This is a genomic window from Nocardia sp. NPDC059240 (genome assembly GCF_042753865.1).
Taxonomy (GTDB): Bacteria; Actinomycetota; Actinomycetes; order Mycobacteriales; family Mycobacteriaceae; genus Nocardia.
On record NZ_JBHZAC010000005.1, the window covers coordinates 423346 to 479305 of the forward strand.

At 67.1% G+C, this 55960-nt stretch carries 57 protein-coding genes (1 of these 57 cut by a window edge); 27 read left to right on the forward strand and 30 right to left on the reverse strand.

Going from position 1 to position 55960, the window contains the following annotated elements; genetic code table 11:
• Positions 1–102: 102 nt before the first annotated feature.
• Complete coding sequence (lon, locus tag ACFXHA_RS20725) at positions 103–2487, reverse strand: endopeptidase La (RefSeq protein ID WP_379359621.1); 2385 nt, start codon at positions 2485–2487, stop codon at positions 103–105.
• Between the two features lie 254 nt (positions 2488–2741).
• On the opposite strand from lon, the gene ACFXHA_RS20730 reads away from it, so the two are divergent.
• Positions 2742–3206 (forward strand): hypothetical protein, encoded by a 465-nt coding sequence (locus tag ACFXHA_RS20730; RefSeq protein WP_379359030.1) that lies wholly within the window; start codon positions 2742–2744, stop codon positions 3204–3206.
• A 19-nt stretch (positions 3207–3225) separates the two neighbouring features.
• Here the strand turns inward: ACFXHA_RS20730 and ACFXHA_RS20735 are convergent, their stop codons facing one another.
• Positions 3226–3690 carry a MarR family winged helix-turn-helix transcriptional regulator gene (locus ACFXHA_RS20735; RefSeq protein ID WP_379359032.1) on the reverse strand — a complete coding sequence of 155 codons (465 nt, stop codon included), beginning with the start codon at positions 3688–3690 and terminating at the stop codon, positions 3226–3228.
• 42 nt (positions 3691–3732) lie between these two features.
• Positions 3733–4677 carry a DMT family transporter gene (locus ACFXHA_RS20740; protein ID WP_379359034.1) on the reverse strand — a complete coding sequence of 315 codons (945 nt, stop codon included), beginning with the start codon at positions 4675–4677 and terminating at the stop codon, positions 3733–3735.
• A gap of 145 nt (positions 4678–4822) precedes the next feature.
• On the opposite strand from ACFXHA_RS20740, the gene ACFXHA_RS20745 reads away from it, so the two are divergent.
• Together ACFXHA_RS20745 and ACFXHA_RS20750 are read left to right on the forward strand one after the other, a co-directional pair.
• Positions 4823–5146, forward strand: a complete 324-nt coding sequence (locus ACFXHA_RS20745) for an NIPSNAP domain-containing protein (RefSeq protein ID WP_379359036.1) — start codon at positions 4823–4825, stop codon at positions 5144–5146.
• Between the two features lie 16 nt (positions 5147–5162).
• Positions 5163–5531: a DUF4267 domain-containing protein gene (locus ACFXHA_RS20750; protein WP_379359038.1), complete on the forward strand. Its 369-nt coding sequence runs from the start codon at positions 5163–5165 to the stop codon at positions 5529–5531.
• Here the strand turns inward: ACFXHA_RS20750 and ACFXHA_RS20755 are convergent, their stop codons facing one another.
• Together ACFXHA_RS20755 and ACFXHA_RS20760 are read right to left on the reverse strand one after the other, a co-directional pair.
• A complete protein-coding gene (locus ACFXHA_RS20755) occupies positions 5532–6557 on the reverse strand; it encodes an AraC family transcriptional regulator ligand-binding domain-containing protein (protein ID WP_379359040.1) in 1026 nt (341 codons plus the stop codon).
• Between the two features lie 44 nt (positions 6558–6601).
• Positions 6602–6805: a DUF5808 domain-containing protein gene (locus ACFXHA_RS20760; RefSeq protein ID WP_379359042.1), complete on the reverse strand. Its 204-nt coding sequence runs from the start codon at positions 6803–6805 to the stop codon at positions 6602–6604.
• Positions 6806–6909: 104 nt separating this feature from the next.
• Here ACFXHA_RS20760 and ACFXHA_RS20765 point away from each other — a divergent pair, with 104 nt between their 5' ends.
• Genes ACFXHA_RS20765 through ACFXHA_RS20780 form a run of 4 tightly spaced genes read left to right on the forward strand, consistent with a single transcriptional unit; the run spans position 6910 to position 10323 of the window.
• A complete protein-coding gene (locus ACFXHA_RS20765) occupies positions 6910–7761 on the forward strand; it encodes an alpha/beta fold hydrolase (protein ID WP_379359044.1) in 852 nt (283 codons plus the stop codon).
• Position 7762: 1 nt separating this feature from the next.
• On the forward strand, positions 7763–8326 hold the full coding sequence (locus ACFXHA_RS20770; protein ID WP_379359046.1) for a TetR/AcrR family transcriptional regulator: 564 nt from the start codon (positions 7763–7765) through the stop codon (positions 8324–8326).
• Between the two features lie 53 nt (positions 8327–8379).
• The gene (locus tag ACFXHA_RS20775; RefSeq protein ID WP_379359047.1) at positions 8380–9240 is read left to right on the forward strand and encodes an alpha/beta fold hydrolase; all 861 of its coding nucleotides are present in this window, start codon (positions 8380–8382) and stop codon (positions 9238–9240) included.
• A 54-nt stretch (positions 9241–9294) separates the two neighbouring features.
• Positions 9295–10323: a zinc-binding dehydrogenase gene (locus ACFXHA_RS20780; protein ID WP_379359049.1), complete on the forward strand. Its 1029-nt coding sequence runs from the start codon at positions 9295–9297 to the stop codon at positions 10321–10323.
• Positions 10324–10381: 58 nt separating this feature from the next.
• On the opposite strand, the gene ACFXHA_RS20785 is transcribed toward ACFXHA_RS20780, so the two are convergent.
• Positions 10382–11446: a metallophosphoesterase gene (locus tag ACFXHA_RS20785; protein WP_379359051.1), complete on the reverse strand. Its 1065-nt coding sequence runs from the start codon at positions 11444–11446 to the stop codon at positions 10382–10384.
• A 163-nt stretch (positions 11447–11609) separates the two neighbouring features.
• On the opposite strand from ACFXHA_RS20785, the gene ACFXHA_RS20790 reads away from it, so the two are divergent.
• The 6 genes from ACFXHA_RS20790 to ACFXHA_RS20815 all read left to right on the forward strand — a co-directional run bounded on the left by ACFXHA_RS20790 (position 11610) and on the right by ACFXHA_RS20815 (position 17391).
• Positions 11610–12965 (forward strand): hypothetical protein, encoded by a 1356-nt coding sequence (locus ACFXHA_RS20790; RefSeq protein WP_379359053.1) that lies wholly within the window; start codon positions 11610–11612, stop codon positions 12963–12965.
• An 87-nt stretch (positions 12966–13052) separates the two neighbouring features.
• Positions 13053–13844, forward strand: a complete 792-nt coding sequence (locus tag ACFXHA_RS20795; RefSeq protein ID WP_379359055.1) for a TIGR03084 family metal-binding protein — start codon at positions 13053–13055, stop codon at positions 13842–13844.
• A 353-nt stretch (positions 13845–14197) separates the two neighbouring features.
• A complete protein-coding gene (locus ACFXHA_RS20800) occupies positions 14198–14971 on the forward strand; it encodes a hypothetical protein (protein ID WP_379359057.1) in 774 nt (257 codons plus the stop codon).
• An 11-nt stretch (positions 14972–14982) separates the two neighbouring features.
• Positions 14983–16173 (forward strand): L-2-hydroxyglutarate oxidase, encoded by a 1191-nt coding sequence (lhgO, locus tag ACFXHA_RS20805; RefSeq protein WP_379359059.1) that lies wholly within the window; start codon positions 14983–14985, stop codon positions 16171–16173.
• Positions 16174–16241: 68 nt separating this feature from the next.
• Positions 16242–16742 (forward strand): SRPBCC family protein, encoded by a 501-nt coding sequence (locus ACFXHA_RS20810; protein WP_379359061.1) that lies wholly within the window; start codon positions 16242–16244, stop codon positions 16740–16742.
• 10 nt (positions 16743–16752) lie between these two features.
• Positions 16753–17391: a ribonuclease H gene (locus tag ACFXHA_RS20815; protein WP_379359063.1), complete on the forward strand. Its 639-nt coding sequence runs from the start codon at positions 16753–16755 to the stop codon at positions 17389–17391.
• 84 nt (positions 17392–17475) lie between these two features.
• On the opposite strand, the gene ACFXHA_RS20820 is transcribed toward ACFXHA_RS20815, so the two are convergent.
• The 9 genes from ACFXHA_RS20820 to ACFXHA_RS20860 all read right to left on the reverse strand — a co-directional run bounded on the left by ACFXHA_RS20820 (position 17476) and on the right by ACFXHA_RS20860 (position 27141).
• Positions 17476–18429, reverse strand: a complete 954-nt coding sequence (locus ACFXHA_RS20820; RefSeq protein WP_379359065.1) for a hypothetical protein — start codon at positions 18427–18429, stop codon at positions 17476–17478.
• Between the two features lie 91 nt (positions 18430–18520).
• Positions 18521–19693, reverse strand: coding sequence for an MlaD family protein (locus ACFXHA_RS20825; protein ID WP_379359067.1), 1173 nt, complete (start codon positions 19691–19693; stop codon positions 18521–18523).
• Entirely contained in the window at positions 19690–20808 is a 1119-nt protein-coding gene (locus ACFXHA_RS20830) for an MCE family protein (protein WP_379359069.1), read from the reverse strand. The genes ACFXHA_RS20825 and ACFXHA_RS20830 overlap by 4 nt, the downstream gene beginning before the upstream one ends.
• Positions 20805–21941: an MCE family protein gene (locus tag ACFXHA_RS20835; RefSeq protein WP_379359071.1), complete on the reverse strand. Its 1137-nt coding sequence runs from the start codon at positions 21939–21941 to the stop codon at positions 20805–20807. The genes ACFXHA_RS20830 and ACFXHA_RS20835 overlap by 4 nt, the downstream gene beginning before the upstream one ends.
• Entirely contained in the window at positions 21938–22933 is a 996-nt protein-coding gene (locus tag ACFXHA_RS20840) for an MCE family protein (RefSeq protein WP_379359622.1), read from the reverse strand. Before ACFXHA_RS20840 ends, ACFXHA_RS20835 begins: the two co-directional genes overlap by 4 nt.
• A complete protein-coding gene (locus ACFXHA_RS20845; RefSeq protein ID WP_379359073.1) occupies positions 22933–23976 on the reverse strand; it encodes an MCE family protein in 1044 nt (347 codons plus the stop codon). The genes ACFXHA_RS20840 and ACFXHA_RS20845 overlap by 1 nt, the downstream gene beginning before the upstream one ends.
• Positions 23973–25409: an MlaD family protein gene (locus ACFXHA_RS20850; RefSeq protein ID WP_379359075.1), complete on the reverse strand. Its 1437-nt coding sequence runs from the start codon at positions 25407–25409 to the stop codon at positions 23973–23975. Before ACFXHA_RS20850 ends, ACFXHA_RS20845 begins: the two co-directional genes overlap by 4 nt.
• Before the next feature lie 46 nt (positions 25410–25455).
• Positions 25456–26319, reverse strand: a complete 864-nt coding sequence (locus tag ACFXHA_RS20855; protein WP_379359077.1) for an ABC transporter permease — start codon at positions 26317–26319, stop codon at positions 25456–25458.
• Between the two features lie 3 nt (positions 26320–26322).
• A complete protein-coding gene (locus ACFXHA_RS20860; protein ID WP_379359079.1) occupies positions 26323–27141 on the reverse strand; it encodes an MlaE family ABC transporter permease in 819 nt (272 codons plus the stop codon).
• A 497-nt stretch (positions 27142–27638) separates the two neighbouring features.
• Between ACFXHA_RS20860 and ACFXHA_RS20865 the strand changes: the two genes are divergently transcribed.
• Positions 27639–28304, forward strand: coding sequence for a serine protease (locus tag ACFXHA_RS20865; protein ID WP_379359081.1), 666 nt, complete (start codon positions 27639–27641; stop codon positions 28302–28304).
• A gap of 66 nt (positions 28305–28370) precedes the next feature.
• Here ACFXHA_RS20865 and ACFXHA_RS20870 read toward each other — a convergent pair whose 3' ends face one another.
• Positions 28371–29000: a hypothetical protein gene (locus tag ACFXHA_RS20870; protein WP_379359083.1), complete on the reverse strand. Its 630-nt coding sequence runs from the start codon at positions 28998–29000 to the stop codon at positions 28371–28373.
• 131 nt (positions 29001–29131) lie between these two features.
• Between ACFXHA_RS20870 and ACFXHA_RS20875 the strand changes: the two genes are divergently transcribed.
• From ACFXHA_RS20875 to ACFXHA_RS20905, 7 genes are all read left to right on the forward strand, one after another.
• Positions 29132–30421 carry a cytochrome P450 gene (locus tag ACFXHA_RS20875; RefSeq protein WP_379359085.1) on the forward strand — a complete coding sequence of 430 codons (1290 nt, stop codon included), beginning with the start codon at positions 29132–29134 and terminating at the stop codon, positions 30419–30421.
• A 296-nt stretch (positions 30422–30717) separates the two neighbouring features.
• Positions 30718–31620 carry a L,D-transpeptidase gene (locus ACFXHA_RS20880; protein WP_379359087.1) on the forward strand — a complete coding sequence of 301 codons (903 nt, stop codon included), beginning with the start codon at positions 30718–30720 and terminating at the stop codon, positions 31618–31620.
• 261 nt (positions 31621–31881) lie between these two features.
• Positions 31882–32811: a carbohydrate ABC transporter permease gene (locus ACFXHA_RS20885; RefSeq protein WP_379359089.1), complete on the forward strand. Its 930-nt coding sequence runs from the start codon at positions 31882–31884 to the stop codon at positions 32809–32811.
• Positions 32812–32864: 53 nt separating this feature from the next.
• Positions 32865–33656 carry a carbohydrate ABC transporter permease gene (locus tag ACFXHA_RS20890; protein WP_379359624.1) on the forward strand — a complete coding sequence of 264 codons (792 nt, stop codon included), beginning with the start codon at positions 32865–32867 and terminating at the stop codon, positions 33654–33656.
• An 11-nt stretch (positions 33657–33667) separates the two neighbouring features.
• Complete coding sequence (locus ACFXHA_RS20895; protein ID WP_379359091.1) at positions 33668–35026, forward strand: ABC transporter substrate-binding protein; 1359 nt, start codon at positions 33668–33670, stop codon at positions 35024–35026.
• A 25-nt stretch (positions 35027–35051) separates the two neighbouring features.
• Positions 35052–36131, forward strand: a complete 1080-nt coding sequence (locus ACFXHA_RS20900; RefSeq protein WP_379359093.1) for an ABC transporter ATP-binding protein — start codon at positions 35052–35054, stop codon at positions 36129–36131.
• On the forward strand, positions 36103–37290 hold the full coding sequence (locus ACFXHA_RS20905) for an alginate lyase family protein (RefSeq protein ID WP_379359095.1): 1188 nt from the start codon (positions 36103–36105) through the stop codon (positions 37288–37290). The genes ACFXHA_RS20900 and ACFXHA_RS20905 overlap by 29 nt, the downstream gene beginning before the upstream one ends.
• A gap of 1 nt (position 37291) precedes the next feature.
• Here ACFXHA_RS20905 and ACFXHA_RS20910 read toward each other — a convergent pair whose 3' ends face one another.
• The 3 genes from ACFXHA_RS20910 to ACFXHA_RS20920 form a co-directional block, all read right to left on the reverse strand.
• A complete protein-coding gene (locus ACFXHA_RS20910; RefSeq protein WP_379359097.1) occupies positions 37292–39274 on the reverse strand; it encodes a M13 family metallopeptidase in 1983 nt (660 codons plus the stop codon).
• Between the two features lie 90 nt (positions 39275–39364).
• Complete coding sequence (locus ACFXHA_RS20915; protein WP_379359098.1) at positions 39365–39745, reverse strand: DUF397 domain-containing protein; 381 nt, start codon at positions 39743–39745, stop codon at positions 39365–39367.
• A gap of 31 nt (positions 39746–39776) precedes the next feature.
• Positions 39777–40628, reverse strand: a complete 852-nt coding sequence (locus ACFXHA_RS20920; RefSeq protein ID WP_379359100.1) for a Scr1 family TA system antitoxin-like transcriptional regulator — start codon at positions 40626–40628, stop codon at positions 39777–39779.
• A gap of 88 nt (positions 40629–40716) precedes the next feature.
• On the opposite strand from ACFXHA_RS20920, the gene ACFXHA_RS20925 reads away from it, so the two are divergent.
• Positions 40717–41208 (forward strand): hypothetical protein, encoded by a 492-nt coding sequence (locus ACFXHA_RS20925; protein ID WP_379359101.1) that lies wholly within the window; start codon positions 40717–40719, stop codon positions 41206–41208.
• Here ACFXHA_RS20925 and ACFXHA_RS20930 read toward each other — a convergent pair.
• Together ACFXHA_RS20930 and ACFXHA_RS20935 are read right to left on the reverse strand one after the other, a co-directional pair.
• Positions 41180–41752 (reverse strand): DUF4190 domain-containing protein, encoded by a 573-nt coding sequence (locus tag ACFXHA_RS20930; protein ID WP_379359103.1) that lies wholly within the window; start codon positions 41750–41752, stop codon positions 41180–41182. The two genes, ACFXHA_RS20925 and ACFXHA_RS20930, sit on opposite strands and share 29 nt — an antisense overlap.
• A gap of 9 nt (positions 41753–41761) precedes the next feature.
• A complete protein-coding gene (locus ACFXHA_RS20935) occupies positions 41762–42535 on the reverse strand; it encodes a pirin family protein (protein ID WP_379359105.1) in 774 nt (257 codons plus the stop codon).
• A 248-nt stretch (positions 42536–42783) separates the two neighbouring features.
• Here ACFXHA_RS20935 and ACFXHA_RS20940 point away from each other — a divergent pair, with 248 nt between their 5' ends.
• The 3 genes from ACFXHA_RS20940 (at position 42784) to ACFXHA_RS20950 (ending at position 46393) form a co-directional block, all read left to right on the forward strand.
• Positions 42784–43257: an NUDIX hydrolase gene (locus tag ACFXHA_RS20940; protein ID WP_379359107.1), complete on the forward strand. Its 474-nt coding sequence runs from the start codon at positions 42784–42786 to the stop codon at positions 43255–43257.
• A gap of 30 nt (positions 43258–43287) precedes the next feature.
• On the forward strand, positions 43288–44646 hold the full coding sequence (locus ACFXHA_RS20945) for an MFS transporter (protein WP_379359109.1): 1359 nt from the start codon (positions 43288–43290) through the stop codon (positions 44644–44646).
• 91 nt (positions 44647–44737) lie between these two features.
• Positions 44738–46393: a DUF4185 domain-containing protein gene (locus ACFXHA_RS20950; RefSeq protein WP_379359111.1), complete on the forward strand. Its 1656-nt coding sequence runs from the start codon at positions 44738–44740 to the stop codon at positions 46391–46393.
• 28 nt (positions 46394–46421) lie between these two features.
• On the opposite strand, the gene ACFXHA_RS20955 is transcribed toward ACFXHA_RS20950, so the two are convergent.
• From ACFXHA_RS20955 to ACFXHA_RS20965, 3 genes are read right to left on the reverse strand one after another with little or no spacing between them, the layout of a single operon-like run.
• Positions 46422–47285: a biotin-dependent carboxyltransferase family protein gene (locus ACFXHA_RS20955; protein ID WP_379359113.1), complete on the reverse strand. Its 864-nt coding sequence runs from the start codon at positions 47283–47285 to the stop codon at positions 46422–46424.
• Positions 47282–47995, reverse strand: coding sequence for an allophanate hydrolase subunit 1 (locus ACFXHA_RS20960; RefSeq protein ID WP_379359115.1), 714 nt, complete (start codon positions 47993–47995; stop codon positions 47282–47284). The genes ACFXHA_RS20955 and ACFXHA_RS20960 overlap by 4 nt, the downstream gene beginning before the upstream one ends.
• A gap of 16 nt (positions 47996–48011) precedes the next feature.
• Complete coding sequence (locus ACFXHA_RS20965; RefSeq protein ID WP_379359117.1) at positions 48012–48764, reverse strand: LamB/YcsF family protein; 753 nt, start codon at positions 48762–48764, stop codon at positions 48012–48014.
• An 82-nt stretch (positions 48765–48846) separates the two neighbouring features.
• Here ACFXHA_RS20965 and ACFXHA_RS20970 point away from each other — a divergent pair, with 82 nt between their 5' ends.
• Positions 48847–49806, forward strand: coding sequence for an NAD-dependent epimerase/dehydratase family protein (locus tag ACFXHA_RS20970; protein ID WP_379359119.1), 960 nt, complete (start codon positions 48847–48849; stop codon positions 49804–49806).
• Positions 49807–49821: 15 nt separating this feature from the next.
• Here the strand turns inward: ACFXHA_RS20970 and ACFXHA_RS20975 are convergent, their stop codons facing one another.
• The 5 genes from ACFXHA_RS20975 to ACFXHA_RS20995 are packed head-to-tail and all read right to left on the reverse strand — an operon-like array spanning position 49822 to position 54600.
• Positions 49822–50985: a sulfate/molybdate ABC transporter ATP-binding protein gene (locus tag ACFXHA_RS20975; protein WP_379359121.1), complete on the reverse strand. Its 1164-nt coding sequence runs from the start codon at positions 50983–50985 to the stop codon at positions 49822–49824.
• A 10-nt stretch (positions 50986–50995) separates the two neighbouring features.
• Positions 50996–52615 carry a DUF885 domain-containing protein gene (locus tag ACFXHA_RS20980; protein WP_379359123.1) on the reverse strand — a complete coding sequence of 540 codons (1620 nt, stop codon included), beginning with the start codon at positions 52613–52615 and terminating at the stop codon, positions 50996–50998.
• Positions 52616–52625: 10 nt separating this feature from the next.
• Positions 52626–53423 carry an ABC transporter permease gene (locus ACFXHA_RS20985; protein ID WP_379359626.1) on the reverse strand — a complete coding sequence of 266 codons (798 nt, stop codon included), beginning with the start codon at positions 53421–53423 and terminating at the stop codon, positions 52626–52628.
• Entirely contained in the window at positions 53423–54166 is a 744-nt protein-coding gene (gene modA, locus ACFXHA_RS20990) for a molybdate ABC transporter substrate-binding protein (RefSeq protein WP_379359628.1), read from the reverse strand. Before modA ends, ACFXHA_RS20985 begins: the two co-directional genes overlap by 1 nt.
• 20 nt (positions 54167–54186) lie before the next feature.
• Positions 54187–54600: a molybdopterin-binding protein gene (locus tag ACFXHA_RS20995; RefSeq protein ID WP_379359125.1), complete on the reverse strand. Its 414-nt coding sequence runs from the start codon at positions 54598–54600 to the stop codon at positions 54187–54189.
• A 53-nt stretch (positions 54601–54653) separates the two neighbouring features.
• On the opposite strand from ACFXHA_RS20995, the gene ACFXHA_RS21000 reads away from it, so the two are divergent.
• The gene (locus tag ACFXHA_RS21000) at positions 54654–55511 is read left to right on the forward strand and encodes a hypothetical protein (RefSeq protein WP_379359127.1); all 858 of its coding nucleotides are present in this window, start codon (positions 54654–54656) and stop codon (positions 55509–55511) included.
• 3 nt (positions 55512–55514) lie between these two features.
• Here the strand turns inward: ACFXHA_RS21000 and ACFXHA_RS21005 are convergent, their stop codons facing one another.
• Positions 55515–55960, reverse strand: the 3' portion of a protein-coding gene (locus ACFXHA_RS21005; RefSeq protein ID WP_379359129.1) for a CCA tRNA nucleotidyltransferase. The gene runs 1021 nt beyond the window's last position; only the last 446 of its 1467 coding nucleotides appear in the window; its start codon lies off the right edge, out of view; it ends in the stop codon at positions 55515–55517.

The following is a 55960-nucleotide window of genomic DNA, read 5'->3' on the forward strand; positions in this document are numbered from 1 at the left end:
AGAACCATACCGCGGGTACGCCCCGGACTGGTCCCCGCCGGGGCGAAAAAACAACGGGCCCGTGCGTGTTCTGAGAACACGCACGGCCCCTTTTCGAGCGACTTACGCGGTCGCGCTCAGCTGCCGCCCGTCATAGGCCGGTTCGGCGACCGGCTCGATGGCGTAGGCCAGGATCTCGGCCACGTCGGCGACGGGGCGGACATCCAGGGCGGCCAGCACCTCGGCCGGGACCTCGTCCAGGTCCGGCTCGTTGCGAGCCGGGATGAACACGGTCTTCAGCCCGTTGCGCTGGGCGGCGAGCAGCTTCTGCTTCACGCCGCCGATCGGCAGCACCCGTCCGTTCAGCGTGACCTCACCGGTCATGCCGACATCCGCGCGGACCTGGCGACCCAGGGCCAGCGACACCAGGGCGGTGACCATGGTGACGCCCGCCGACGGACCGTCCTTGGGCACCGCGCCCGCCGGGAAGTGGATGTGGATATTGCGATCCAGCACGCTCGGCTCGATGCCGATCTCTTCCAGGTGGGAGCGGACGTAGGTCAGGGCGATCTGCGCGGACTCCTTCATGACGTCGCCCAGCTGACCGGTCAGGGTCAGCGAACGATCGCCGTCGGCGGAATTGGCCTCGATGTAGAGGACATCACCGCCCGCGCCGGTCACGGCCAGGCCCGTGGCGACACCGGGGACCGCGGTGCGTTCCACCCCGTCGGGGGTGAAGCGCGGACGACCCAGGTAGTCCTTCAGGTCACCCAATCCGATCACCAGTTTCCCGGTGGCCGACGGGGTTTCGGCCTCGTAACCCAGGTCCTTCTCGTAGCCCAGACCCTCGGGCACGAATTCGCCGTTGCTGATCACACTTTCGGTATCCGCGATATCCGCCGACTCCGAAAGCTTCGTCGCCGCCTTGCGCAGCGCCTTGGCGATCAGCCGCTCCATCTGCCGCACGCCGGCTTCCCGGGTGTAGTTCGCGGCGACTTCGCGCAGCGCCTCGTCCGTGATCGAGACCTCCTCGGCGGTAAGAGCATTGCGCTCCAGTTGCCGCGGGATCAGGAAGTCGCGGGCGATGGCCACCTTGTCGGCCTCGGTGTAGCCGTCCACGCTGATCAGTTCCATGCGGTCCAGCAGCGGGCCGGGGATGGTGTCGAGCACGTTCGCGGTCGCGATGAACAGCACGTCCGACAGGTCCAGATCCAGGTCGAGGTAGTGGTCGCGGAACGTGTGGTTCTGCGCCGGGTCCAGCACCTCCAGCAGGGCCGCCGCGGGATCGCCGCGGAAGTCGCTGCCGACCTTGTCGATCTCGTCCAGCAGGACAACGGGATTCATCGATCCCGCCTCCTTCATGGCGCGCACGATGCGGCCGGGCAGCGCGCCCACGTAGGTGCGCCGGTGACCGCGGATCTCGGCCTCGTCGCGCACGCCGCCCAGGGCGACGCGAACGAACTTGCGGCCCAGGGCCCGTGCCACCGATTCACCCAGCGAGGTCTTACCCACACCAGGCGGACCGACCAGCACCAGCACCGCGCCGGAACCGCGTCCGCCGACGACCTCCAGGCCGCGGGCGGCCCGGCGGGAACGCACGGCCAGGTACTCGACCATGCGGTCCTTGACCTCGTCCAGGCCGTGGTGATCCGCGTCCAGCTGGGCGCGGGCGGCCGAAACATCGGTGGAGTCAGTGGTTTTCACCGTCCACGGCAGTTCCAGGACGGTGTCCAGCCAGGTGCGGATCCAGCCCGTCTCCGGGCTCTGATCGCTGGAACGCTCCAGGCGACCGACCTCGCGCAGGGCGGCTTCCTTGATGTCCGAAGGCAGGTCGGCGTTCTCGACGCGGGTGCGGTAGTCCTCCGCGCCGTCCGGCTCGTCCTCGCCCAGCTCCTTGCGAATCGCGTTGAGCTGCTGGCGCAGCAGGAACTCGCGCTGGGTCTTCTCCAGGCCCTCGCGCACGTCCTCGCTGATCTTCTCGCTGACCTCGGTCTCGGCGATGTGCTGGGTGGTCCACTCGATCAGCTTGGTCAGTCGCGCGAAAGGATCCGGGGTGTCCAGGATTTCGCGCTTCTGCTCATTGCTGAGGTAGGAGGCCCAGCCGGCCGCGTCGGCCAGCGTGGACGGATCGTTCATCTGATTGACCGCGTCGATGACCTGCCACGCCTCACGGCGCTGCAGGACCGACACGACCAGCTTCTTGTATTCGGCCGCAAGCTCTTTGGTGCGTCCGTCGGCCGCCGGGATCTCGACCGGTTCGGCCTCGACCCACAGCGCCGCGCCCGGCCCGGTCACGCCGTGGCCGATCTTGGCCCGGCTCTCCGCCTTCAACACCGCCGCGGGCGCGCCGCCGCGCATCCGGCCGACCTGTTCGATGGTGGCCACGACGCCGTAACTGGCGTACCCCTCATCGAGGCGAGGCGCGACCAGCACCTGGTTGACCTTGCCCGCGCGGGCGGCATCGATGGCGGCCTGCGACGACTCGTCCAGCTCGATCGGCACGACCATGCCGGGGAGCACGATCGGATCGGTCAGGAACAGGACCGGCAGGTTCGTTGGTGTAGTCACGTCTTCGACCCCTTCCAAGGTTGAGCGTTACCTTGTCAACCTCGGGGGTATACCGATTGTTCCAGCCCGCTGTTCGCCGGGGGTGAACACTGCGAATGTCTGAAATCCGCTGGTCAGGAATATAGCTTCCATGGACATAGTTTCCAAGTAAAGTAAAAACCGACGCAGATTCCGTCGCACTCAGGAGTTCCGCCATGACAACCGCACCCACACTCACCGGACAGGACATCGCCGAGGCCGAAGGGGCGGTCACCGCCCTGCTCGAGGCGACGCTCGTCGCGAGCGGCTTCACCATCACCGCCAATGAATACGCCGTGCTGCGCGCGGTGGCAGTCCGCGGGCCGTACCCCACACCGGCCGAGCTGCACGAATATCTGGCCGGGCAGCGCCAACTCGGCATCGACGCGGCCGGCGCGGCGACGCTGCTGGCCGGAATGCGGGACAAGGGATTTCTCAGTGGAAGCGGTCTCGACGAGGCGGGTCCGGTTCAGCTGACACCCGAGGGTCGCGCGGAACTCGGGCGGCTGATGCAGACGGTCGGGCCCCTCACCAGGCCGATCTTCGGCGGGTCGGACCCGGAGGAACTCGCCACCGCGCACCGAGTGCTGAGCTCGGTCATCGAACGGGCGAACAAGCTCCGGATGGGGCAGGAATTGTGAGAGTGCGCTAGCCGCAGGGTTATTCGTCACCCTCGGGCGCATCGAGGAGCGCGCGCAGCATGGCTGTCAGCTCCGCGGTGCGCCCGCCGTCATTGCCGCCCAGCGGCGCGGTCAAGCGGTCGCGCAGGTCGCGCACGAGCGGGATCGTCCGCGCCGCGGTATCGACTCCCCGCTCGGTCAGCGCGAGTTCGACCGCTCGCGGATCGGCGGCACTGGTGGTGCGGGTGAGCAGCCCCAGCCCCTCGAGCGCCCGCACCAGCTTCGAGATATAGACGGCGTCCAGGCCGGTGACATCGGCCAGTTGCCGCTGGCTCGGCCGGGAACCGTCGAGGGTGAGGCCGTAAAGCGGTGCGAGCACCGAATATTGGGCCTGGGTCAGTCCGTGCGGTGCGAGGACGCGATCCATGGTGGCACGCCACCGCGTGGACAACCGCCACACCAGATAACCGGCGTTGGCCCGCACATCACTCTCGGCATCGGACACGCGCGAAACTGTACATGGCAACTATTTTCCGGGGCGCGATGCTCAGAGGCGGATCTGCTCGAGCGGGGTCTGCGCGGTGGGGTCCTGGGAACCTTCGAGTTCCGGGTCGGCGGTGGGTGCGGGCTCGGCGGTGTGCGGCTTCAGGGCGGCGAGGATCATGCCGATCACGCCGACGCCGAGGCCGGCGATGGTCAGGGCGTGCAGGGGTTGGCCGATGAACAGCCAGGCGAGGATTGCGGTGGTGGCGGGGGTTGCGAAGAAGAGTTTGCCGACCCGGGTGGCGTCCCAGCGGCGCAGCATGGCGTTGAACAGCAGGAATACGCCGATGGAGTTGATGACGATCATCCAGGACAGTGAGATCGCGAAGCGGCCGGGGTCGTTGATGTGGATATTGCCGCTGAGCAACACCAGTAGTCCGGCGAAGGGTGCGCTGATCAGCTGGTGGACAGCGGTGGCGGCCCGGCTGTCCACGGTGGGGCTGAACCTCTTCTGGTAGACGGTGCCGAGGCTGAGGCCGAGCAGGCCGATGACGCAGAGCAGCAGGCCGAGCCACGAGAAGTGCGACTGGCCGCCGACGGCCAGCGCGATGCCGATCCCGCCGATGCCGAATCCGACCCACTGGCGGGCGCTGATGTGCTCGCCGAGGACCCGCGAAAACAGTGCGATGACAACCGGATTCAAGCCCTGCACCAGCGAGATCACCGCGGCCGAGACGTGTTCGCCCATGGCGGAGTAGAAGGCCGCGAACTGCACGATCTGCATGAGCAGCCCGGCGACCATGACATGCCGCAGCTCCCGTCCCCGCGGCCAGACCGCATGCACCGCAAGGCCGTACAGCAGCAGCAGTGGCCCCGCGATCGCGTACCGCCCGAGCAACACCACCATCGGCGGCGCCGCACCCACCCCGATGATCCCCGCGATGAACGCGCTACTCCACATCAGAACAAAGGCTGGCTGCGCGATCCCATCGGCGATCCGGCTTCTCATCAACCGAACGTATGCGTGCCGACTCGGCAGCCAGGGGGGCAGAACACGCCGCGATCCGGACTCGAGCCGCCGATGGCGGCAATTGCACTGTGCTCGTCGTGAATCGGCCGCTGGCAACGCGATCCCGACTCCTACCGTCGGATTGATGTCACGCAGTTATGAACTCAGGGTCTACACCCTCGCCACCGCCGAGGCGCTCGACACGTATCGACGCATCCACTACCCCCGCCACCTGGTCAGTTTCCTCGCGTACGGCATCGGCGCACACGGGATCTGGACCAATACCGACGACGGCTATCGGCTCTACGCACTGTTGTCCTTCGCCGCCGGCGTCGACCCGGCCGAAGTCGCCGAACGCTACCTGCGGAGCCCCGAATTGCGCAGCGATATGGCGGGTTTCGACGTATCCGCCATTCTCGCCGTCACCTCCACCCGCCTGACGCCCTCACCCGGCTCGGCCCTGCTCTGAAGAAGGACCGCACACCATGCTCAGTTCCATCGGCTACGCCATCACCGGACTCACCGGCGCCCTCCTCCTGTTGATCGGCGCTCGCGCGCTACTGGCGCCGAAGGCCGCCGCCACCTCCTACGGCATCCCGGAGGTCGCCGGACTCGAGCCCTATATGACGATCAAGGGCGGACGGGATCTGGGCCTCGGCGCGATCACCGTGGCGCTGATGATTACCGCCTCCACTCACGCGCTGGGCTGGTTCATGCTGGCGGGCACCGTGATTCCGCTCATCGACGGCATCAATGTGCTCCGCAGCGGCGGGCCCAAGGCGATTGCCTTCGGTGTGCATCACGCCACCGCCGTGGTGATGCTGATCGGCGCCGGTGTGCTGCTGGCGGCGTGATCAGAGCGATCGGCGAAAAGCGCTGGGGGAGCGGCCGGTCCAGCGGCGGAAGGCGCGGGCCATGGTCTGCTGGTCGCGGTAGCCGAGGCGGCGGGCGATCGACTGCACCGACAGCGCTGGATCGTGCAGGAGCGTGACCGCCAATTCGTGCCGCGCGGTTTCGAGTTCGATGCGCCAGGAGGTGCCCTGCTCGTCCAAGCGGCGTTGCAGGGTGCGGCCGCTCAACGCCAGCCGGCGGGCGACCCCTTCGAGGGTGACCGGGCCTTCGGCGGTGACGCAGAACGCTTCGCGCAGCGTGGTGCGGAAGGTGTCCAGCCACGACGACTCGGTGCGCACCTTGTCGATCTGCGCCTGCGCGTAGAAGTGCAGGATCTCGCGCAATTGCGGGTCGTACCGGTGAGATTCACGCGCCGATCCGGCGTTGAGGAAAGTGAGTGCGTCCGAACGCTGCCCGAAGTGGATGTTGTCGGTCCCCAAGGCCCGCACCAGGTATTCGCGATGCGGCGGCGCGGGGTGGGCGAAGTCCACCCGCACCGGCGTCGCCGCCTTCCCGAAGCCTTCCTGCGCCCGCCGCGCGGCCACGGCCAGGGCGAACTCCCGATGCACCTGGTCGACCGGATCGCCGCTCGGAGTGTCGACATAGGTCACCTGCAGCTGGTCGCCGTCCTCGACGACCCGGAACTCGACGGACGGATCACAGATCGCCGCGCTGAATCGGGCCGCGTCGCGGAAGCCGTCCGCCAGCGTCGGGGCGCTGCTAATCAGGTAGTCCCACACGTGCAGTCGCCCGAACTCCGCCGCGGCGGCCGCCCGCACTCCCACTTCCCGGCCACCCGTTCGGACCAGGACCTCCCACAACCGGTAGAGATCCGCGGTCGGGATCCGCGTCCGGTCATAGGGCAGCAGCGATCGATCCAGTCCGCCGATATGCGCCAACTGCGGCCCCGACACCCCGGCGGGTTCCGCCGCGTCCAGCACGACCCGAAGCACCAGGGACGACACGGTATTCGCGAGCGCTGACCTCATATCCCCTTGAACAAGGACTTCATGCCGTTGTTCCCGGGGCTTGCCTATCGGTTCGAGCGGGGGTGGAAGAGGCGATAGAGGTTGAAGCTGTAGCCCCAGCCGAAGCTCTTAGGAGTGAGGAAGCGGGGGTCGTCGGGGTTCCACCAGCGGGCGCGGACACGCTCGCGGGTGGGGCGTCGCCAGTCGTACGGGATACCGGCCCAGGTGCCCTCGGGGGCGGGGGGTTCCTTGTCGTTTTCGCTGGTCATAGGCTCACAGTAGACGAATCTCGGCGTAGGGGTTGACGGCTACAGCTAATGCGATTAGCTTTATGGCTATCGCAGTTAGCTTCACTCGCTAGGGAGAGAACGACATGACCGAGTACGTGGACATCGCAGGTGGCCGGATCGCGTACGACGAGGCCGGAACGGGCCCGCTGGTCGTGCTGTCGCACGGCATGGGCATCGACCGAAATGTCAACAAGCACCTGATGCCGCTGCTGGTGGCCGCCGGCTACCGGGTGATCAACACCGATATGCGCGGCCACGGCGAGTCGAGCCTGGACTGGGCGTCGGAGACCGGCAAGGCCGCCATCAGCCGCACCGACGTCGCCAACGACCTGCTGGCCGTCATCGAGAAGCTGGGTGGCGAGCCCGCCATCCTGATCGGGCACTCGCTCTCGGGCGGCTCGGTCACCATCGCCGCGGCGCTGCGGCCGGACCTGGTGCGGGCGGTCGTGGAGATCAACCCCTTCACCCTGACCCAGAAGGTCGACGTGGCAGCGCTTTTCACCAATTCGCGGCACCGCAGCGGCATGATCCCGCTGATGGCCACCATGATGCTGAAGAGCGTCGGCCAGTGGCTGAAGTACCTGAAGGTGGCCATGCCGTCCAACCCGGCCGACCGCGACGAGTACCTCGCCGAGGTCGCCGCCAAGCTGGCCGAGCCGGGCCGGATGGCCGAGTTCATGAAGACCGGCAAGTCGACCCCCGCGGACGCGGAAGCCCAGGTGCCCAACGTGACCCAGCCCGTGCTCGTCATCATGGGCGGCGCGGACCCGGACTTCCCGAGCCCCGAGGCCGAGGGCAAGCGCATCGTCGACGCCCTGCCCGCCGGACTGGGCAGCCTCGCCATCGTCCCCGGCACCGGCCACTACCCGCAGTTCGAGAAGGCCGACCAGGTGGCAGAGTTGGTGCTGCCCTTCCTGAAGGAAAACCTTGCCTAGGGTGGGCCTGAGCCGAACCGACGTCGTCGCCGCGGGGGCCGCCCTCGCCGACGAGGTCGGTTTCGGCAATCTGGCCCTGGGCACGCTGGCACAGCGGCTGGGGGTGCGAACCCCCTCGCTGTACAAGCACATCGAGAGCCTCGCCGACCTGCAGCACGGCATCGCGGCGCTGGCCATGGCGGAGGTGGACCAGCAGGTTCGCGACGCCATGCACGGCAAATCCGGCAGCGCCGCGCTGGCGGCCTTCGCGAACACCTTCCGCGACTACGTGGTCGAGCATCCGGGCCGCTACAGCGCGACCGTCGGCGCGAAGTTCACCGGACCGGATGATCCACTGCTGCAATCGGGTTCGCGCGTGCTGGACTCGATGGCGGCGGTGCTGCACGGCTACGGGATCGGCGCCGACGAGATGGTGCACGCCCAGCGCACGCTGCGCTGCCTGTTCCACGGCTTCGCCACCCTGCAGGCCGCGGACGGCTTCCAATGGAGCAACGACGCCGAGGACAGCTTCGACTGGATGATCCGCTTCCTGGATCGCGGCCTCACCGAAATCGGCTCGGCCTGAACCGATTTGCGGGACCATGAACCCAACACTGACAACGAGGGTGTTGGGGTGCCATGGAAGAGTACGAGTGCGACGGTGTCCGGATCGCCTACCTACGTCGTGGCGAGAGCGGACCACCGGTGGTCATGCTGCATCACGCGGGCGCGGCGCACGTGGTGTGGATGCCCCAGATCAATGCGCTGGCAGGGCAATACCGGGTCTACGCGCTCGATCTACCCGGCTTCGGCAGCTCGGCGAAGAACCTGACCGACGACCCGGCGGGTGGTTTCACGCTGGCGCGGTACACCGAGCTGATCCACCGTTTCCTGGTCGAGCACGAGCTCACCGATGTCAGCCTGATCGGGAACTGCCTGGGCGGCGCGATCACCCTGAACACCACCCGGCAGCATCCCGAGCTGATCCGTGCGGCGGTCGCCATGAATCCGCTGACCGAATCGACCGTGCTGCACGGCAGACTCGGCCCGGCCGCCCGCCTGGACCGTGCCGCGCCCGAGGCTGTGATCCAGGCCCTCGAGCACTGGCATACGCCGCGCTGGCTGGCCCGGGCCACCGTGCGCTACTGGTTCACCCGCCGCCGCGCCTTCCGGGAAAGCCCGTACACCGGCGCACTGTCGGCCGGCTATCCGGCCAAATCGCTACTGCGCGTCATCCGGGACCTGTCTTCCTTTGCCGCGCTGGATGATTGGCCCGACCGCGACGGGCTACCACCGATCTGCACGATCTGGGGCACCCGCAACCGGGTGCTGTCGGCGGCCGCGGGCCGCGCCCTCAACGACCGCCTGCGACCGGATCGCGCCGAATACATCGACGACGGCGGCCACGTCCCGATGCTCGAGCAGGCCGCACAGGTCACGGCCATCCTCACCGAATTCCTCAGCGCGGCCCGGGTCGACAAGACCGACCACGCGCACTGAACACGCGCCTACGATGGCGGCCGGGGAGGGCCGTTGAACCGGAACGAGGAGCGTATGAGCACCATGCTGGCCGCACGACTACACCTGGGACCGCGCTCGGAGTCGCCGCGCTCGCGGCGGCTGGAGTTGAACGAGGTGCCGATTCCGGAACCCGGACCGGATCATGTGCTGGTCAAGGTGGAGGCGGCGGGCGTGTGCCTGTCGGATGTGCACCTCATCGACGGAACCCTGACGCCGATGTTCCTGCCGGGCGATGTGGTGACGCTCGGGCACGAGGTCGCGGGCACCGTGCACACGCTCGGGCCCGGGGTCACCAGCGCCAAGGTCGGCGATCGAGTCGTGTTGCAGGCGGGCGAGCTTCGCGGCGCGGCCACCTTCACGCGCGGCGTCGACTACGACGGCGGCTGGGCCGAGTACTCGCTGGCGCGGGTGGACACGCTGGTGCCGATCCCGGACGAGCTGCCGTTCGAGCAGGCGTGCTTCATTCCCGACGCGGTGTCCACGCCGTGGGCCGCCATCACCGCCACCGCCGAGGTGAAAGCCGGTGAGGCCGTGGGCGTCTGGGGCGTCGGCGGGCTCGGTGCGCACGGGGTGCAATTGCTGCGCCTGGTCGGGGCCGCCCCGATCATCGCGGTGGATCCGCTGCCCGCGGCGCGGGAACGCGCGCTGGAATTCGGCGCGGACCTGGCCCTCGATCCGGCCGATCCGGACCTGCGGCGCAAGGTGTTCGCGGCCACCGGGACCGGGCTCAATGCCGCCTTCGACTTCGCGGGCGTGGCCCCGGTGCGCGAGCAGGCCGTCGTCTGCCTCGCGCCGCAGGGCCGCCTGGTGCTGGTCGGGCTCACCGACAAGCCGATCACCATCACCGGCGGGACCACGTTCAGCTTCTTCCAGCAGCAGGTGCGCGGCCACTACGGCTCGGCACCCGAGGACGTCACCAAGCTGGTGAAACTGCAAGGGCTGCAACGGGTCGACTTCTCCCGCTCGGTGAGCGCCGTCGTCCCGCTGGCGGATGCCGCCAAGGCCGTCCACGCGCTGGAGGCCAAGGAAGGCAATCCGATCCGGATTATCCTGAAGCCTTAGACAACTCATGGCTCGCCCCGCACTCACACAGTGAGTGCGGGGCGAAACTGGAGGTGGGCTAAGCGATTCGACGCTGGAAGGCGTTGGTGGACTGTCCGTTCGAGAGATCGACGGTGTAGACCCCCAGGTCCGCGGACGTGGGGGTCAGGTCCAGCACCATGAAGCCGAGGTCCGAATAGTTCTCGTAGAGCGCGGTATTCGGCGTGTGCCGGCCGGACGTGTGCGGCTCGTCGTGCACCGACTTGGCCGCCGCGCCCGAGATGATCTGCCGGGTGCCCTTCGAGGCGGTGCCGGGTTCCAGCACCTGCAGCGAATGGTCGTGACCCGACAGCAGAAACTGGCAGCGGCCCAGCACGTGCGCCTCGAAGAAGTCCTTCACATAGCGCCCGTCGATCGGCTCGATGCCCAATCCCTCGTATTCCCCGGCATTCCCGTGCGGCCCGTTGTTCAGGTACGGGTGGTGGGTGCAGGCGATCTTCCATTTCGCGGGCGACTCGTCGATGGCCCGGTCCAGCCAGGCCGCCTGCTCGGTCATGAACTGGCCGTCGGCGGCCCAGTACGGCTGGAACAGCGGCGGCAGGTAGGCGGCGATGGGATTGAGGTCCAGCACGAAGAATTCGACCACCGGCTGCTCCTGCGGAATCCGCACCGAGTAATAGCGGGACGGCATGAACCAGCGGCGCGAGCGCGCGTGATAGGCCACCTCGTGGTCGCCGCGCAGCAGCCAGCCGCCGTCGCCGGGCAGGATCGAGGAGTTGTCGTGATTGCCCTGCACCATGAGCCAGGGGAAGTCGAGGTCGTGGTTGGGGTCCTCGAACTTGGCCGCGAACTGGGCGTCGTCATCCGACCACGGGCCCTGCTCGTAGACGTTGTCGCCGAGGCCGAGCGCGAAGGAGAACGGTTGCCGCGCATGCTCGGCGCGCATGGCGTCGGCGACCTGCCACTGCGGGCGCGCACCGGTGCCGGCGTCACCGGTGAGCAGGATGCGCAGACGGTCGGAACCCGGGAGTGCGAACTTGTCGGCCGGGGCATTGTCGGCCCTGGCGGTCGCTCCCGTGGCAGCGAACGCGGCCACCCCGGCCGCGGCGGTGCCGGTGAAGAACCCACGACGATCCAATGACATGCCGAACTCCCACCTTCGCATTATTGGTCGATCGACCAGTATTCCCGACTATGGAACCCGCCGCAGACTACGTCCCGGTCACCGGCCCGTCCGGACCACGACACGGTACGTTCTTGGGAGTCCGAATTTCACACCATCAGCTCGGCCGTAGGGGGACGCTGCTATGACGACACTGGCCTCGGGCCTGTTCCTGGACTGGGAACGACTGACCGGCCAGACCGAACTCGTCGTGGATCTGATCAGCTTCCCCATCTTCAGCGCCATCGCCGGCTGGCTCACCAACTGGACCGGCGTGCTGATGTTGTTCTGGCCGGTCTATTTCAAGGGCTACCGGATCCCCGGGCTGGAGTACCTCTACCCCTATTTCCCGCGCCGCGTGCAGGTGCTGCCGACCTTCTCCGGCGACGGCAAACGGCTCGGCTTCCAGGGCTTCATACCCGCCCGGTCGGAGAAGATGGCCAGCATCTGCGTGGACAAGGCGCTGATGCGGATCGGCAGTCCCCGCGACTTCATTCACGAACTCGACCTCGAGGGCATTGCCGACTACATCGCCGAGGTCGGCCGCAAACAGGTGCCGTCCATGGTCGACGAGATCATGAACCAGGAGAACCCGGACCTGTGGGGCGCGGTGCCCAATGCCGTGCGCAATGTGCTCTACCAGCGCATCGAGCGGGAGCTGCCGACGCTGGCCCGGCGGGCCTTCGACCAGCTCGGCGACAATGTCGATCAGCTCATCGACATCAAGGATTTCGTCATCCGGTACCTGCGGGAGAACCCGGAAATCCTCAAGGACCTGACCACCACCATCGCCGCGCCCGAACTGCGGTTCATGGTGAAGGTCGGTCTGCTGGGCGCGCCCTTCGGCCTGCTGCTGGCCCTGTATATGCAGGTGCACCACCACATTCCGGTGCTGGGCTGGCTGCCGGGCTGGTTCGTGATCCTGTCGGCGACGGCGCTCATCGGCGTGATCGTGAACGTGATCGCGGTCAAGGTGGTGTTCGAGCCGGGCGATCCGCAGCCGCGCTACAAGTACCTGTGGAAGCAGGCGCTGCTGGCCAAGCGGCAGCCCGAGGCGGCCGCCGATCTCTCGCACATCCTGGCCTACCAGGTGCTCACGCTGCCGAATCTGGCCCGCGAACTGCTCGACGGACCCAATGGCGACAAGACCCGGCAGCTGCTGGAGCGGCTCATCTCCCAGGAGATCCACCGCCAGCTCGGGCCGACCCACTCGGTGGTGCGCAGCGTCTTCGGCAAGCGGCAGTTCGACAATCTGAAGATCGGCGCGACCACGGCCGCGGTCAGCTTGGCCCCGAGCCTGGCCGACGATCCGGAATTCGCGGCGGCCCAGGCCAAGAAGATCGATGAGTTCGCCGCCCGCAAGCTGCAACAGCTCACGCCCGGCGAATTCATGGAGATGTTCTACGCCTCGATCGAGCAGGACGCGTGGCTGCTGTATCTGCACGGTGCGGCGCTGGGCCTGGTGGTCGGGGCCGTGCATTTGATTCTTTTCGGCTGGTAGCGGCCACTTTTCAGCACCGAGCACGCGCGTTCAGAAAATCAAGCACGCGTGCTTGCATTTTTCCGGACCGGCTGCGATGCTGGCCGGGTGGCCGATCTCGAGGCATTACTCGCCGACTTCACCGCCGAATGCGCCGATCTCGATCGCTTGGTCGCGGACCTCGATCCCGCCGACTGGCAGCGTGACACCCCCGCCGCCGGGTGGACCATCGCCCACCAGATCGCCCACCTGAACTGGACCGATCAGGTCGCCGCCGTGGCCGCCGCCGACCCGGTGAAGTTCGACGCGCTGGTCCAGGAGGCCCTGCCCAAGGTGCTCACCTTCGTGGACGAGGCCGCCGAGGCGGGCGCGAAAACCCCTGCGCCGCAACTGCTCGCCGATTGGCGACGAGACCGCGCTGCCCTGGTCGAGGCCCTGCGCACGGTGCCGGCGGGCACCAAGCTGCCCTGGTTCGGGCCGCCCATGAGCCCTGCCTCGATGGTCACCGCCCGTCTCATGGAGACCTGGGCGCACGGGCAGGATGTGGCCGACAGCCTGGGCATCACCCGCGAACCGACCTCTCGCCTGCGGCACATCGCGCACATCGGCGTGCGGACCCGCAACTTCGCCTACATAACCCACGGCAAGACCGTGCCCGGCGAGGAATTCCGCGTCGAGCTGACCGCTCCGGACGGGAGTGAATGGGCTTGGGGACCCGAGGATGCCGCGCAGCGCGTCACCGGTTCGGCCCTGGACTTCTGCCGGCTGGTGACCCAGCGGCGGCACTTCGACGATCTGGCTCTGGACGTGCGCGGGGACGACGCTCGCGAATGGCTCGGTCTGGCCCAGGCTTTCGCCGGTCCGCCCGGAAGCGGCCGAGCGGCGGGTCAGTTCGCCTGACCCGCCGCTTTATCCCGGCCTCCGACCAAGAATCCCCAATTCCCACAGGGCTTTTCGGGCGCGACGAGCGCCAGCCTGGGTGCGCCGTGCCTGGTGCCGACCGGACGCCGTTGGCCGGAGGTCTCTTCGATGGCAGTCGAGTTGGCGCTCGCCGCTATGAGGTTTTTACCCAGGCTTTCGACGGGGAAAACCTGATGATGTCCAACCTTTCCATCTTGTGATCCTGGTCATATCGGTGGCCGGTGTTACCTGAGGTCACCGTAACCTGGACGCGCGTACGACTTTCAATGGTGCGGGTCGCTGCGTCGTCCAGACGCAGGGGGACCAGGGGAGAGGGAAAGGACGCACCAGTCATGTCGCATGAACTCGCGACGCAGGCGGCGATGTCGACCCGCCGCACCGCGCAAGTCTTCCGCTACACCGCCATCGTCACCGCGAGCATGGCCAGCATCGGGCTGACCGTCGCCGCCGGGTCCTACATCGCCAACGAGATGGCGCACGCGCCCGGGCAGCTCGCCGCACCGCCGGCCGGACACCCGGCGCTCATCGAGCTCGGGGCCGGAGCCGACCAGCCGAACACACCGTCGGCGGGACCGCTGTCCGACAAGGTCGGACTCACCTCGCTGTTCACCACCAACCCGATGGAATCGGTCCCGACGCGATCGATCCCGATCCGGATCCCCGGCACCGGGGCGGCCACCGCGGCCGAGACGCCGCACCCGCTCATCGGCCAGGTCCGGCTCGGCACCACCTACCTGGGTGCGCAAGTCGCTGCGGCACAGCACAATTCGATCTCGCTCACCGTCGATACCAATCTCTTCGCCACGTTCGCCGACGTGCTGCTACGCAGCCCGCTGGGCGAGCAACTGGGCATCACCGGCGATCCGACGGCCAATACCCAGCTGCGGACCGATGTGGACAGCCACGGTGACGTGACGCTGACCCTGTCGGACCCGTCGCTCGGGCGCTACGGCCTGCAGATCGCCCGGCATCCCGTCCCGGCGGCCACGGTTCCGGCCGAGTCGACCACGGTTCCGACTGAGTCGACCACGGTCCCGGTCGAGTCGACCAAGTTCCCGGCCGATTCCGCCACGCACGGGGAAGACTCGACCGTCCTTACTGTGTGAGACTTCCCGGTGTGTACGACTTCTGCGTGATCGGCGGCGGCATCGTCGGGGTGGCCACCGCGCACCGCATTCTCGAACGCCATCCGGGGGCGAGCCTGCTGCTGGTGGAGAAGGCCGGGCAACTCGGCCTGCACCAGACCGGGCACAACAGTGGGGTCATCCATTCGGGCATCTACTACGAGCCCGGGAGCCTGAAGGCGAAGCTGTGCGTGCGCGGCGCACAGCTCACCAAGGAATTCGCCGCGGCCCAGCAGATTCCGTTCCAGGAGTGCGGAAAACTGCTGGTGGCCACCGACGCCGATGAGCACGCGCGGATGCTCGCACTTTACGAGCGGTCGGTCACCAACGGCGTCGAGGTGGAACTGCTCGATGCCGCCGAGCTGCGGCGCCGCGAGCCGCGCATCACCGGTGTCGGGGCGCTGTTCGTGGCGAGCACCGGCATCATCGACTACGGCCGGGTCACCCGGGCGCTGGCGGAGCGGGTCCGCGCGGCCGGGGGCGAGATCGCGCTGGACACCGAGATCACGGCCATCACCGAAACAGACTCAGCGGTAACCATTTCCGGTCCGTCCGGGAGCAGGCAGGCCCGGCGGCTGGTGGTGTGCGCCGGGCTGCAGGCCGATCGGATGGCACGGCTGGCCGGCCTGGACATCGGACTGCGCATCGTGCCGTTCCGGGGCGAGTATTACCGGCTGCCCGCCGAGCGCAAAGGTCTGGTGAACACCCTCATCTATCCGATCCCGGATCCCGAATTGCCGTTCCTGGGCGTGCATTTGAGCCCGACCATCGACGGTGAGCTGACCGTCGGGCCGAACGCGGTGCTGGGTCTGGCGCGCGAGGGGTACCGCAAGGGCAGCGTGAATCTGCGTGATGCGCGAGAGATCCTGGGCTATCCGGGATTTCACCGGGTGGCCGCCGCGAATGTCCGGACCGGGTTGCGGGAGATGCGCAATTCGCTGTTCAAGCGCGGTTATCTGGCCGAGTGCCGTCGCTACTGCCCGGAGCTGACCGCAGCCGATCTGCAACCGCGAGAGGCGGGCATCCGCGCCCAGGCCGTGCTGCGCGACGGCACGCTCGCCCATGATTTCCTGCTGGAACGCACTCCGCGTTCGGTGCACGTGCTCAATGCGCCTTCCCCCGCGGCGACCTCCGCCCTGCCCATCGCGGAGTACATCGTCGACCGTTTGGCAGACTCCGTTTGAGCGACTCCCTGCAATAAATAGGATTGCTGTAGTACTTTTGGTGGCAGCCGTGGGACAGGGAGCAGCCTATGGGCCATTTCAAGTACGCGAGTGACGTCGGAGCACCGGTGGAGGTCGCGTTCACGTACACGGACAATTACCAGTTCGTGCCCGACTGGGCCTTCGGCGTCGTCGCCTTCGAACCGATCGGGGATTCCGATCACGGTTCCGGAGCCGTCTTCGCCGCGACCCTGCGGGTCGGCCTGTGGCATCCCACCATCGAGTGTGAGATCTCCGACTACCGCCGCAACGCGGTCATCGAGTACACACTGCGCCGACGCCGGACGGGGAAGCCGACGTCGGCGTGCCACAACTTCTGTGTCATCACCCTGCGCTTCGACCCGCTCGGCTACGGCCGCGCGGTGCTGACCTCGGAGACGGAGTACTGGGTGCCGCGCGGTCTCACCGGCAAGTTGCTGGGCAAGATGGCAGCCGCATTGGTGCAGGCCACGGTCCATCGAACGGAGTCGCAATTGCGTAGGGAGATAGAGGAATTCCACGGCACCGATCTTGTCGGCCGGATCGCGTAGGGTAGGCCGCATGATCATCGTGAGCACCGACGGATCATGCCTGCGTAATCCGGGCGGCGCGATCGGCTGGGCCTGGGTCAATCATGCGGGCGGGTCGGCAAGCGGCGGTGGGCCCTCGGGCACCAACCAGATCGCGGAGTTGCGGGCGCTACTCGAGGCCATCCGAGCGCATCCGAGCGCTGAACCACTGCTCATCGAGAGCGATTCGCTCTACGCCATCAAGTGCGCCTCCGAATGGATCAACGGGTGGCGCAACAACGGCTGGAAGACCTCCACCGGTGCGGCGGTCAAGAATGTCGAGCTGATCCAGCAGATCGATCGGGCCATCGCCACCCGGCCCGGACCGGTTCGCTTCCGCTGGGTACGCGGCCATGTCGGCAACTACTTCAACGAGCAGGCCGACGGGCTGGCCGGGCAGGCCGCCCGCCGGGCCGCCGCCTCCGGCGTCACCGAGCCGGAAGAACCCACGCCCTTAGATCCGGTGACCGAGCCGCTGCCGATCACCGAACCGAAGACCGAAGAACTGCCCGTCATCCGGCCCGCCGAGGCGGAAAAGGTGGTGGCCACCACGCATTCCGCGCCGCAGACTCCACGCGTGCGCGCGGCGGCCACCAAAACGCCTGCGCCCGAGGCACTCACGCTGTTCTGAGTCGACCACGTACGGAGGAAGGCCCGCATCCGAACTCGGATGCGGGCCTTCCTTTTTGTGCTGGATTCCCCCAGGGGGGAAAGCTCAGTTGCCCGGCTTAGGAGCCGCGCTGGTGGGCGCGGGCTGACCGGAAGGAGCGGGCGTGGCCGCGGGGGCCGGAGCTCCGGGGGTGCCGGAGGGCTGCACACCCTGCTGGTCGTTGCCGCCACCGCCGCCCGGGAAGAGCGGGTTCTCGTCACCGGCGTAGACCGGCTGGAACTTCGAGACCAGCCACTTGCCGTCGTGCTTCTCCAGCTCGACGTAGGTCGGGATGGTGAGCACGATCGGCTTGTTGTGGAAGTCGTTGGTGGAGGTCTGGGTCAGGCTGACCAGCACCGTCGCCTTGTTCGAGTCGCCGGACTCCCAGCCGCAGCGCAGCACGTTCAACGAGGACTTGGCGTGCGCGCTGGACAGGATGTCCTTCACGTCGCCGGCCATCGGATCGAACATGGTCTTGAACTCGCCGGTGATCAGCGCCTGCACCCGGGGACCGAAGTCGTTCCAGGTGCTCTGGTCGTAGACCGAGACCGCCTTGGCGAAATTGCACGCGGCCGTGCTGGCCGAGTCGCGGTCGGCGAGCTCATTGCTCTTGGAGTGCGACTGCCACCAGAACGCGGCCACACCCGCGAGCGAGGCGACCAGCAGCACGCCGAGCGCGATCAGCGCCACCATCGGGACGGCGATCTTGGTCATTGCCGCGGACTTGGACGGTGCGGCCTGCGGCTTGTCCGCTTCGGGCGTTGCGGCGGGCGTCGATTCGGCTGCCGGTTCGGCCTTTTCGGCCGTCTCGATCACCTCGGTCGGCGTCTCCGTCGCGATCACTTCGGTCACCGGCTCAGCCTTGCTCAGCTCCGGCTTGTCGGTGACCTTGTCGACGCTGTCGGTGGCCTTCTCGACGCTGTCGGTGGCCTGTTCGGCGCTGGCTGCGCTGTCCTGGGCATCGGCCTCAGCGATGGAATCGTCTTCGGTTTTCTTGTCCTGGGCAGCGTCATCCGACATGTATCGATCACTTTCCCGGTGCGCTGCGGACGCACCGTCTAGGTTTCGTCAGCGAGTATGCCTGTCGCGCATAAGAGCAGCGACAGGGCACTCACTTGATCGGCGGCAGGGTCCGTTCGTTCGGATCCGAGCCGGCGGGCGGGAGCGCGCCGTTATTGGGCACGTCCGGTCGCGGAGCATTGGCCGACCCGCGGATCTGCTGATCCATGGGCGGGTTCTGGCAGTAGCTCGCCCATTTCGGGAAGGTGCTCTCCGTGGCCACATCCGCCGCCACCTTCTTGGTGACGTAGTCGCACCAGGTGCGCGGCCAGATGTCGAGAATGGTGTAGAACTCACCGTCGTGCGCGGGCACACCCATGGCGGAGGTGCCGAGCGCCAGCGACGGGAACAGTGCCCGCAGTGCCGGCGTGCGCAGCTGCGCGGCCTTGGTGATGGCCGCGAAGTTGGTGGCCAGGCTGGTCATCGGGTCGGCGGTCTTGTCCAGGACCGCGCCGAGGGCCTGCATCTGGCCGGGCGCCTGCTCCAGGATCTTCTGGAGTTCGGCATTCGCGTCGTTGAACTGATTGAACAACACACTCGAATTACGGGTCAGCGTACCCAGATCCGGCTGCGCCAGCGACGTGGTGCCGGTGATGGTCTGCAGGTTCTTGAGCAGATTGGTGGTCTGCGGCAGCAGATTGTCCAGACCGGTCGTGGCCAGGCTGATCGCGTCGATCATGGAGCGCAGCTGATCCGGCCCGCCCGACAGCGCGGTGTCCAGCTCGGTGAGGATGACGCTGAACTTGTTCGGATCGATCTCGGAGATCATGGCGCTGGCATTGTCGAGCACCGACCACACCGGGGTGGGGGTCTTGACCTTGTTCGCGTCGTAGGCGATCACGGATCCGTTGTGCAGGAACGGAGCCGACTCGACATTCGGGCGGAAGTCGATGTACTGCTCGCCCGCGCCGGAGAGCGCGCCGACCGCCACCAGGGTGTCGGTGGGGATGGAGTACTTCTTGTCGATCTCGGCGGTGGCCGCGATGGCCGCGCCGTCGTCGACGAGCTTGATGTCGGTGACCTTGCCGATGCGGTAGCCGCGCAGGGTGACGTCATTGCCCGCCTGCAGACCGCCGGAACGGTCCAGATTGACTGTCACCCGGTAGGTTTCGCGCAGCGGGTTCACCCGCATCACGCTGATCGCCAGGTACGACGCGCCGACCAGCAGGATCAGCACGAGCGCGGCGTTGGACACCAGGTTCTTGTGGCTTTTCACCCAGTTCATCGGTGTCCCCCGTTGATCCGGCTGTAGATGATCTGCAGGACCTGGATGAGGCTGCCCCCGAAGTCGTTGAGGTCCTTGAGATCCGGGAACTTGCTGTTGGCCGGGTCGGTGAGCAGCCCGATGTCCAGCATGGAGAGGGTGGCGGCCACCGCCAGCGTGTCACCCTTGAACGAGGCATCGGCCTTGGGCCGGATGTCGTGCAGAGCGTCGAGCGCGGGGCCCAGGGTCTGATCGGTCTTGGACAGCGCGTTCATCAACTGCGTCACATTGTCGAGCAGACTGGCCAACGAATCCGATGTGGTGTTGGCGTAATCGCCCAGTGCCGCACTGGTTGTCGAGATCTTGGTGAGCAGATCACCGAGTGCCTGGTTGTTCTCGGCGATGGCGCCGATCATGCCCGGCAGGGTGTCGGCCACCTGACCCAGCTGCTGATGGTTGGCCTCGATGGTGTCGGCCAGCGCGCTGAATCCGGCGAGGGTGCCGTCGATACGCGCGCTGTTCTTGTTGAGACTGGCCATCACACTGGTCATCTGGCTGAGCACATGACCGAGCTGCTCACCGCGACCGCCGACGATGGAGTCCATCTCGGAGGTCAGCTTGGACAGGCTGGCGATGCCGCCGCCGTTGAACAGCAACGAGACCGACATCAGCAGCTCTTCGACGGTGGCGCCGGCCGAGGTGTCGGTGATGGTGTCACCGCTCTTCAGCAGCACCGTGTCCGCGCCGGTCTTGGGCTTGGTGATGACCGAGACGAACACGTCGCCCAGCGGGGTGGCCTGGCGCAGTTCGGCGGTGGTGCCCTTGGGCAGCTCGATGTCCTTGCGGATGTCCATGTCCACGTAGGCGTGGAAATCCTTGGTGGTGATCTTGGTGACCACCCCGACATCGGAACCACCGACCTTGACCTTGGCCTGGTCGGGCAGGTTCAGCGCATTGTCGAAGGTCGCGTGGATGGTGTAGGTCTCGCCGCCCGCACCGGGTTTGGGCAGCGGCAGGCTCTCCACGGTGAGGCCGCAACCGGAGGCCACCACCGCCGTCGCGGAGACCGCGATGGCGACGATCGCCCGCCGGGCCGCCCGGCCCGAACGCAGCTCTCGCATCAAGCGATTACTCATTTGGTCATTCCCAACATCGCCGCCATGAGCCCGAAATCGGGTCCGAAATCTTCCACCTTGCCGGTGCGGCAGCCGTCCGACTTCATCTGGATGCGCTCGCAGAACACGCTGATCATCTCGCCGGAGAGCGCGGTGCCCAGGATGCCGTGCAGGCGAATGAAGTTGCCCTGCCGGTTGACCGACTTGTCGAGGTTCTGCATGAGCAGCGGTGCCACGTCGACGATCTCGGTCACCCCGGCCGCGTTGTCGCGCAGCTGCTGGGTGACCTTGGTCAGCCCGGTCAGGGTGCCGTTGAGCTGATCGGAGTACTGCGAGAACGCCCCGGAGGTGTTGGCCAGGAAGGCATTCAGCTGATCCAGCGTGGCCTGCAGGCCGGGGGCCTGGTCGGCGAGCAGCCCGGTCATCTGGGTGATCTTGTTGCTGAAACCGCGCACCGAATCGTCGTTGTCGGCCAGCATGCTGGTCAGCTCGTTGAGCTTGATGATGATGGTGGAGATGGCGTCCTTGTTGTCGACGCCGGTCTTCAACGCGCCCGAGAGCGCATTGAGCACATCGCGCATCTTCTCGCCGTTGCCGTTCATCATCGGGTACAACACGCGACCCGAGAGCGGACCGACACCGTCCTGTCCCTCTTGGGGTTTCAGCGCGGCGGCGAAGCTGTCGATGGTCTTGATCATGGTGTCCAGCTCGACCGGGGTCTTGGTCTGCTGGGTGGTCAGGTGCGCACCGTCGGGCAGCTTGTCACCGCCCGTGTAGCGCGGGGTCAGCTCGATGTGGCGGTCGGTCACGATGGACGGCGAAACCAGCGCGGCCTGAACGTTCTTGGGAATGTCCACGCCCTTGTCCACCGTCATGTGGACCTCGGCGTACATACCCTTCGGCACGATCTTGTCGACCCGGCCCACCTCGAGCCCGAGCACGGTGATCGGGTTGCCCTCGAACATGCCCGCGATATTGAGGAAGTCCGCGGTGATGTGCTTGGTCTGGCCCGTGGCGTCCTTCACCCCGAGCGGCACGATGGAGCACGAACCGACGGCCAGGCCGACCACACCGATCATGGCGGCCTGGGCAATTCGCGTACCGAGTGTCCGCTTCTCAGCGAGTGACGGTGTCTGCTTCTCAGCGAGTGTCATTGGTGGCACCCCTCGTTCACCTGCGCGAAGCACAGCCAGTTGTCCGGGAACAGCCACGGCAGTGCGACCTCGCCGTAGTTGCCGTTACCGAAGGCATTGTTGAACTGCCGGACGGACGGCGGCAGGATCGACAGCATCCGGTCCAGGTTGTCCTTGTTCTTCTGCAGACCGTCGGCCATGGTGTTGAGCTGAATCAGGGTCGGGCCGAACTGGTTCTGGTTCTGCGCACCGATCTGCTGCAGCTGACCACTGAGCGTGGCGATATTGTCCAGCAGGCTCTTGAGCAGACCCTGGCGTTCCATCACCCGGCTGGCGATGGCATCACCCTGGGTGATCACCAGCAGCAGGCTGTTGCGGTTGTCGCCGAGGATCTTGGTGACCCGGTCCAGGTCCTTGAGCAGCTGGTCGACCTGGTCCTTGCGGCTGTTCATGGTCTTGGCCAGCGCGCCGATGGCGTCCAGCGCCTGCACCGTCATGTTCGGGGTGTCACCCATCTGCTGGTTGATCAGATTCAGCGAATCCGCCAGCTTCTTGGTGTCGAGTTCCTCGAACTTGGGCGTGCCCTCCTGCACCACATCGGCCAGGTTGTAGGGAACGACGGTGTTGGACTTGGGAATCCGGTTGCCCTTGATCCCGGTGCCGTCGCCGGGCGTGAGGTCGATGTAGCGCGCGCCCAGCAGGGTCGCCATCTTGATCGATGCCTTGGCGTCGGGGCCGAGCTTGACCTTCTTGTCGACATTCAAGGTGATCAGCACGTGGTCACCCTCGAGCTCCGCGCCCGAGATGGTGCCCACCGAAACGCCGGAAACGGCCACCTTGTCGCCGGTTTTGACGCCGGCGGTCTGCACGAACTCGGCCTTGATCGTCTGCTGGCCGATGCCGACCTGCTTGTAGAGGGTGGAGCCGAGCAGCAGTGCGGCGATGAGGGCGACACCACCCACACCGAGCCAGAAATTGCGGTTCGCGTTGAAGCGGGACTTGAGTTTCGTCATCATGGCCGGCACACCGCCGAGTGGGAGTTGCCGCCGATCTGCGAGAACAAACCGCGCGGGAAGAGGATGCCGTACAGCGAGACGTCCAAGCTGCACAGGTAGGCGTTGGCGTAGGTGCCGTTCTGGGTGAACTTACCCACGTTGGCCAGGATGGCCGGGAGGTCCACCGCCGCCTGGTCGAGCTTGGCGCCATTGTTCAGCAGCAGCGCCAGCGCGTCGTGCGAGGAGTTCTGCGCCAGCACCAGCTTGGGCTGGATCTGCCCGAACATGGCGACCAGAGCCGTTGTCGCATCGGCGATCTGGACGGTCGAGGACTGCAGCGACTGGCCCTGCGCGTAGAGGCCGCCGATCAGGGCGCGGGTCTGGGTGACCAGCGTCTCCAGCTCGTCGCCGCGCTTGGCCAGGCCGGACATCACGCCCGAGAGGTTGGTGATGACATCGGAGAGGATGCCGTCGCGCCGCTCGAAGTCCGAGGCCACCGCGGCGGCCTGGGTGATGAATGCGGCCAGCGACACATTGTCGCCCTGCAGCGCCTGGATGAAGCTGTTGGACAGGTTGTTCACCTGCTCCGGCTGCAGCACCTGGAACAGCGGCTGGAAACCGTTGAGCAGCGCCGAGACATCGAATGACGGCTCGGTGCGCTCCAGCGGGATCGCGGCATTGTTCTTGAGCGCCACGTGATCACCGGTGTGCGGCTTCTTCGGATCCGGCGGCGCCAGCGCGACATAGCGCTGACCGATCAGGTTCTGGTAGCGGACCAGCGCCTTGGTGTCGCCGTACAGCGTCTGATCGCGCTGCACGATGAAGTTGACCACCGCCTGGTTCTTCTTGTCCAGGTCGATCGACTCGACCTTGCCGACGCGTACGCCGGCCATCCGGACGTCATCGCCCGGACGCAGCCCGAGCACATCGGTGAAGGTCGCGCTGTAGGAGTTGGTGCTGCCCGACACAGTGCGTGCGAGCGTGTTCCAGATGACCGCGGTCACCAGGATCGACACGATCGCGAAGATGGTGAATCCGATCAGCGGTTTGCGAATGCTCATCGGCCGGCACCGTTTTCGGTCACTTGCAACGTGGCACCCTTCAGGATCGGGCTCAACAGCAGGTATTCGGCCGCGGTCGGACGCCGGCCCAGCAGGGCGGTGATGGCGTCGTCACCGGAGAGGGCGATATTCCCGGCGTTGGGCACCGAACCCGGCTGGCTCGCCGGAGCGGCCGCGGCCGGAGCCGGAGCCAGGTTCGGGAACAGGCCCTGCAGCGGGGTACCCGCGAGCGGGTCGTTGCCCGGCTTCTGGGCGGCGTCGGGCACGTCGGTGGGGGTACCGGTGGTGGTCAGGCCCGGGATCAGCGGGAAGCCCGCCGGCGGCGGGGTGATCGGGAGGCCCTGCGCGGCGTCGATGGCCTTGGGCCGCATGGCCTCCGGCAGCGTGCCCGGATCCGAGACCAGCGGCGCGGTGGCACAGCTGGGCGCGGCCAGGTCGCCGTAGCGCGGGCAGTCGTCGCGGGTATAGGGCTTGTACGGGGTGAAGGTGATGCCCAGGTTCCACCGCATCTGTTGCTGCGGACCCCAATTGAAGGTCGAGCTCAGCTTGCGCACCGAATCGTTGAGGTTCGAGATGGCCTGCGGGATGGCGTCCGGCTGGTCCGACAGCGCGCCGAACAGGGCGCTGGTGCCGGTGGTGACGTCCTTACCGACATTGGGGTTGCGGGCGAAGAGCCCGTTCACCTTGTCGATGGTGCCCCCGGCGCCGGCCAGCAGCGCGGTCAGCTGGGCGCGACGGTCGGAGATGGTCTTGGCGGTCTCGACCGAATCCTTCAGCACGCCCATGAGTTCCGGCGCGGACTGGTTGAGCGCGTGCATGGAACCGGAGAGATCGTCGAGGAACCCGCCGACATCCGGCACCGAACCGCGCACCTGCTCGAGCCAGCGGTCGAGGCGCTCGACGGTGGAGCCGGGCATCCGCCCGGAGCCGTCGAGGGCATAGGACAGCGTGCCCAGCACCCGGCCGAACTGCACCGGATCGATCTGGCCGAGAATGTCGCGGACCTTGGTCAGGGTGTCCTGCAGGGCGATGGTGCCCTTGGACTCGTCCTGCGCGATCTGCGAACCCTCCTTCAGATGCGTGGGATCCGCGCCGTTGTAGACGAGTTCGACCGAGGTGACGGCGAACAGGTTGGAGGGCACGACGCGTGCGGTGACATTGGCCGGGATGCCGGGGGCGTACTCGGGTTTCATCTCGATGTGCACCTCCTGCTTCTCGCCCTTGGCCGCGACGGTCACATCGTGGACCGCGCCGACCAGCACGCCGCGGAACTTCACGTCCGCGTTGGCGGGCAGGCCGTCACCGGTGGTGGTGAGATTCGCGGTGACATTGACCTTTTCGACGCCGTAGCCGCGGTAGCGGGCGAACAGCAAGCCCAGCACGACGGCGATGACGGTGAGGCCGCAGATCCCGGCGATGAGCAGCTGCCGCATCGTCGGTCCGCGTCCACTCGGATCGATAAGCATGGTGTGCGGCCCCCTATCCCGAGATCCGGATGCCGGGGTTGACGCCCCAGATCGCCAAGGTCATGAACAGGTCTGCGAAGACGACCGCGATGATGCACAACTTGATCGCGCGACCGGCCGCCACGCCCACGCCCTCGGGGCCGCCGGAGGCGAAATACCCGTAGTAGCACTGGACGAACGTGGTGAGCGCGACGAACAGCACCGCTTTCAGCAGTGAGTACAGCACATCGTGCGGGATCAGGAACTGATAGAAGTAGTGCTGGAAGGTGCCTGTCGCGGTACCGCCCACCAGGGACACGGTCAGCGAGCAGGAGATGTAGGCCAGCGGCAGCGCGATGCAGTACAGCGGCACGATGGCGATCATGGCCGCGATCATGCGGGTGCTGACCAGATACGGAAGCGGCCGGATGGCAACCGATTCCAGCGCGTCGATCTCCTCGGAGATGCGCATGGCGCCCAGCTGCGCGGTGAACCGGCAGCCGGCCTGCGCGGCGAAGGCGACCGTCGCCAGCAGCGGGCCGAGCTCACGGGTGGTGGCGAAGGCCGAGATGGCGCCCGTCAAAGGGCTCAGGCCCAACAGGTTCAGCGAGGTGTAGCCCTGGATGGCGACGGTCATGCCGCCGAACGCCGACAGGATCAGCACCACGCCGATGGTGCCGCCACCGACCACGAGATTGCCGTTGCCCCAGGTGACGTCGGACAGCAGCCGCCAGACTTCCTTGGGGTAGTGCTTGAACGCCATCGGCATGGAGCCGATCGAGCGCAGGAAGAAGAAGACCTGGTGGCCGATGCGGGCCAGCCAGTCGCGCGGCGCACCGGCCACACCCTTGAGCTTGTTCAGCGGCCGCAGCAGCGGCGGTGTGTAAGTAGCTGACACGGCTCAGACCACCTGCGGCGGGAAGAAGGAGTTGTACAGCTGGGTAATGATCAGGTTGACGCCGAACAGCATGACCGCCGACATCACGACGGCGGTGTTGACCGCGTTGGCGACACCGCCCGGGCCGCCCTTGGCATTGAGACCCGAATCGCAGGCGATGATGGCGGCGAGCAGCCCGTAGATGAGCGACTTCAGCAGCGCCACAACCAGGTCGGTGGTGATGGCGAAGGAGGCGAAGGTCCCGATGTAGGAACCCGGCGTGCCGTTCTGAACGAAGATATTGAAGATGTAGCCGGTCAGGAAGCCGACGAAAACCACGAAGCCACACAGCAGTACGGAGACCAGCATGGCCGCGCCGAGGCGCGGGGCGACCAGGCGGCGCATGGGATCGACACCCATCACCTTCATGGCGTCGATCTCTTCGCGGATGGTGCGCGAGCCGAGGTCGGCGCAGATGGCGGAGCCGACCGCGCCGGCGATCATGAGCGCCGTGACCAGTGGCGCGCCCTGCTGAATGATGCCCAGCCCGTTGGCCGCACCGATGAACGATGTCGCACCGACCTGCCCGGCGACCGAGCCGACCTGGATGGAGACGATGACGCCGATGGGAATGGCGACCAGCAGCGTGGGGGCGGCCGCGACATTAGCCATGAAGGCGCACTGCCGGATGAACTCGGCGTAGGGGAAGCGGCGGCGGAAAATGGCAATGAAAAGCTCGGCGACCGCGGAGACACCCATGGTCATCATCCGTCCGCCGGTTTCCAGCGAGCGTTTCGGATGATCCTGCCAGTACGCCTTGGCCCAATCCACGGCCGCATTCATCCGTGATGCCGTTGGTGGACTCCCCTGGTCCGCCGGGCTCGTGGTCACGTGCACTGACTACCCCTCTCGACGCCGGAGTTACCCGTCTCCGGCGACTGTTGCTTGACGCACCCTACTACGGAGTTAGGAAAAGCACATCACCGATTGTGGTTCCGGTCATAGACCCGGATCACTTTCGTCTTATGGCTGTGAACAGCCACATCAGGGTTGGTTTCGAGCCCAAAGAACCAGGCAGTTATCTAGAACATGTTCTAATTTTGACTTGCGGTCAGAGATGTGAACATCGACCGGGTAACAATTTATAGGATCAAATTTATCGGAATTCGATAGCGCTTGTGCATTGTTCCGATATCTCCATCCAACTAGGTATCAGCCCCGAACCCCAGCAGGACACGGCTGCGCAACATGTGGCAGTACAAGAGGCAACCGGGCACGAATACTGACAGGATGAGTAACCGCAGGTTGAGATTCGTGCGGCTTCCGACGTCTGGAGGGACATGATCAAGAAATTGGCCGGGGCGACCGGGGTTTTCGCCGTCGCACTGAGCACCGCGCTCTTCGGCGCCGGAGCCGCCACCGCCGATCCCGCGCCCGCCGTCATCGGCGGCGGCTCGGGAATCATCATTGACGACCAGTTCGAGTGCACCGTGACCACCATCGGTCACGACGGCAGCGGCCGACTGGTCGGGATCACCGCCGGACACTGCGGCGACGCCGGAGCCAAGGTCTGGGCCGAGAAGGACAGGGCCGCAGGGCAGATCGGGCAGTTCGTCTATTCCAACCACGATCTCGACTACGCCGTCATCCAGTTCAACCCGGACCGGGTCATCCCGGTCAACCGGATCGGCAATGTCACCATCACCGGGCTCGGCGGCCCGCCGGGATTCCCCATGATCGTCTGCAAGGAGGGCCGCACCACCGGCAACACCTGCGGCCTGTCCTGGGGTGACGTCTTCGACACCAGCGTCGAGACCTGGAGCCAGATGTGTGTCGTGGAAGGCGATTCCGGCGCGCCGGTCGTCGTCGGCACCACCCTGGTCGGCATGGTGAACGCCTACCTCGCGGTGGCGTGCTTCGGGCCCGAGGTCGGCACCAATATGAGCTCGATCATGGCCGACCTGAACGGTCGCGGCAGCATCGGCTCGGGGTACTACCCCATCTAGTCACGAGAACCATTGCGGGGCGGCGATTTTCGAATCGCCGCCCCGTTCTCGTCCGGGGGGTCCGCGTCAGAGCGTGTCGACGCAGACGACGACCTTGCGCTCCTCGTAGACATAGCCTTGATTGTTGCCGGGGCAGGAGTCGACGCTGACCGTGTTCTGCAGGATGGAGACGACCTTCACGCCGTCGGTCGCGTCGCGGGTCGTGCACGGAATGCGGTGTGCGACATCGGTACCCATCTCTATACAGTCGCCGACCACCCAGTCGACGGTCAGGCACAGCGCGCCGGTCTCGACGCCGTTGAAGGTCTCGTAGTAGACCTGGTCGGCGCCCTTGCCGCACTGGGTATTCACGGGAGCCTTGCCGGTCACCTTGTAGTTGGCGTCCGGACTGCCGCACACGGCCGTATCGATGGTCGCCTCGGTGGTGGTGCCGCCCAGCTTCACGCAGTCGCCGATCGAGGCCTGAAAATCGGTGTGCCCGCCGCGGTCGGCGCGCGGGGTGGTGCTCGGCGCGCCCGGGCCCGGCTTTCCCGTCGGCTTGACCCCGGTAGTGGCGGGCGCCCCGGCGGGAATCAGGGTGTCACCGGGCGCGGCCTGCGGATGACCGCTCACGGTGGTCCCGCAGCCGGCGAGCAGCAGGGTGGCGGCGGAGATCGCGGGGAGAACGATCCGGGCGGAAAGCTGCTGACGCAACACGGCAGAGTCCTATATTTCGAAACAAGCAGATTTGAGTTCGATCATGCATATCACGTGTCGTACGGGCGATATCGAACCGAGGCGTCGGATCATTTCGTATAGCGGTCCATAACGGCGAAACCGGGAGCGCCATGCCTGACATGCTCGAGAGCTATGCGGCCTGGCGGCAGCGCCGGGAGGGGGATCCCTTCCGGGTGCGCATCCCCGGCCTGGGCGCGGTCCTGTTCACCGCCACCCAGGAGGGGGCGCGCGAGGTGTTCCGGGCCCCGGTCGAACTGCTCGAGCCGCCACGGCCCAACCCCATCGAGCCGATGGTGGGCGCGGCATCGCTCATCCTGGCCCGAGGCGAGCAGCACCGCCGTGAGCGGGCCCTGCTCGCGCCCGCCTTTCATCGCAATCGAATCAGTGTCTACGGCAACACTATTCGCGAGGCGACCCGTGCCGAACTGAGCGGCGATCGAACCGGGATTCCCTGGCTGCCCGGCACCCGGATCGACGCGCGGGCGGCGGGGCGCGCCCTGACGCTGCGGGTGATTCTGGCGGCGGTGTTCGGCATCGACGATGCCGAGCGGCGGGCCGAATACACCGCGGTCACCACCGAATTCCTGGAATCGTTCGGTACCACGCTGTTCCTGCTGCCACCGTTGCGCCGCAATATCTTCGGACTCTCCGGCTGGGAAAGGTTCAGTGCGGCAAGGGATCGGCTCGACGGGCTCATCGACGCCGAGGTGGCGCGGCGGCGGGTGGACGGCGGCGGGGACGATCTGCTGGCCTTACTGCTGAGCGCCCGCTACGAGGACGGCGGCGTCATCACCGCCCTGGATCTGCGCGAGCAGTTGCGGACATTGCTGGTCGCGGGGCACGAGACCACCGCGACCGCGCTGGTGTGGGCGCTGTACCGGCTGCACCGCGAACCCGCCACGCTGGACCGGCTGCTGGACGAATTGGCCTCGGCCGGAAGCGATCCGGATCCGCTGTCGTTGATGCAGCTGCCGTATCTGGACGCGGTGTGCCAGGAGACGCTCCGGTTGCATCCACCGGTGCCGATCGTATTGCGCAGGCTCACCGGTGATTTCACCCTGCGCGGCGTACCGCTGGTGGCGGGGGACACCATGGGGATCTCGGTGCAGCTGCTGCACACCGATCCGGCGGTGTGGCCGCAACCACGACGGTTCCGGCCGGAGCGGTTTCTCGAACGTCGCTACAGCCCCTTCGAGTTCGCGCCGTTCGGCGGCGGGCACCGCCGGTGCGTGGGCGCGACGCTGGCCGACTATGAACTTCGAATTGTGTTGGCTACTGTACTGACCGGGGTGCGGCTGCGCCTCGCGCCGCATTTCACCCGATTCGGCGCACCGCTGTCGGTGCCCCATACGATCGCGGTCGGGCCGCGCGCGGCGATCCGGTTCGACGTTCAACCCTGAAGCGGCATACGTGATTTCGATCACAGCGAGGTTTCGGGAAGCAATCGCTCCGAAACCGGCCGCAGCGGTGTCACTTTCGGGGAATCGCCGACGCCAACGGCGCATACACGCCAGGCGAGCAACCCTCTCGCACCGATGTGACGTGGCACACACCAATGAGTCGGTATGCATAACTGCCACAAGCCAATTGGCTTGCCGGACGGATCGCTGTAGTAATGGACCCGGGGTTGGGACCTAAGCGGGTGAAGTACGCCCGCAGTTCTTGCGTGTGTACGAAGATCTGAGAGGACCTTGCTGTGCTGCTTACCCGCTATCGGAGAACGGGACTGATCGCCCTCGCCGCTGTCGCGGCGACCGGAGCAGTGGTGGTGGCACCGGCATCGGCGACCCCGCTATGGCCGGGCGGCCCCGAGCTCCCGGGCGTGCCGTCGGCCGTCATGCCGCAGCCCGAGAACGGCTCGCTGCCCACCGATCCGAACGCCAAGGCGCCGATCCCGCCGGCCAACTTCGCCGCCCCGAACGTCAGCCCCGGTGACGGGGATGTGGTCGGCGTGGCGATGCCCGTCATCATCAACTTCAAGGACCCGGTCAGCGACCACGCCGGCGCCGAGAAGGCCATTCGCATCACCTCCACCAACAAGGTGAACGGCCACTTCTACTGGATGGGCGACAAGCAGGTGCGCTGGCGGCCCGAGGACTTCTGGCCGTCGGGCTCCCAGGTGACCGTCCAGGCGGGCGACACCAAGGTCTCCTACGAGATCGGTGACGAGTTCATCGCCACCGCCGACGACGCCACCCACCAGATCACCGTCACCCGCAACGGCGAGGTCGTGAAGACCATGCCGACCTCCATGGGTAAGAAGGGGCACGAGACCCCGAACGGGACCTACATCGTCAGCGAGAAGAACCGCAAGATGATCATGGATTCCTCGACCTACGGTGTGCCGGTGACCGATCCGCAGGGCTACAAGCTCGAGGTCGAGTACGCCACCCGCATGTCCAACAGCGGCATCTTCGTGCACGCCGCCCCGTGGAGCGTTGCGCAGCAGGGCTATTCGGACACCTCGCACGGCTGCCTGAACGTCTCCACCGAGGACGCCAAGTGGTTCCAGGAGAACGTGAAGAAGGGTGACCCGGTGATCGTGAAGAACTCCATCGGCACCTTCTCCACCGGCGACGGCTGGGGCGACTGGAACTAGTCTTCCCGTTCGATCACGAAGGGCCCCGCTCCTACGAGCGGGGCCCTTCGTCTTGCTGTTGGTCGACCGTTCACGTGGTTTTGGTCACCAAATCAATTGGGCTTTCGTACCATTCGTCCCATGTCCGCGCCGCTCCCAGGTGTGTCCGGTGAACAGTCGGTGGCGCGTGTCGACCGACAGTTAAACGAGCTCCCATCTGGAATTAACCAGCCATTAGCCAAAGGCCGCAAAGCTGCGCGGGTGCAAACAAAGGCTGGGCGGGTGCGAACCTGGCCCGAACGAGTACTCCCGACGCCCCCAGGGCGCGGGTGGCGAAGCAGACCCTGGCAGGACTATGCGCTGTTCGTCGTGCTCGTGGTGCCCAACCTGATTCTGCTGGGCGTCTTCGTCTATCGGCCGCTCGCCGACAATATCCGGCTCTCCTTCACCGACTGGAACATCTCGGCGACCGGGATGAACTGGGTCGGCTTCGACAACTACACCGAGTGGTTCGGCCGCAGCGACTCCTGGCAGATCGTCCAGAACACCGTGATCTTCACGGTCGCCGCCGTGCTCGGCAGCATGTTGCTGGGGCTGGCGCTCGCCATGCTGCTCGATCGCAAGCTGTTCGGGCGCAATGTGGTTCGCTCCGCGATCTTCGCGCCCTACGTCATCTCCGGCGCCGCCATCGGCGTGGGCTTCCAGTTCATCTTCGACCCGGGCTTCGGTCTCATCCCGGATCTGCTGGACAAGCTGGGGATTCACTCACCCGACTTCGCACAGAACCCGCACTGGGCGCTGTTCATGATCACGGTCACCTACATCTGGAAGAACCTCGGCTACAGCTTCGTCATCTATCTGGCGGCGCTGCAAGGGGTTCGGGCCGACCTCATGGAGGCCGCCGAGATCGACGGCGCGAGCCGCTGGACCACCTTCAGCCGGGTGCTGCTGCCGCAGCTGCGGCCCACCACGTACTTCCTGTCCATCACGGTGCTGCTCAACTCGCTGCAGGTCTTCGACCTCATCAATGTGATGACGCGCGGCGGGCCCATCGGCACCGGCACCACCACCATGATCTATCAGGTCTATCGCGAGTCCTGGGTCAACCAGCGCGCCGGATACGGGGCGGCGGTCGCCACCATCATGTTCCTGGTGCTGCTGATCGTGACGCTGGTACAGGTCCGCATGATGGACCGGGGGGACGAGAAGTGAACGCGCTCAGCAACAATCGAGAGCTCTGGGCGAAGGTGTTCGGCTACGCCGCCATGCTGTGCGTGCTGATCATCGTCGGCGTCCCGCTGTACTACATCCTGACGCGGTCGTTCATGGCGCACGCGGAGGTCTACACCCAGCCGGTCACCTACTGGCCCAAGCACTGGCTGGTGTCGAACTACAAGGAAGCCACCACCACACTGCCGTTCTGGCAGTTCCTGCGGAACTCGATCATCGTGACCGTGATCGTGTCCGGGGTGAAGTTCGTGCTGGGCGTGCTCAGCGCCTACGGGCTGGTGTTCCTGCGCTTCCCGGGCAAGAACATCGTGTTCCTGGTGATCATCGCGGCGCTCATGGTGCCCAACCAGATCACCATCATCTCCAACTACGCGCTGATGTCGCAGGCCGGACTGCGAAACACGTTCGCGGGCATCATCCTTCCGCTCTGCGGCGTCGCCTTCGGCACCTTCCTCATGCGCAACCACTTCCTGTCACTGCCCAGCGAGGTCATCGAGGCCGCGCGGATGGACGGCGCGGGCTGGTGGCGGCTGCTGACCCGGGTGGTGCTGCCCATGTCCGGGCCGACCATGGTGGCGTTCGCGGTGGTCACGCTGGTGAACGAGTGGAACGAATACCTGTGGCCGTTCCTGATGGCCGACGACGCGCGGGTGGCCACCCTGCCGGTCGGCTTGACCCTGCTGCAGAACACCGAGAACCCCAGCGTCACCAACTGGGGGCCGGTCATGGCCGGGGTCATCCTGACCATGCTCCCCATCCTCATCGTCTTCCTGGCGCTACAGCGCCAGATGATCAAGGGCCTCACCTCCGGTGCGGTCAAGGGCTGAGAGTCTGAAAAATGAAGTCCAAGAAGGAGATCCCTGTGTCGGATTCACGTTTTCCCGGTCTGTCCCGACGCGGGTTCCTCGGGCTGGCCGGTGCGGCCGCGGGCGCGGCGGCGCTGACCGCCTGTGCCGGGTCCGGCGGCAGCGGCACCCAGGGCGGTGACTCCAAGACCATCACGTTCTGGTCCAACCACCCCGGCACCTCCAAGGACCAGGAAACCGAGCTGATCAACCGGTTCCAGGCCAAGTACCCGGACCTCAAGGTCAACCTCGTCGACGCGGGCAAGAACTACGAAGAGGTCGCGACCAAGTTCAACGCGGCGCTCTCCGGCGGCGACCTGCCCGACGTGGTGATCCTGTCGGACGTCTGGTGGTTCAACTACGCGCTCAACGGCACCATCGAACCGCTCGACAGCCACTTCGCCTCGGCCAATGTGAACGTGTCCGACTACGTCGACACCTTCATCGGCGACTACAAGTTCAACGGCAAGACCTGGGCGCTGCCGTACTCGCGCTCGACGCAGGTCTTCTACTACAACAAGGACCTCTGGTCCAAGGCCGGACTGCCCGACCGCACCCCGAACAGCTGGGACGAGTTCGACGAGTGGGGCCCCAAGATCCAGAGCGTCATGGGCGGCGGCGAGAAGTGGGCGCACGGCTGGGGCGACGCCAAGAACTACCTGGCGTGGACCTTCCAGGGACCGCTGTGGACCTTCGGCGGCGCGTACTCCGACGACTGGAAGCTGAAGTTCAACGACGCGGCCTCCATCAAGGCCGGTAACTACCTGCGCGATTCGATGAACACCAAGAAGTACGCGAGCATCCGGCCCACCTACGCGGTCGACTTCGGCAACGGCATCATCGCCTCCGCCATCGGCTCCACCGGTGACCTCAAGAGCATCAAGACCAACTCCGAGGGCAAGACGCAGTTCGGCACCGGCTTCCTGCCGCACCCGAACGGGCTGGCCGGCGCCACCACCGGCGGTGCGGGCCTGGCGATTCCGTCGCGCATCAGCGACGCCCGCAAGGAGAACGCGCTGAAGTTCATCGACTTCATCACCAATGCCGAGAACACCTCCTACTTCTCGCAGGCCACCGGCTATGTGCCGGTGCGCAAGTCGGCGCAGCAGGATCCCAGCATGGCCGACTTCCTGTCCAAGAACCCCAATTTCAAGACGGCCATCGATCAGCTCCCGCTGACCAAGCCGCAGAACTACGCGCGCGTGTTCGTGCCCGGCGGCGATCAGATCATCGGCACCGGACTCGAGCAGATGGGCCTGCAGAACCGGGATACGGCAGCCACTTTCGCCGATATCACCAACCAGCTGCAGACCATCATCGACCGGCAGATCACGCCGAAGCTGCCCAAGTAAGTACTAGTCGAGGAGATCCGCCGGCATGGCGACTGTGCAGTTCGAGGGCATTTCCCTCACCTATCCGGGCGCGCCCGCACCCGCGGTCGAAGACCTGAACCTGGACATCGCCGACGGCGAATTCCTGGTGCTGGTCGGGCCTTCGGGCTGCGGCAAGTCCACCAGTCTGCGCATGCTGGCGGGTCTCGAGGCGGTGACCGGCGGACACATCCGCATCGGCGGCCTGGATGTGACCGGCCTGCCGCCGCGGTCACGTGACGTGGCCATGGTGTTCCAGAGCTATGCGCTCTACCCGAACATGACCGTGGCCGAGAACATGGGCTTCGCGCTGCGCAATGCCGGAATGAGCAAGGCCGACACCCTGGTTCGGGTGCAGGAGGCCGCGGCCATGCTCGAACTGGAGGAGCTGCTCGACCGCAAACCCGCGCGCCTGTCCGGCGGTCAACGCCAGCGCGTCGCCATGGGGCGGGCCATCGTGCGGCGGCCGCAGGTGTTCTGCATGGACGAGCCGCTCTCGAATCTCGATGCCAAGCTGCGGGTTTCGACCCGTTCCCAGATCGCGGCGTTGCAGAAGCGGCTCGGCACCACCACCGTCTACGTGACCCACGACCAGGTCGAGGCCATGACCATGGGCCACCGGGTGGCGGTGATGAAGGACGGCAAGCTGCAGCAGGTCGCGGCACCCCGTGAGCTGTACGACAATCCGGTCAATACGTTCGTGGCCGGATTCATCGGCTCGCCGGGCATGAACCTGCTCACCGCACCGGTGCGCGAGGGCGCGGCCGTAATCGACGAGCTGCGGATTCCCTTGCCGCGCACCGTCGAGGGCAAGGATGTGGTCGTCGGCATCCGTCCCGAATCCTGGGAGGTCACCACCGATCCGAGCAATGCGCTGGCGGTCGAGGTGGAACTGCTCGAGGAACTGGGTTCGGAATCGTTCCTCTACTCCCACGGTGTCGCGGACGAATGGTCCAGCCGCTCCGGCCGGGTCGTCGCCCGCGTCGACCGGCGCTTCCAGGTGGCGCTCGGTGACCGTTTGTACTTGACTCCCAAACAGGATGAATTGTTCTTCTTCGATGCGGAAACCGAAGAGCGCCTGCGCTAGATACGGATTGGCGGCGCTCGCGTCCGCCGTGGCGGTGAGCCTGCTGCCGGGGTGCGCCCCGGGGGCGGGTCAGGCCGCGCCGCTGCTGTTCGCGCACCCCGGCGTGCTGGTCTCGCGCGAACAACTCGACTTCGCCAAGCAGCAGGTCGCGGCCGGGGCGCAGCCCTGGAAGGGCGCGTTCGATCAGTTGATCGCGAGCCCGTACGCCGCGCTCGACCACGCGCCGGTACCGCGCGCCGTGGTGGACTGCGGCTCGTATTCCAAGCCGGACAACGGCTGCACCGATGAACGCAAGGACGCCGTCTCCGCCTACACCGATGCGCTGGCCTGGTATCTCACCGGCGACGGACGCTACGCGGACAAGGCGATCGAGATCATGGACGCGTGGTCGGGCACCATCACCGACCACACCAATTCGAATGCGCCGCTGCAGAGCGGCTGGGCCGCGTCCATCTGGACCCGCGCGGCCGAGATCGTCAGGTACACCTACAACTGGCCCGGCGCCGGACATTTCGGCGACATGCTGCGAAACGTGTACCTGCCCAAGGTGATCAACGGATCCCAGTCGAACGGCAACTGGGAACTCACCATGCTCGAGGCCACCCTCGGCATCGCGGTGTACACCGAGGACCGGCCGACCTATGACAAGGCCGTCGGCATGTACCTCGATCGGGTGCCCGCCTACATCTATCTGTCGTCGGACGGACCGATGCCGAAGATCTCGGCGCGCAGCAATCTGCGCACCCCCGAGGCGATCATCAAGTACTGGCAGAACCAGTCCGTGTTCGTCGACGGCCTGGCCCAGGAGACCTGCCGCGACTTCGAGCACACCGGCTACGGCCTGTCCGCCATCGCGCACATCGCCGAAACCAGTCGCATCCAGCACGAGGACCTCTACCCGCAGGTCGGCGACCGCCTGCGCGCGGCGTTGGAGTTCCATGCGAAATACGAACTGGGCGAGCCGCTCCCGGCCGACATCTGCGGCGGCAAGTTCGACAAGCACCTGGGCCCCACCACCGAGGTCGCCTTGAACGCCCTGCACAACCGCATGGGCCAGGACCTACCGGAAACCCAGAAGCTGACCGATCAGCTCCGCCCCGAGGGCGTGCTCATGTTCAGCCTCTGGGAAACCCTGACCCACGCGGGTAACCCGAACTGAGCTACCAGATCTTCACGCGCTCAGCGGGATCCAGGTAGAGCTCGTCACCCGGATTCACCTCGAAGGCTTCATGGAAGCTGTCCAGGTTGCGGACCACGCCGTTGCAGCGGAACTCCGGCGGCGAGTGCGGGTCGACGGCGAGGCGGCGGATGGCCTCCTCGGAGCGAGCCTTGGTGCGCCACACCTGCGCCCAGCCGAAGAACACCCGCTGCAGGCCGGTGAGCTCGTCGAGGACGGGGGAGTCCTGGCCCTCGGTGGCGATCCGGTACGCCTCCAACGCGATCGACAGACCGCCCAGGTCACCGATGTTCTCGCCGATGGTGAACTCGCCGTTGACGGTGTGGTCGGCACCGAGATCCTTGGGGGAGAACTGGTTGTACTGCGCGATCAACGCCTTGGTGCGCTTACCGAATTCGGTGCGATCCGACTCGGTCCACCAGTCGACCATATTGCCGTCGCCGTCGTACTTCGAACCCTGATCGTCGAAGCCGTGGCCGATCTCGTGGCCGATGACCGCACCGATGCCGCCGTAGTTGGCGGCGTCGTCGGCGTTCATGTCGAAGAACGGCGGCTGCAGGATGGCGGCCGGGAAGACGATCTCGTTCATGCCCGGGTTGTAGTAGGCGTTCACCGTCTGCGGGGTCATGAACCACTCGCCGCGGTCGACCGGGCCACCCAGCTTGTTCAGGTCCCGATCATGCTCGGCGGCATAGCCGTTGCGGTAGTTGCCCACCACATCGGCCGGATCCACGCTGATGTTCGAGTAGTCGCGCCACTCGTCCGGGTAGCCGATCTTGGGGGTGAACTTCTCCAGCTTGGCCAGCGCGGCCTGCCGGGTGTCCGGGCCCATCCACTCCAGCTGGGAGATATTGCGGCGGTACGCCTCCTGCAGGTTCTCCACCAGTTCGACCATGCGGGCCTTGGCCTCCGGCGGGAAGTGCCGGGCCACATAGAGTTTGCCGACGGCCTCGCCCAGCAGATCCTGCACCAGCGAGACGCCGCGCTTCCAACGCTCGCGATTCTCCTGCGCGCCGGTCAGCGTGCGGCCGTAGAAGTCGAAGTTGGCCTCGACCAGCGCCGCGGTCAGGTAGGGGGCGCGGGCCTTCACGACCCGCCAGGCCGCCCAGGCCTTCCAGTCGTCCAGCGATTCCGCGGCCCACGTCTGCGCGAAGGTGCGCACGTAATCCGGCTGGCGGACCACCACTTCGGCGAACAGTTCGGCACCCGGGCGGTCTGCACCCACGGCCAGTGCGGAAGTCCAGGCGGCCCAGTCGAATTCCGGATTCTCGGCGGCCAGCGCCTCGAAAGTGGTGAGGTTGTAGCTCAATTCGGCGTCACGGCGGCGCACCACATCCCAGTGGCCCGCGGCCAGCTTGGCTTCCAGGTCGAAGACGCGCTGCGCGTCGTAGTCGAGGCCCGCCAGCTCGAACAGGTGGCGGATGTGGGCGACGTACTTCTCGCGGATCTCCGCGTATTCGTCCTTGTGGTAGTACGACTCGTCGGGCAGGCCGATGCCGGACTGGGTGGCGTGCACCAGGTACCGGGTGGAGTTCTTGTCATCGGTGTCGACGTAGAAGGCGAGCGCGCCACCGACACCGGTGCGCTGCAGGCGTCCGATGAGCGCGGCAAAATCCGACCGGTCGGACACAGCCGCCACGGCGGCCAGCTCCTCGGCGATCGGGGTCAGACCCGCGGCCTCGATGGCCTCGGCAGCCATGAAGCTGTTGTACAGGTCGCCGATCTTGCGCTCTTCAGAACCCGGGGCACCGTCAGCGGCGGCGGCATCCTGAATGATTGCCTGTACATCGCGTTCGGCCTGGTCGTAGAGCGTGCGGAAGGCACCGTCGACCGCCCGATCGGCCGGTATCTGATAACTGTCCAGCCATTTGCCGTTGACGTGCGCGAACAGGTCGTCCTGCACCCGCACGTCCGCGTCACGGAAGGACAGGTCGATACCGGAGGGAGGCGTCAGCTGCGAAGTCACGATTCCCAGTATGCCGACTCCGGTGGCACACGGCCGGGCACTGTGAACTTCGCACCCCTTGCGTTCACGATCAGTGAACGCAATGCGGTGTCAGGCCGATACCGGGCTCCGGTCGAATTCCCCGTCCCGCGCCCCGTCGACGAAGGCACGCCATTCGCCAGGGGTGTAGACCAGGGTGATCTTGCGGTGTTTCAGGGTGGTGTGGCCGTCCGCACCGGTCTCCGCGATGAGCGCGGTGCGGAGGGTTTGGCGGCCCAGCACAGTGGCGAGGAATGACATCCATTCGGCCGCTGCGACGGTGATGATGGGCTCGTCGTCAAGGCGATGTTCCGGATTGCGCCGGTACTTGCTGTCGCGGATGAGCACCGCATCACCGTCGAATCGAACCTCCACGCACTGATTTCCGTTATTGGTACGAGACGACGTGAACCAGCCGGTGGATTCCGGCTGGTACTTCGCGGTGGTTTGCATGGGCAGCATTTTACAGTTACGCATGCTTCTCCTACCCCTGCGAATAATGTTTGATCAGCTCCAAAGATTCTGCGCGACCTAGAGATTGGTCCAGTGCGCGCACAAATGCGAACCGCAGATCGCGAATCTGCTCCGGATCCTCCACGGCCCCACCGAAAACCGCGCTCTCCACCCAGGTGAAGGTCGGAAGATTTTCGGAAGCGAAATCCAGCAGATGAAAACTCGACCCGCCCAGTAGTGCGCCGCGGGTCGCGGTGAACGGAATCACCCGCACCGTAACCGAATCCAGTTCATCCAGCAGCAACGCCAGATGTTCGAGTTGCCCGCGCAATACTTTCGGGCCGCCGATTTGTTGCAGCAGCGTCGCCTCGCCGATCACGGCGGTCAACTCCACCCGATCGTCACCGCGCAACCGCTCCTGCCGCCGCAACCGTACGGCGACAAGCTGTTCCACCTGCACCGGCCGGATCATGACGTCGGCACTGATCAACGCCCGCGCGTATTCCTCGGTCTGCAACAGCCCGGGCACCACCAGGCTGTCGTAGCTGCGGATGCTCTCGGCACCCAGCTCCATGCCGTAATACCGTTGCAGCTCCGGGCCGATGAGCGCCGAGGACTTGGCCCACCAGCCGCGCTCCTTGCTCAACGTCAGCAGCTCCAGCAGCTCCTCGCGCTCCTCACCTTCCACCTCGAGCAGTTCCAGCACCGGACCGATGGTGGTGGCGGTGAGCACGCGCCGACCCTTCTCCACATGCGACCAGTTGGCCGGAGTGAAGCCGACGCGCTTGGCGAAGGTCGCCGAATCGAAGCCGCACTGCTCGCGTAGCTCGCGCAATCGCAGAACCAGCTCCCACCGGGCGACCGTGGGCGAGACGGGTGCCATGGTCGTGACTCTACGCCTACAACTCGCTGGCGTGTGACTATTGTCATACCGATTGCCCCGGCATAGGGTCGGTAGCAGGAGGTTCGCCATGAGCGCGCTGGACCCGTCCTCATATACCGACACGCAGGAAGCGCTGGCCCGGTGCCGGCGCTACCGCAAGGAGCACGGCCTCTACGGCGTGGTGGACTCGACCCTGGGCCGAATCATGTTGGAGGTCGGGGCCGTCGGAGCCGTGACCATGCCCACCGACCTGGGACGGCAGGTCCGCGACCGACTCGCGGCCGGACACCGCTGCGGGCCCGTCATCGCCCACCCGCGCTCGGGGCGATGGACGTTCCTGACCGGGCCGATGGACGGCTCGTACCTCGACACCGACCTGTTCTCGGACCTTTTTCGCGATTGCGCGTCCGTAGCGCTGCCCGGCAGCAATATCGTGCTGCCCTCACCGTCGGACGAACACAGCGGCTACCGCGTGTGGATTCACCCGCCGGAGGGCGACTTTCGCCCGGACCTGGCCGAGGTGCTCGCAGCTACCCGCGAGTGCCGCCCGGTCAGCGGGTCGGAGCCGGCGTCAGGGTAACGCTGAACTTGTCCTCGACGCGCTTGTTGAACTCGTCCTGGCACTGCTGCACCTTGGACTGATCGCCGCCCGCCTTGTTGATGCAGTCGATCAGGTCGGTGCCGCCGGTGTCCTTGAAGAAGACCCAGACGAACAGACCGATGATCACACCGCCGATCAGGCTGATACCGCCCATGATCGCGCCCGCCAACGCCATCCCGAAGCCGCCGGAACGGCCCTTGCGCGCCCGGATCACCGCGATCAGGCCCAGCACGATCGCGACCAGGCCGCAGAGCACGCCGATGATCGTGAACAGGATGGTCCAGAAGGTGAGCAGGCCCAGGATGCCGAAGACCAGGGCCGTGATCGCCATGCCCTTGCCCTGCGGCGACTCCTGCCAGTACTGCGGCCCGCCGGGCGGCGGATAGTTGCCGGGCGGAGCCGACTGGTACTGACCGTATGGGCCGGGCTGACCAGGTTGACCGTACTGCCCAGGTTGGCCGGGCTGACCGGACTGGCCCGGTCCCGGCTGACCGTACTGATCCGGCGGCGGGTACTGGTTCATGCTGCGATGTTATTGCCCGCCGAGTCGGGCATGCATCTCCCACACCAGAATCTCGGAGGGCAGGTTCGCGACCACGCGCTGACCGCCGCTGCGGGCCAGCCGCACCGCGTCACCCTCGTACAGGGTGCCCGCCCCTTCCATCTCCACCTCGCCGCGCGCGATGAAGACATGCAGGTAGGGGGCCTCGGGCAGACGGATCTCGGTGGCCTCGCCCGGCAGCCGCGCCACATGCAAGGCGGAGTGGCTGCTGGAAATGGCGATGGCGGTCCGGTCGCGATAGCGGGGCAGACCCGAGGCCACGGTGACCAAGCCGCCGGCCGCGAGCTCGTCGTCGACCTCGAGCTGTTGATAGCCGGGGGTCAGCCCGGAATCGTCCGGCACCACCCACATCTGCACGAAATGCACCGGCTCCTGATGTTCGGGCGCGGCGCTGATCCGCCACGAATCGTTCTTCTCCGAATGCAGAATGCCGGTGCCCGCGCTCATGCGCTGGGCCAGCCCCGGATAGATGACGCCGTTGTGCCCGAGCGAATCCTGGTGCACCAGGCTGCCACTCAAGACCCAGGTGACGATTTCCATATCCCGATGCGGATGGGTTTCGAAGCCCTCACCGGGGAGAACGATGTCCTCATTGTTGACCAGCAGCAGGCCGTGATGGGTGTTGTCGGGGTCGTAGTGTTCCCCAAACGAGAACGAATGCTTCGAATCCAGCCACGCCACACGGGTTTTCATGCGGTCGCCGCCACGATGGATATCGATGTGTGGTGTCGTGAGGGTGGACACCGCCGTACTCCTCTCACCGGCGAGCACCGATCGGGTTCCAGGGTAGGGGCACAATCTATGCCTCGCGCTGAACTCCAGGTAAATAGTCTAGCGTGGGAGCACCGTGGCCCCGCCCGCTGCCGACCAGGCACTTCGATCCAGGCAGTAGGTTCGGGCAAATACCCGGCGACCCGTTCATGCCCCGGCGGGCTCCGGTCGGCGACCGTATCATGATGTGCCGCAAGCGAAACGGGAGGGAGAGCAGGGGGATGCGACCCGAGGTACTCGCGGGCATCGAACGCGAGCTCCGACTGCAGGCCGGGAGCGAGGGCATCGTCCACTTCGTGGTGGGCGTGGCCGTCTTCCGTAGCGGCAAACTGCTGGTCGTGCGGCGTGTCGCGGACGGCAGCTCGAATGCGGGAATGTGGGAACTGCCCGGTGGGGGAGTGGAATCCGGGGAATCCTTCGCCGAGTGCGTGGTCCGCGAACTGTTCGAGGAGACCGGGCTGCGGGTCGTGCGGATCACCGATGTGCTGGGCGGATTCGACTACGCGACCCGCACCAAATCACGAGTGCGCAAGTACAGCTTCGTGGTCGAGGCGCAGGGCGGCGAGATCCGGCTCGACCCGGCCGAACACGACCGCTACCAGTGGATCGACGCCGACACCGTCGACAACCTACCCATGGCCGACGATATGCGCGCCGCAGTCTTCGCACTGGTGACCACGCACCCCGCCAGGTGAGTCGGGGCAGATGAGTCGGGGGATGTCACCGTGACCGCGGCCGCGCCCGCCACCACCCTGCGCGAGCGGCTCGCGGCGGTCCGCACCGGACTCCGCGAGAATCCCGGCACGCTGCGGCTGACCGCGGTCCGACTGGCCGGACAGTTCGGCGACGGCATGTTCCAGGCGGCGCTGTCGGGCGCGATCCTGTTCAACCCCGAACGCGAGACCGACCCGCTGGCCATCGCGGGCGGCTTCGCGGCGCTGCTGCTGCCGTATTCGATCATCGGGCCGTACGCGGGCGCACTGCTGGACCGCTGGGATCGCCGGTTGGTGCTGCTGGTCGCGAATCTGCTGCGGGCGCTGTTCATTCTGCTCACTGCGGCGGGCCTGCTGGCCGGCATCCATGCCACCCCGCTGCTGCTCGGCGCGCTCGCGGTGGTCGGCGTCAGCCGGTTCGTGGGCGCGGGCGTCGCGGCTGCCCTGCCGCGGGTGTTGTCCCAGCGCTGGCTGGTGCCGATGAATTCGGTGCTGGCGACGGTCGCCTCCGGCTGCGCGATTCTGGGCGCGGGCGTGGCCTTCTCGCTCGTCGGGCTGATCGGCGCGGGCGATCTCGCCGCGGCGGTGGCGGCGGCCGTGAGCGCGGTCGGTTCGGTGGTGGGCGCAGTGGTGGTGGCCGGATTCCGGCCCCGCGCACTGGGACCCGACATCGCGGCGGCATCCGGGGACACGGGTGTCGGGCCCGCCCGGCGCGGCACCGCGCGAGCCATTGCCGCGGGCCTGCGTGCGGGCGCGACCGCCGCGTGGCGGTCACGGGAGGTGACCACGACCTTCCTCGGCATCGGCGCGCACCGCATCGTCTTCGGCGCGGATACCCTGCTCATGGTGCTGGTGCTGCGGCGCGGCGACGACAGCGCGGTCGGCACGCACCTGGCCAAGTTCAGCGTCGCCATCACCGCGACCGGGGCGGGCATGCTGACGGCCGCCGTGGTCGCGCCCTTCCTGATTCCCCGGCTCGGCCGGGCCCGCACCGTGGTGACCTGCCTGAGTGCCGCGATCGCGGTGCAGTTGCTGCTGGTCACGCCCATCACCATTGCCACCGGGGACGCCGAACGCTGGGCGGAGGGGCTGCTGCTGACCGCGGCCTTCCTGCTCGGCCTGGCCGGTCAGGTCATCAAGCTGACCGGGGACGCGGCCATGCAGATCGATATCGACGACACCCGGCGCGGGCAGGTATTCGCGCTGCAGGACACGGTTTTCAACATCACCTTCGTGCTGGCGCTGGCGGGCACCGCGCTGATCGTGCCCGCCGACGGGCGCTCGCCCGCGGTCGTGATGGGTGCGGCAGCGGTCTACGCCTGCGGTATCGCCGCGATTGCGGTCAATTCGCGGCGCTCCACTCCGGCATAGCGGGCGGCCGAGGTATCGGCTCGATCACACCCCTTCCGCGACACGCCAAGATCGCTACCCGGATGCCGATACGCGGGCTACGGTGGCAGGGATGCGTACGGCACGCTCCAGACCGACTGCCGCCCTGGCATTCTCGGGAGCGGCGGTACTGGCGACCATGCTGTTGCCCGCCGCCCCGGCAACCGCCGGTCCATTGGCCCCCTGGCAACCGCCCACCATGAACGATTGCGGCGAAACGAAATTCGATCCGCTGGCCCGGCAACCCGATCCGAGCCTGCCGCCGCCACCGCCGCCACCCGCGCCGGACAACACCATCCACGTGCAGATCCCGGTCCCGCAGTTCACTCAGGTTCCCGTGCCGGGGCCGCCATTGGACAACACCCGGATCGATCCCGCGCCGCTGCCCGCGGACCCGTGTGGCAATCCGTGCCCGGATATCCGCAACGATCAGAGCCCCAAGCCGGAAATCGCTGCGCCGGAGGCCGATCCGGTCGATCCGCCCGTCTCCGACCCGACCTCCACGACGGAGCCGCCTCCGCCGCCGGCGTCGCCGACACCGCCCGCCCCACAGTCCGGTAGCAGTTCGGACGGGTTCCAGCTGCCGGGACTGCCGAAGGTGCAGTTCGATCAGGTGCCCGAGACGATCCCGATCCCGGTACCCGGCGGCGATCCGCCCCCGCCACAGCCGCAACCCGCTCCGGCCCTGCAGCTCCCGGCGCCCGCGCCGGTCGCCGCACCCGTGGCCCCGAGCGAGCTCGACTCGTTGGATCTGGTGAATCAGGTGACCGGGCACGGCTCCACCAACCGCACCGACATGCGCTGGTCGGTGGACGGCACCGACCTCGGAATCATGTGGGAGTCGAAGCCGGGGCAGGTCGCGGTCGCGTTCGGGGACACCTTCGGCAAGGGCTGGGAACCGCCCGGCGCGGGCGCCGGAGATCAGGACTGGCGCAGCAACTCGATCGCCTTCAGCAGCAATCGTGATCTGTCGCAGGGTCTGCAGCTGGACACCTTCGCTCAGGACAGCCGCTGCCACGCGGCCGAGATCCTGGGCAGCCGCAAGATCGACAACTTCGAGATCACCACCATCCCCACCTCGGGCTTCGCGCTCGGCGGACGGCAGTACCTCACCTATATGTCGGTGGCCCGCTGGAGTCGGCACAAGCCGGGCATGTGGTGGACCAATCTGGGCGGGCTGGCCTGGTCCGACGACAACGGCAGCACCTGGACCAAGTCCGAATGGGCGCGCTGGGACAACATCTTCGGATTCGGCCGCTTCCAGGTGGTCGGCATGGCCCCGCACGACGGGTACGTCTACATGTTCGGCACCCCCAACGGCCGCTTCGGCACCATCGGGCTGGCGCGGGTGAGCGCGGATCAGGTGCTCAACAAGTCGGCCTACCAGTACTGGATCAACGGCACCTGGGTGCCCGCGATCGGGCCGGACGAATTGCTGGCCACGCCCATCGTTTCCGGCACGGCCGGTGAGCTGTCGGTGCGCTACGACCAGTCGAGCGGGCAGTGGCAGATGCTCTACCTGGATCTCGACCGGCACGCCCTGGTGCTGCGCACCGCCGCAGAACCGCAGGGCGCCTGGACCGATCCGGTGGCGCTGGTCGACACCGACGACTATCCGACGACCTACGGCGGGTACATCCATCCGTGGTCGACCGGGAAGGATCTGTACTTCACCATGTCGGCGTGGGGCAGCTACAACGTGTACCTCATGCACGCCGCACTGAAGTGACTGCACGCCAACCGCAGTGACAGCACTGCTATTCGAGTCGCCGGAACCGCAGCGCCTGGCCCGGCCGGGCCTGCGCGACGGTATCCACGTCGGCGTCCACCACCACCGCGATCACCGGATAGCCGCCGGTGATCGGATGGTCGGCCAGGAATACCACCGGCTGCCCACTGGGCGGCACCTGGACCGAGCCCAATGCCATGCCCTCCGTGGGCAATTCGCTCGATACGCTGCGGCGCAGATCGGGTCCACTGCGCCGGTCCAAGCGCGCGCCGATGCGGTCGGTGTCCGAGGACACCGTCCATTCGCCCGCGAAAAGCGCTGCGGCATCGGCGAACCAGTCGGCCCGCGGTCCGGGCACGGCACGCAGCGTGAGCAGGTCATTGCCGAGCGGCGACACCGGCGCGACATCCACGATCGGCCAGCTGCGCGGCGGACGGCCCACGGGCAGCAGGTCGCCCGAGCGCAGCGGTTCGGGACCGATGCCGGAAAGCGTGTCGCGGCTGCGTGAACCCAGCACCGGCGCGACCTCGATACCGCCGCGCACCCCGACGTAAGCGCGCAGCCCGGTACTCGCGAAGCCGAGCCGAAGCCGCTGTCCCTCTTCCATTTCCAGCACGCTGGCGGTACCCATGGGGCAGCCGTCGACGGTGATGGGGGCCGAGGCGCCGGTGACCGCGACGGTGGTGTGCCGCTGCGCCACCAGTTCCAGACCGCCCAGCAGCACCTCGATTCCGGCCGCGCCCTCCGGATTCCCGACCAACCGATTGGCCAGCCGCAGCGAGGCGCGGTCCGCCGCACCCGCGGTGCCCACCCCGGAGTCGAACCAGCCGGGGCGGCCCAGGTCCTGAATGGTGGCCAGCGGGCCCACCCGCTCCACACGCAAGCCGTTCACGAGCGCACCCCTGCCTCCACGAAACGAACCCGGGTACCGGTGCGCACCAGCGCGGGCGGCTTCCGATCCACCTCCCACATCGACAGTTCCGTGGTGCCGATCAACTGCCAGCCGCCCGGACTGCTGCGCGGGTAGACGGCCGAATAGCCGCCCGCGAGCGCCACCGCGCCGGGCGGGATGGCGGTGCGGGACTGCGGGCGGCGCGGCACCGCCAGTCTGCCGTCCGGGGATTCCAGATACCCGAAGCCGGGCGCGAAACCCACGAAGGCGCACTGCCATACGGTGCCGGTGTGCTGGGCGATCACCTCGGCCGGGGTGAGGCCCAGCAGCCGCGCCACCGCCGCCAGGTCCGCACCGTCGTAGCGGACCGGGATGGTGACGGGATCGTCCGGAACCCGCCGGATCATCGGGTGGTCGGGCAGGGCGCGGTCGGGGAGGGCGCTCTCGCCCACGGTGACCCGGGCGCGGGCATCGAGGCGGGCCAGCAGGGCCAGCAGGTGCTGACGCACCCGTTCCGCCGCGGCGGGGTGGGTCAGGGTGACCAGTACGGTCTCGGCGGCGGGCAGCACGTCCACCACGCCCGGCGGGCGCGGGCGCAGAGCGGACACCAGGTCGGCGATCATGGACCGCAGCGGGGGAATCACCAGCAGCGCACGGTCACCCGCCGCCCGCACCGCACCGGCGACGTCGAACTGCTCGGGGTCGGTCATGGCCACTCACCCGCGCTCAGGCGAAAGCCCGGACGGGCGTGCCGGATTCGTCCAATGCGGCCCGAATCCGCCGGGCCATCTCCACCGCGGCCGGGGAATCCCCGTGCACGCAGATGCTCGCGGCCGACACCGCCACCGTGCCGCCGTCCACGCCGGTGGCCTTGCCGTCGCGGGCGATCGAAAGCGCCTGGGCCACCGCGGCATCCGCGTCCAGCACGGAACCGGGCAGGCCGCGGGGCGCGAGCAGACCCGCCGGCGTGTAGGCACGATCGGCGAAACCCTCACCCACGAACGAGGTTCCGGCGGCGAGTGCGGCCCGCTCGAGTTCGGTGTCGGCCGGGCCGAGCAGCGGCAGCGCGGCATCGAATTCGCGCAGCGCCGCGACGATCGCATCGGCCAGCGCGCGGTCCGCGGCCGCCTGGTGATACAGCGCGCCATGGGGTTTCAGGTAGCGCACCCGGTCCCCGGCTGCGCGGGCGAAACCGTCCAGGGCGGCGAGCTGGTAGAGCGTCTCGTCACGCAGGTCCGCCGGGGCGATGGCGATGGCGCGGCGGCCGAAGCCCGGCAGATCGCGATGACCGACATGCGCGCCGATGCGGACGCCGCGCTCGACGGCCAGTGCACACGTGCGCCGCATGATGGCCGGATCCCCGGCGTGAAAACCGCAGGCGATGTTCGCACTGGTGACCACGTCCAGCATGGCGGCGTCGTCACCCATGCGGTAATCGCCGAAGCCCTCGCCTAGGTCGCTGTTCAGATCCAGCGTCATGTGCGTCCTCCAGCTGTCGTCGTGATCCGATTGTGGGCGCGCCCGCATCCGGCGACAAGAATCTCACGCTGAAAACTGTGTCATGGCTCACACGGGTGTGGTGTCACTTTCGGCGGGCATCCCTTGTCCCATGGGCATGAACGACACCAAGAACGTCCTCCTGGCCGGCGCGACCGGAGTCCTCGGCGGACACATCACCCACGCACTGCGGCAACGCGGTTACACCGTCCTGGCCCTCGGCCGGGGCACCGGCAACGACGTGGTCGCCGACCTCATGAACCGCGACCAGTTGCTGCGGGCGGTCGAGGGACGGCACATCGACACCGTCGTGCACGCGGCCACCGCGCTGCGCAAGGCCCCCATGCGGCACCGCGACATGTTCGCCACCGACGACCTGCGGGTCACCGGCACCGCCAACCTGGTGGAGGCCGCGAAACTGGTCGGCGCGCGGCGCATGATCGCCGAATCGATGGTCTTCGGCTACGGCTACCGGAACTTCGGCGACCACTTGATCACCGAGCGCGACGAATTCGGCCAGGGCGGAAAGGGACCCGTCGCACGCCACCTCGAGGGCATGCGGGTCAAGGAGGAGTTGATGCTCGATACCCCGGGGATCGAAGGAATCGCGCTGCGCTTCGGCTTCTTCTACGGCGCGGGCGGCACCGAGGCGATCGTGGACATGCTGCGCAAGCGGCAACTGCCCGCGGTCAACGACCATGGACGGGTGCTGCCCTGGGTGAACCTCGCCGACGCGGGCGCGGCGGTCGCCGCCGCCGTCGAGGGCGGTGTACCCGGCACGGCCTACAACATCGTCGACGACAACCCGCTCGGATTCGGTGCGCATGTGCGGCTGGTGGCCGAAACCTTCGGCACCCCCAAGCCTTTCACGGTGCCGGGCGGCCTGCTGCGGCCGATGCCGTACCTGTACGAGATGGTTCGGGCGAACATGCTGGTCGCGAATGCCGAGGCCAAGGCCGAACTCGGCTGGAAGCCGCAGTATCCGGGCTGCGTCGACGGACTGCGCGCGCTGGCCGCCGCCTGATCGAATCCGTTCCGATCAGTAGGGATAGACGTCGACCTCGGTCGCCTTCACCGCGAAGTACACCTCCATACCGGGGGTCACGCCCAGCCGGGCCACGGCGGCGGGAGTCAGATCCGCCGCCAGGCCCGCGGCCGCCCCCGGCACGTCCGCGGCACGCACCCGCACGATGCCGCCACGATCCTCCAGTTCGGAGACCCGAACCCGGAACACGTTGCGGGGACTGCCCTCCGGATGCGTCGCATGCACCGCCACCGACACCGGCGAGAACACCGCCGCCCCCCGGACACCGATCGCCCAGTCGCCATCGGATCGGCCGAAGACCTCGGACTCGCCGTGCGAGACCGCGCCCAGACCGGCGCTGCCGCCGTCGGCCGCGGTCCCCAGAATCAGATTCACCCCGGCGATCCGCGCGGCGAAATGGCTGCGCGGCCTGGCCAATACCGTTGCCACCGGTCCGGATTCGATGACCCGCCCGGCCTCGATCACGACCACCCGATCGGCCAGGGTGACGGCATCGATGATGTCGTGAGTGACGAGAATGGTGCCGGTCGGTCGCGAATCCGGCAGGGCCGCGCCAGGTCTCGCACCGCTCCCGTTCGCGTCGATCGGATCTCGCAGCACCCGGCGCAGTAGCGCGCGCATGGCCGGGGCGGCGGTCACGTCGAGGGCGGCCATGGGTTCGTCGAGGAGCAGGACCTGCGGATGCACCGCCAGCGCGCGGGCCAGCGCGACGCGTTGAGCCTGACCGCCGGACAGCGAACCAGGCGACCGGTTTGCGAACTCCTCGGCGTCGACGGCCCGCAGCCACTCGCGCGCGAGAGCCGCGGCCGCGCGGCCACGCATGCCCCGGCTGCGCGGACCGAATGCCACATTCGCGGCCACCGACAGATGCGGAAAAAGCAAGGCGTCCTGCGCCAGTAGCGATACCGCCCGCCGATGCGGCGGCACCGCAATGCCTTTCGCGGTGTCGGTGAGCACCCGGTCACCCAGGCGCACCTGCCCCTCGTCCGGAATCACCAGGCCCGACACCACATCCAGGAGGCTGGACTTGCCCGCGCCATTGGGGCCCAGGACCGCCAGTACCTCACCCGGCGGGACTTCGAGCGCCACCTCGAAATTCCGGTCCGCCAGCCGCGCCGAGATCGTCAGGCCGCCGGTCGCCGCGGCAGGTTCGGCCATCGTCGACAGCTCAGCCATCATCGACGCCGAGCAGGGTGCGCAGGTGCCGCGGGGCGGGGGAGCCGTGGGCGAGGATGGCGTCGTGCCAGTCACGCGGCGAAGTGACGACCGGTCGGTCCTTCGCGAGGGCGGCGATCTCGGTGTAACCCACGAAATAGGTGGACAACTGGGTGGAACTGAGCAGCGTGCGCCGCCATTTGCCCGCGGCCTCACCCTCCTCCTGGAAACCGCGGCCCAGCATGAGCTGCATGGCCTCGGCGCGGGTCATGCCGTCACAGTGCACCGACTGGTCGAGGATCGCGTTGACGGTCATGCGCAGGTGGGACTTCAACTGCTGCAGGCGCACCGGGAGACCGCCGAAACCCGTGTCGGCCATGAGCTTCTCGGTGTAGACGGCCCAGCCCTCGATGAAAGTTCCGCTCCAGCACAGGGCCCGGACGGGGGTGGAGCCCCGGAAGCGGCGCGCTCGGGCCAACTGCAGGTGGTGACCGGGCATGGCCTCGTGCACGGTCAGATTCCGCATCATGTGGTTGTTGTATTCGCGATAGAACGAGGACACCCGATCGGACGACCAGTCCGCCGGGGTCGGTGCGATGGCGAAGAACGTCGGCAGTTCAGCGGTTTCGAGCGGGCCCACCGGATCGCAGTAGGCGACCGCGACGCCGCGCGCGAACTCCGGCATCTCCTGGATCACCAGCGCATCGTCGACCAGACCGACCAGGTCGTGGGCGCGGACGAAAGCGGTGGCCTCCGCCAGCGCATCGGTCGCGATCGCCACCACCGTGTCGTTGGAGGGGGACTCGGCCGCCAGCTGCCCGAGCGCCTTGCGCACCGCGTCATCGTCCGGATTCGCGATGCCCAGCAGTTCACCTGCGGCGGCACGGATTTCATCACCGAGTTGCTCCAGATGAGCGTGCGCGCGCTCCAGAATCTCGCGCGAGCTCAGATTGGTGTCCAAGGTGTGCCAGAGCTTGGCCTCCCACAGGCGGCGACCCAGACGCGGATCGCGGTCCGCGCCGTCCAGACGGCCGGTCAGCCAGGTGGTGAACTCCGACAGCGCCGAGCGCGCCTCGGCCGCAGCGGATTCGATCTCGAAGCCGGGCGCCTCGGCCGCCAGCACCGGCACCTGCTCACGCACCAGCGCCGCCACCCCACCGAACTGCGCGATCGCCGTCTCGACGTGCACACGCGGCATGCCACCGAGCACCGACCGCGCCGAGGCCAATGCGTCGGGCAGGGCCGTGAGCCGCGAATGCAACGCCTCGAGCCGCTCCTCGGCGGGCGCGAACGGACGCGCCAGCAGGTGGTGCAGCAGCGGTCCCGGATTGTGCACCAGGGGATTCCACTCGTGCTCGCCGACATCGGTGAGCTCGAAGAGTATGCCGTCGACCCGCTGCTGCAGCAGCGCGAGATCGACCCGGTCCTGCGGCGCGAGGTCCTCGTCGTCGACCTCGGCCAGGGCGTGCGAAGCCTCCCGCAGCATGGCGACCTGCCCGCGCACCGCGGACCGCGACCAGTCCGGCAGCCGATCGTCGGACCGGTGATCACCGACCGAGGCGGCCAGGTGCGGATCGGCGGTCAGCAGCGCATCGACGATGCGCTGCGCACGGGGCACGAAAATCGACGACATGACAGCCACGCTAGACCGCACGGCTGACCATCCGGTCCGCAGCGAGGCCCGGCCGGCGATACGCCACCAGCACGATCACGGCCGCCACCAGCACCAACAGCAGCGAAAGCGCCACCGCCGCATCGGGATCGGACTCGCGCTGCAGATAGATCTCCAGCGGCAGGGTACGGGTGGTGCCCTGCAGGCTGCCCGCGAAGGTGAGCGTCGCGCCGAACTCGCCCAGCGCCCGCGCGAACGCCAGGATCGTGCCCGACACCAGGGCCGGGCGCAGCAGCGGCAGCGTCACCCGCCACCACACGATGGACGGGCGCGCACCGAGGGTCGCGGCGATCCGCTCGAAACGGTCACCCGCCGTGCGCATCGCGCCTTCGAGGGTGATCACCAGGAACGGCAGGGCCACGAAGGTCTGCGCCAGCACCACGGCCGTCGTGCTGAAGGCGATGCGAATACCCATCGACTCCAGCTCCCGGCCCAGCAGGCCGTGACGGCCGAACAGATACAGCAGCGCCAGACCGCCGACCACCGGCGGTAAAACCAAGGGCAGCAACACCAGTGCGCGCAACACCGGCAGCAACCGCCAGCGCGCACGCGCCAGCACCGCCGCCATCGGCACCCCGAGCAGGACGCAGCCGACGGCCGCCGCCAGCGAGGTGCGCAGGCTCAGCAGCAGCGCCACCCGGGAAGACTCGGAGGTGATCAGGTCCAGGAAATGCGACCAGTCCACCGCCCCGGTCAGGGCCACCAGCGGACCGGCCACCAGCACGAAGCCGATGGCCGCCGGCGCCAGTAGCCAGACCGGGGGTCGCATCACGGCAGGACGAAACCGTTCTGCTGCAGGATCTTGCGGCCGTCCGGGCCGGTGACCAGCGCGACGAAGTCCTTGGCCGCACCAGAGTTCTTCGAATCGGCCACCGCGGCAATCGGATAGCTGTTCACGGCCTTGGCGGACTCCGGGAAGTTCACCGTCTGCACCTTGTTGCCCGCACCGGCGGCATCGGTCACGTAGACCAGACCGGCATCGGCCTGACCCGAGGTCACCTTGGCCAGTACGTCGGTGACCGAGGACTCCTCGCTCACCGGCTTGATCGCCACGTTCGCGTCGCCGGTCACCTTCTTGGTGGCCGCGCCGCACGGCACCTGCGGGGCGCACACCACCAGGCGCAGATCCGGCTTCGACAGGTCCGCGAGCGAGTTGACGTGCGCGGGGTTACCCGGCGGGGTCACGATGGTCAACGTATTGGTGGCGAAAACGGTGGGGGTGTCCTTGATCCGGCCGCCCTTCACCGCCTTGTCCATGTTCGCCTGATCGGCGGAGGCGAAGACGTCGGCGGGCGCGCCATTGTTCAACTGCGCCACCAGATCCGACGAACCGGCGAAGGAGAACGACACCTTCACGCCGGGATGCTGCTTCTCGTACTCGGTGCCGAGCTGGGTGAACGACTGCTTGAGCGACGCGGCGGCGAAGACCGTGATGGTCTTGGTGTCACTGCTGGTCGAGGACGAACCACAGCCGGACAGCAGGCCGACGCCCAGCACGGCCGTCGCGGCCAGGGCCGCACCGGACTTCGTGCCTAGGCGGTGCCACCGGCTTCGGCCGCCGTCTCCACGACCACCGTGGTGGCCTTCACGCTGGCCCACGCCACGCTCCCCGGCTGCAAGCCCAGCTCGCGCACCGACTCGCTGCTCATCAAGGAAACGACTGTGAACGGTCCGCATTGCATCTCCACCTGTGCCATCACGGTATCGGCCACCACTCGGGTGACCAGTCCGGGAAACCGATTGCGTGCCGAGCTGGCACTAGCCATCCGGGTCTGCGGAGTGCGAGCCTGCTCGACGGCCAATTCCGCCAGCTCCTTGCCATCCACCACCAGGCGACCGGATTCGTCCTTGCGTCCCGTCAGCACTTCGCTGTCGATCCAGCGCCGCACGGTGTCGTCGCTGACGCCCAGGAGCTGGGCGGCGTCACGAATCCGGATATCGGGCATGAAAGGGAGAATAGACCCGCAACTGCGGAAGGACGAATCGTATATAACCGTAGATGCGGATCACAGTGTCCGGGACCGTGTTTCTGTTCACTTTTCAGATCTACGCGCCGACACCGCCGCCCAGTACGCTCGGAAAAATCATGGCCACGTATTTCGATCCGAAGGCCTGGTCACCTCTGCGCGCGTGGACCAGCTTCACCACGGCCTGGCTCGAACCGGCCGCCGACTTCGGAGCAGGGACCGTCACCGCGCTGATGCCCGATGTGCTCATGACGCTGCTCTCGGAGGGGATCCTCAGCCAGTTCGGCGGGCAGGAGGTCAGCGCCACCCTGCTCGGTCACGACCTGCGGGCCACGCTGCAGACCCTCAAGGTGCGCCGGCGCGGCGCGCACTTCCAGACCAAGACCGTGCTCACCGGGCTGCACTGGAACCGGCATCCCATCGAGGAGTTGACCGTCATCGCGCACGGGGTGCGGCTCATCCCCGGGGTGCCGACCAAGGTGCGTGCGGCGCAACTCGACCTCAGCGGCGTGATATCCCTTGCCGCGCTGCTGGAGTGGATCAACGGCTGGCAGCCCGACTGGGAGCTGGAAGCGGCCGAGGACGGGTTGATCCGCGCCAAGCATCGCCGCCGCAAGATCAAGGCCCTGGCCGCGGCCGAGATCACCGACAACATCCTGTCCATCACCGTGCACCGCGCGCACTGGCGAAAGCTGCGCGCACCCAAGCGATTCACCACGCTGAATCCGATTCCACTGACCGGATTGCCGAGCGAGGCCCGCATCGGGCGCGCCGAAAGGGTCGGTGAGCACGTCCATTTCAGCGCGGACCTGCCCGCGATCACCGGATCGTTCGATCTGGCCCAGATGCGTTCGGCGATCATCGCCGGAACCACGCTCATTATTTTCTGAGCGTCACGCCTGCTGCGTCGGCCACCATTCGAGCAGCGCGGCCTCGGCCTCGTCGCGGTCCATCGGACCCCGGTCCAGACGCAGTTCCTTCAGGAAGCGCCAGGCCTTGCCGACATCCGGGCCCGGCTGCAGGCCAAGGAGTTCCATGATGGCGTTTCCGTCCAGATCCGGACGCACCCGATCCAGATCCTCCGCCTCGGCCAGCCGCTCGATGCGGACTTCCAGATCGTCGTAGGTGGAACGCAGGAGCGCCGCCCGCCGCTTGTTGCGGGTGGTGCAGTCGGCGCGGACCAGCTTGTGCAGGCGCGGCAGCAATTCCGCACCGTCGGTCACGTATCGGCGCACCGCCGAATCGGTCCACTGCCCCTTGCCGTAGCCGTGGAAGCGCAGGTGCAGATACACCAGCCGCGCCACATCCTCGGTGAACTGCTTCGGATACTTCAAGGCGC

Coding starts and splice junctions, on each gene's coding strand:
- lon (WP_379359621.1), bottom strand. CDS start 2,487: ATGGTCGTGCCGATCGAGCTGGACGAGTCGTCGCAGGCCGCCATCGAT.
- ACFXHA_RS20730 (WP_379359030.1), top strand. CDS start 2,742: ATGACAACCGCACCCACACTCACCGGACAGGACATCGCCGAGGCCGAA.
- ACFXHA_RS20740 (WP_379359034.1), bottom strand. CDS start 4,677: ATGAGAAGCCGGATCGCCGATGGGATCGCGCAGCCAGCCTTTGTTCTG.
- ACFXHA_RS20745 (WP_379359036.1), top strand. CDS start 4,823: ATGTCACGCAGTTATGAACTCAGGGTCTACACCCTCGCCACCGCCGAG.
- ACFXHA_RS20750 (WP_379359038.1), top strand. CDS start 5,163: ATGCTCAGTTCCATCGGCTACGCCATCACCGGACTCACCGGCGCCCTC.
- ACFXHA_RS20755 (WP_379359040.1), bottom strand. CDS start 6,557: ATGAGGTCAGCGCTCGCGAATACCGTGTCGTCCCTGGTGCTTCGGGTC.
- ACFXHA_RS20760 (WP_379359042.1), bottom strand. CDS start 6,805: ATGACCAGCGAAAACGACAAGGAACCCCCCGCCCCCGAGGGCACCTGG.
- ACFXHA_RS20765 (WP_379359044.1), top strand. CDS start 6,910: ATGACCGAGTACGTGGACATCGCAGGTGGCCGGATCGCGTACGACGAG.
- ACFXHA_RS20775 (WP_379359047.1), top strand. CDS start 8,380: ATGGAAGAGTACGAGTGCGACGGTGTCCGGATCGCCTACCTACGTCGT.
- ACFXHA_RS20780 (WP_379359049.1), top strand. CDS start 9,295: ATGAGCACCATGCTGGCCGCACGACTACACCTGGGACCGCGCTCGGAG.
- ACFXHA_RS20785 (WP_379359051.1), bottom strand. CDS start 11,446: ATGTCATTGGATCGTCGTGGGTTCTTCACCGGCACCGCCGCGGCCGGG.
- ACFXHA_RS20790 (WP_379359053.1), top strand. CDS start 11,610: ATGACGACACTGGCCTCGGGCCTGTTCCTGGACTGGGAACGACTGACC.
- ACFXHA_RS20800 (WP_379359057.1), top strand. CDS start 14,198: ATGTCGCATGAACTCGCGACGCAGGCGGCGATGTCGACCCGCCGCACC.
- ACFXHA_RS20810 (WP_379359061.1), top strand. CDS start 16,242: ATGGGCCATTTCAAGTACGCGAGTGACGTCGGAGCACCGGTGGAGGTC.
- ACFXHA_RS20815 (WP_379359063.1), top strand. CDS start 16,753: ATGATCATCGTGAGCACCGACGGATCATGCCTGCGTAATCCGGGCGGC.
- ACFXHA_RS20820 (WP_379359065.1), bottom strand. CDS start 18,429: ATGTCGGATGACGCTGCCCAGGACAAGAAAACCGAAGACGATTCCATC.
- ACFXHA_RS20825 (WP_379359067.1), bottom strand. CDS start 19,693: ATGAACTGGGTGAAAAGCCACAAGAACCTGGTGTCCAACGCCGCGCTC.
- ACFXHA_RS20830 (WP_379359069.1), bottom strand. CDS start 20,808: ATGAGTAATCGCTTGATGCGAGAGCTGCGTTCGGGCCGGGCGGCCCGG.
- ACFXHA_RS20835 (WP_379359071.1), bottom strand. CDS start 21,941: ATGACACTCGCTGAGAAGCAGACACCGTCACTCGCTGAGAAGCGGACA.
- ACFXHA_RS20840 (WP_379359622.1), bottom strand. CDS start 22,933: ATGACGAAACTCAAGTCCCGCTTCAACGCGAACCGCAATTTCTGGCTC.
- ACFXHA_RS20845 (WP_379359073.1), bottom strand. CDS start 23,976: ATGAGCATTCGCAAACCGCTGATCGGATTCACCATCTTCGCGATCGTG.
- ACFXHA_RS20850 (WP_379359075.1), bottom strand. CDS start 25,409: ATGCGGCAGCTGCTCATCGCCGGGATCTGCGGCCTCACCGTCATCGCC.
- ACFXHA_RS20860 (WP_379359079.1), bottom strand. CDS start 27,141: ATGAATGCGGCCGTGGATTGGGCCAAGGCGTACTGGCAGGATCATCCG.
- ACFXHA_RS20865 (WP_379359081.1), top strand. CDS start 27,639: ATGATCAAGAAATTGGCCGGGGCGACCGGGGTTTTCGCCGTCGCACTG.
- ACFXHA_RS20875 (WP_379359085.1), top strand. CDS start 29,132: ATGCCTGACATGCTCGAGAGCTATGCGGCCTGGCGGCAGCGCCGGGAG.
- ACFXHA_RS20890 (WP_379359624.1), top strand. CDS start 32,865: ATGCTGTGCGTGCTGATCATCGTCGGCGTCCCGCTGTACTACATCCTG.
- ACFXHA_RS20895 (WP_379359091.1), top strand. CDS start 33,668: ATGAAGTCCAAGAAGGAGATCCCTGTGTCGGATTCACGTTTTCCCGGT.
- ACFXHA_RS20900 (WP_379359093.1), top strand. CDS start 35,052: ATGGCGACTGTGCAGTTCGAGGGCATTTCCCTCACCTATCCGGGCGCG.
- ACFXHA_RS20905 (WP_379359095.1), top strand. CDS start 36,103: ATGCGGAAACCGAAGAGCGCCTGCGCTAGATACGGATTGGCGGCGCTC.
- ACFXHA_RS20915 (WP_379359098.1), bottom strand. CDS start 39,745: ATGCAAACCACCGCGAAGTACCAGCCGGAATCCACCGGCTGGTTCACG.
- ACFXHA_RS20920 (WP_379359100.1), bottom strand. CDS start 40,628: ATGGCACCCGTCTCGCCCACGGTCGCCCGGTGGGAGCTGGTTCTGCGA.
- ACFXHA_RS20925 (WP_379359101.1), top strand. CDS start 40,717: ATGAGCGCGCTGGACCCGTCCTCATATACCGACACGCAGGAAGCGCTG.
- ACFXHA_RS20930 (WP_379359103.1), bottom strand. CDS start 41,752: ATGAACCAGTACCCGCCGCCGGATCAGTACGGTCAGCCGGGACCGGGC.
- ACFXHA_RS20940 (WP_379359107.1), top strand. CDS start 42,784: ATGCGACCCGAGGTACTCGCGGGCATCGAACGCGAGCTCCGACTGCAG.
- ACFXHA_RS20950 (WP_379359111.1), top strand. CDS start 44,738: ATGCGTACGGCACGCTCCAGACCGACTGCCGCCCTGGCATTCTCGGGA.
- ACFXHA_RS20960 (WP_379359115.1), bottom strand. CDS start 47,995: ATGACCGACCCCGAGCAGTTCGACGTCGCCGGTGCGGTGCGGGCGGCG.
- ACFXHA_RS20965 (WP_379359117.1), bottom strand. CDS start 48,764: ATGACGCTGGATCTGAACAGCGACCTAGGCGAGGGCTTCGGCGATTAC.
- ACFXHA_RS20970 (WP_379359119.1), top strand. CDS start 48,847: ATGGCTCACACGGGTGTGGTGTCACTTTCGGCGGGCATCCCTTGTCCC.
- ACFXHA_RS20975 (WP_379359121.1), bottom strand. CDS start 50,985: ATGGCCGAACCTGCCGCGGCGACCGGCGGCCTGACGATCTCGGCGCGG.
- ACFXHA_RS20980 (WP_379359123.1), bottom strand. CDS start 52,615: ATGTCGTCGATTTTCGTGCCCCGTGCGCAGCGCATCGTCGATGCGCTG.
- ACFXHA_RS20985 (WP_379359626.1), bottom strand. CDS start 53,423: ATGCGACCCCCGGTCTGGCTACTGGCGCCGGCGGCCATCGGCTTCGTG.
- ACFXHA_RS20995 (WP_379359125.1), bottom strand. CDS start 54,600: ATGCCCGATATCCGGATTCGTGACGCCGCCCAGCTCCTGGGCGTCAGC.
- ACFXHA_RS21000 (WP_379359127.1), top strand. CDS start 54,654: ATGCGGATCACAGTGTCCGGGACCGTGTTTCTGTTCACTTTTCAGATC.